We start from the raw sequence: 50102 nt of genomic DNA on the forward strand, positions 1-50102 counted from the left end.
TTTAGCTGGCCAGCTCAGGACACATTCATCTTATCAAGAGGTCTTTTTTCGTTCAAACCTCATTTTCAGTTATTACAGGAATGCTGCCCCGTTAGTGCCATTAGAACCAAACCGCTGATACAATACCCATGGGTTTGGTTTTTTTAGCTACTTCCTGAAATTGTTAACTAGTTTTGTATGGAGTATAAAATAAAATATTGATAGTTAAGAATTCATTTATGGATTTATGTGGTAAAATACAACAAATAAAGAAAGGGTATTGTGCATTTTCATTTGTTGAAATTGGACATCCCTTATAAAAAGGAGAAATTAGATGTCTAAAAAAATATTAATTACTTTTTTATTAATGTTATTGATACTATCAGCTTGTGGCTCCAAAACACAAAATTCTACTACTGAGAGTGTTAATTCACAAGCTGAAACAGTTAAGAACGACGATAAAATATTTTTGAGTAAACATATTGATGATACAGGTGTTAAGGCGGCAATTAAACTAGGACATGGCCAAGTTCTTGATCAAACATTTTATGATAAAAAACATGACATAACAGTGCATTTTAACAGGGTGTTGACGGATGAAAAGGAAACAAAACTGTTACTGACCTATCAAAGTGAAAAAACAAATTTAAAAAAACATTATATCGACCTTTTTGAGGGTGTAAGTTCAATCTACTTGATTGTTGGAGATGAACGAAAGAAGTTAGACAATGTGGGATGGGGAAGTAATTATTACGATAGTAATGAAAACAAGATGGCTGAAGCCTTATCCTTTGAATCAATCAAAAAATATGAAGGCCAAGACATTCGTTTAGAAATCGAAAATTTGACAATTTGGAATGACAGTGGGAGGGACAGTGTACAAACGACATGGCCACTCGATTTTAAACTCGATCAATCTGCCGTCTCAAAAAGAGAAACTGTAGAAATAAATAGAGAATTCACGTTTGAAAACGAAACATACAAGATTAAGCAGATAGAGTTTTCAGCATTTGAAACAAGAGTAGTTGTTACTGGATCTGACACAAAACTCCTAAAAGATGAAAGTGGAATGCAATACAGAGTAATGAGCAAATTAGAAGATAAATTTCTTAATGCAAGGAAAGTTGATAAAGAATACGGTTATATCGTTGATGATAAAAAATCTGGTGTATTCTTGAAATCTGCTGGTGAAAAAGTTGATCCAGTTTTTAGTAAGGGTGAAGTAGAAGGCGCAAAGGACGAATATATTATGATTTTTGCTCCGGTTAAGGATCGCCAAGATAGTATTCTTGAAGTTGGTGATGATATTAAAATACCATTAACTAAATAGACACTAAGAAAGGGTCTTCGATTTGAAGATCCTTTTTTCAATGCTTATGTTAACTATTCTCTTACATGTAAGTTTACTGTACACCAATTAGTACAGTTAGTAGACGCTTAAAATCACCCTTTAAATAATTTTAAAGTTAAAAAACACGATTAGCTATTTGCTAGTCATCTCTTTCACTTTAGCGTAAATAGTGGAACGTGGAACGCCAGTCATTTTAGCTATATCACTAACGCTTAAACCGTTAGATTCTCTTTTATCATACAGATTTAACGCCTTCTTAACGTCCTTCTCGTCCTTCCCTTTACGTCCCATATGATTACCCTGTGCCTTAGCCCTTTTACCTCCCTCAATGGTTCCATCTTTAATTAGATCACGTTCAAACTCAGCAATAGCCCCAGCATAGTAAACATTAGCTTTCCTGATGGTGCACTAAAATCAATCTGTTCTTTGATGAATACTAAAGCTATTCCACGTTCTTCTAAATCCAAAGCAATCTTTTGTAAATCAAATGTACTCCTAGCTAGTCTGTCTATTTTGTAAACAACCAGCTTGTCACCTTCCCTTAAATAGTCCAACGCCTTAATCAGTTCCTCACGATCACTTTTAGCAGTTTTAAAGGATAGAAAAAAGCTAAGTGTTAACTTTCGTTTAGGTTGATACTTAGCTTATAACACATGCTATCAAATTGAATTCTTTTATTTGAGTATTTCTGTGACCCTTCTTCAATTAAAGCGCTTTTACTTACTCCTATATATTTTAATTTCATTCTGAGTTTTTAAGAATTATTTTACGCAAACCCAGCAACTATAATTATTCGTTGCTAGGCTAGAGTTTATTTAATTCAATAACAAGACTGTCTCGTGCTGCTTAATTAAACAATGAAGACTTTGACAAGGAATCATATCAAAATCCATCCATTCATTATTATTATTTGGTACATACATTGATAATTATTGGAGAAAATACCTATAAATAAATATAGGAGCTTAAATTTAATGAAGTTCATTAAACATTTATTAAAATATAACAAGGTAAATAATGACTATCTTCCTTCAAAGCAAATACCTCAACCCTCTAAAGAAGTTTTCTCTAAAGTTAATGAAAATATCTCCACAATAAAACAAATCTTTTCTAACACAGAAGATTTAGTTGTAAAGGAATTAAAAACGGAAACAGTACGAGGTGTACTTATTTATCTCGAAACTATGGTAGATAAGGAAAAAATACAAAGAGACGCTTTGAAACCTTGTTTAGAATCGAATTCAGAAACAATTCAAAAGGTGCTTAGTACTAATTTTCAGGCTACAACAGTTTTCAATCAGGTCGAGGATGCACTTTTAAAAGGCTCTTGTGTTTTGAGTTTAGATGGTTATGAAAAGCTTTATCTGGTTGATGTCTCTATGTCTAAGGACCGTTCTGTTACAGAACCAGAAAACGAAAAGATTGTTCAGGGTGCTCATGATGGATTTATTGAAAACCTTTTAACGAACCTTCATTTACTTAGAAAAACAATGAAAAGTCCTAATCTACGCATGAAATATTTCCCAGTTGGAATACAAGTTAAATCAAAAATAGCACTTGTGTATTTAAATAATCTTGCAAATGAAGAAGTAATCTTTGAATTTGAACGCAGATTAAATTCCATTTCGATGGATAACGTTTTAAATATTGGATTCTTGGAGGAATTAATAGAAGATTCTACAATATCACCTTTTCCTCAATTATTAAATACAGAAAGAGTAGATCGTGTAATTGGACATTTAAATGAAGGCAGAGTTGCTGTCTTCATGGATGGAAACCCAACTGCTTTACTTTTGCCGGTTACATTTTTTGCTTTTTATCAATCACCTGACGATTATAATTCTCGATGGATGATTGGTACGTTTATCCGTTCAATTCGACATGCAAGTTTTTTGATCTCGATTCTATTGCCAGCTTTTTATATTGCTGTTATTGCATTTCACTTTGAAGTGCTGCCTGACGAACTTGTAAACCCTGTCGGAAGTTCAATTAATAAAATTCCTTTTCCCCCATTAATCGAAGCATTACTTATGGAATTAACCATTGAGTTGATTCGCGAAGCTGGAATACGTCTTCCCTCAAGAATTGGCCAAACAATTGGGATAGTTGGAGGCCTTGTTATTGGGGACGCCATCGTTCAAGCAGGGCTTATCTCGACTACAATGATTGTCGTTGTTGCCTTAACTGCTATTTCTTCTTTTTGTGTTCCATCACATGGAATGAGCGACGCAGTTCGATTGTTACGTTATCCGTTCATGTTTCTGGCTGCCTCATTTGGATTCGTTGGAATAGTCTTTGGTTTTATTGTGCTTTTAGCTCATTTATGCAAGTTAGAGTCATTTGGTACACCCTACTTTGCTCCACTTGCTCCACTTAGAATAAAAGACATCAAGGATACTTTTTTGCGTTTGCCAATTTGGAAATTGAATACAAGACCTTTAGATTCACATCCTAAACATATTAAACAACAAAATTTTTCAAGGGGATGGAAATCCAATGATAACAAAAGAAAGTAGTATTTCAAAAACACAGCTTTTTTTTATGATCATTCAATCTCAAATCGGAGTTGGAATTTTATCATTACCTCATGATGTCTCGTTAATTTCTAAGAATGATGGGTGGATATCTATTTTAATTGCAGGACTAATCATACAAGTCATTATTTTGGTATTATGGGGGCTTTGCAGAAGATTTCCATCTTTAACAATTTATGAAATCATTCCTCATATACTAGGGAAAAGGCTAGGAAAGGCCGTCATTTTATGTTACATCCTGTACTTTGTTTTTACAGGCAGTTTAGTTTTATCCCGTTTTAGTCAAATCATCGATATATGGATCTTACAAAGGACGCCAAACTGGATATTAATTTTATTAATGTTAGGAGTTTGCGTATATCTTGTTAAAGATAATTTACGAAGCATGGCTCGTTTTTATGTACTCGTTACTCCAATGTTAATTATTCTATTTGGTCTAATTACATATTCGCTAAAAGATGCTAATTTTTTATATCTATTGCCAATTGGTCAATCCGGCATATCAAATATGATAAAGGGTTCTAAAGAAGCAACATTTTCGATGTTAGGGTTTGAGTTTATGCTTTTTCTCTACCCTTATGTAAAAGCATCTGAAACCCGTAAACTAATTGCGATTTCATCTGCCCATCTTTTCGTAACTCTATTTTATACATATCTGGTGTTTGCTAGTCTGGTCTTTTTCGAAACTAGGCAAGATCTATATCTTACTCCACAGCCTTTATTGTATATGATCAAAGCCTATTCCTTTCAAATCATCGAACGAATCGATTTATTTTTCTTATCTATCTGGATCATATCTGTTGCTACATCTATTGCAACCTGGCTTTTTCTTTCTTCACATGGCCTTAAATACCTTTTTGAACGTGCCAATCATGCTGCATTTCTTCCATACACTGCCGGGATTATTTTTATTATTGCTCTTCTTCCCGACAATGAAACTGACCTTGAAAAATTTAATAAGCTTATGGAACCTGCACATTTTAGCTTTATTGTGGTCATACCATTATGTTTATTTTTGCTTTCATTTTTCCTTCCTAATAAAAGACATGGAGATTATAATGTATGAAAATCAAAAGGTTATTTATGATTAGTATATGTTTATTGTTAACAACAGGATGCTGGGATCAAAATTTAATGAAAGATGCTACTTTAATACAAACTATAACTTTTGATCAGACTGATGAAGGGGAATTTTTATTAGGATTTGCAATACCAAATATATATAGAAACTCAGTGGATTCAGGACAAGAAACTAAAGCTATTAATAGTGAAAATTTATCTACAGTGGCAAATACTCCAAGAGAAGGACGCATGAAATTAAATACAGAGATACCCGGTAATTTAGATTCTTCGAAAAATAAACTTGTATTATTCGGTGAACAATTTGCAAAAGGTGACATTTATCCTTCTTTAGATGTAATTTGGCGCGATCCCCGAAGTTCCTTAAGTGCTAAATTAGCAGTTGTAAAAGCAAAAGCATTTGATACACTCAGTATTCAACCTAGAGTAGAATCAAACATTAGTCAAAACATCTTATATCTAATCCGAAGTACTGAAACAAATACAATCATTCCTGAAGAAAGCATCCAGACTCTGGCTTCAGGGTTACTTGATCCAGGTGAAGATATTGTTCTTCCCTTATTAGAGATAGGTCGTAATGGTACTACTATAGATGTGGCAGGTGTAGCATTATTTGATGAAAGGAAATTATCAGGAACTCTATCCCAAGTAGAATCCACTCTTTTTCTTTTACTAAATAATAAGCAAGGGAAATATGCGCGTTTTACACAAAATGTAAACGGAAATGAAGAATTAAAAATGAAGAATTTTATTTCTCTGAATGTCGATCATATTAAACAGAAGTTAAATGTTTCTGTGAATGACAGAGGAGAAGTTTTTGTAAATTTAAACTTACATTTAAAAGTAATAGTAGAAGAATATCCTATAGGGAATGTACCTAAGAAAGTTGATCAACTAAACAAAAAATTATCAAATATCTTTACTAATAATGCTGAAGGAGTGATTAAAAAACTACAAGAAGCCAACTGTGATGCGTTTGGTATTGGAAGAAGACTGATCGCTTTTCACCATGATACCTGGAAAGAAAAAGATAAGACAAACTATTTTAAAGATGTTAAATTCAAATCAAAGGTAGATGTGGAGATTATCCAACATGGTATTGTCAAATAAATAATAATATAGAAAGAATAATTAACTGCATCATAACAAATTAAGTCGTGATATAGGTTAAATTTTGGAGTCAAGAAGTAAAAGGAACTTTTTTATGTAGGATTTTATACATCGCTGATAAATCAACGTTTTGGCTACTTTAGAACACTGTTAGCTACATAAAAAATTGAAGTAATATCCAACCTCTTACCCCATTAAATGGCCCAATTCTGGAATAACATGTGAACATTTTAAAAAAGTTTTATTTTGTTTTAAAAAACTTTATTATCTGTTCTGATTCCAAAATTAAAGTTGACTACTTTTATTGAACTTTAAAAGGAGGTACCACAATTTAAGCAGTGCCTTCTTTACATTTTAATAGTAAATCTCAATGACTTTATTGTTTGTTTTCACAACGTACATTTTTTAGGTTGTACATCTGCTATCTATGTTCTAAAAAAACTCGTCCTTTTCTGAACACATGTCTCGGCGCTTTGAAATAAGTTTTTTTGTTATCATTCACGTCATAAAACCCTGTTCATTATTCTTCCTAATATAATCTATCTTATTGTAGATTTGAAACAAAGTTTGATCAAATTAATCCAAGAAACCTTGATAAATGAATAAATAGAAAAGGCATGTTTTGAAAAAATATTAATCAAAACATGCCTTATAATATTTAATTGAATTAATCTTTCACAAAAATTGATAATTTGTGTTCCTAATGAACGAACGCACCCGTTAATTCATTAAGAAAAGCGAAACTTATTCCAGAATCACGCCCTATTCTGGAATACTTAGATCGTGGAAACGGGTTCAAAAGTTCAAATAGATTAATTATTGTTAAGTCCTAATTGCTTGATAATCCATTTTGTACGCTCTTGATAGGCAGAATCGCAACTCGTAAACAGATGATCAGATTTATACCAAGAAATTTCCTTTGGTGAACTTGCAACAGAATAGAATGCATCTGCTTGATGTTTTGGTACAAATTCGTCATCATGAACAAATTGAAATAACAGTGATGCAGGAGTAGCTTTATTTATATAATGAATTGCATCTAATGGTTCCAATTCTGAAATGAATTTATTAAACTGCTCTCTTGAAAGCTTGGCACGAATTAATGTCGCTAATGGATGGTCACTCGTTTTATGCCACTCAGACACACTAGATAATCCAGCCATTAAAACATATGATTTAATACGTTCTTCGATGCCAGCGAGAACTCCACCCCAAGTAGCCCCCAAACTATGTCCAATATAGGCAAGACGATTTATATCAATATTTTCTAAACTACAAAGAAGGTCAACTCCCCTTTGAATGTCAATAACTGTCTGAGTATATTGTCCAATATTAGTTATTGTCTCTACCGTGAGATTTAACATCTGTTCCTCAGATAAATCTTTTGGATAATCGTTTCGCATGGCAGGTGCAGCGATTAAAAGAGAAACTATGCCTTTTAAAGCTAAAGCTTTAGCTTCTGACAAAAATGTCGTTCGGTTGCCTTGACCTGGATGCATAAAAACAACTGATGGGAAAGGTCCGTCTGTTTTTGGAACGACAAGATATGCGGGTACTTTACCACCATACGGACTTAAATAAGACACATCTCTAACCGTATAACCATCCTTTTCAATATACGAAGATTCCTCGAAATCTAACGACAAAGAACGCTCATAATCAAGCAACTAATAACACTCTCCTTGGACTTCTAAGTATTTTTTTATCAATATTACCACAATTCACCTTTTTGTTTTGTGAAATATTTAATAATACTTTTTTAAACTTTCTACCCGTTCAATAAGCCTTATTCCATTAAATGGCCCAATTGTTGAATGAAGATCTAATAGGACTCTTCACCTACCCTGCCCCGTTAGTGCCATAAGAAGAAGGCTGCCTCAGCAACCTGCCTTATTGAAGTAAAGCACTTATAAACAAGGCTAAATTTTACTTCGATTAAGAAAATGACAAAAAAAAGATCTAGTGCAAATGACTAGATTCTCTTTTTAATATCTTCCCTTATTGATTCAATGATAGTACCTGATAAATTTGCTGGAAGAGATGAACCATCCTCAAAAACCCATGCATTTACCATTTCAAGATCTTCTTTTTTTAAAGTAATGCTATAATCTTTATCATTGTGAGTAAAGTCAGCTGTAACCGATTCTTCACCATTAAACTCGTCATCAATAATCATATTTTTTATTTCATATGGTTTCACGATGTAATCTCCTTTTTAACATTCTTTTTTATAGAATTGGCCTTATATGATTGTTTATTCATTTTTTTCAAGCCAAATCAAAAAACGAAGGGCTATTTTCAGAAGAGAAAGCATGTCGATTCGCCAAGTGCACTGTTAAATGTCCTCTTCCTGGCTTCTTATAAACCAAACAACAATAAAACAAGTGTTACTCACTGATCAAAGTATGCAACACTTGTCATAAAAAACAACCTAATTATTTTTAGGATTCCTCATCCCCATTATCAAAAAATGAATCAAATCCACCGTCAAAATCCTCAGTTGCTTCTTCAAACATTTCCTCAATATCAAAACCTTCCATCATCTCAGTAAATAACATAGTCCCTAAAACACCCACTGCTAACCCACCAACCATTCCAGGGATAGCGTTTCCCATTTGGGAGGAGCGACCATGAGGGTGGTTTGTGGAATAAGAGAACGGCTGTGTAAAAGCGTAAGGCTGATCAATAGCTTCCGATATATATTTTCCAAAAAGTTTATGAAGATCGGCTTCTTGCTCAAGAACTTTTTGATTTAAATGAAACTCACGTTTTGCTTCAATTTCCTTGTAGCCGCTTTTACAGTCAACTTCCATCCAGACGCGGATACCTGATTCTTCATTGGCAAACCGCAATTCAACTTCATTTACTTGTCCCATGAATTGTTCAGTGGGGAAAAAAGCAAATTCCTGTCCATATTGATCGAGTTTACCTGAGTCCGCTGTCTCGCGAAAACCTAATTGAGCCATTGCATTAAAAATGGATGTGATAGATTCCTGGGATTGGATGACTAACCGGTCTACATCTTTGCGGTCGACACCGCCCTCAATATCAAGATGTGTATCCAGATAGTATGAGACATATCCCCTTGAAATAGGTATATTCGTAGGTATGAGGTAATGAAAAGGAATGACCTTACGTTCTTTGGGGTGAATACAATCTCGATTAACTAATGGTATATGTGCAACTTCCTTAGTAACGCTTCCTTGTTTTAATACCACATTCATCATCAACCGGACAGTCAATTGATTGATTTTCTGTTCAACCTCACCACCCTGGATTACTACCTGCCCTTGAATGCTTTCTCCAGCTTGGTAATTACCCTTGTCACATTGTAAATCTACAGTTGCAGCTCCTTTTCCTAAACTAGCTAAGATTTTTTTAAACATACGTCCTCTTCCCTTCGTGAAACCTCTATTAGAATTTATATGTAAAATGGGGCCTAATAAGAAAGAACAAGAAATCCATTTGTATTCCATGACATTTCTAAATTATCCCTGATAGTATTACGTCAAAAAATGAAAATAGTTTCAAATAAATTACCGCAGTAAGTGATCTTCATTTGAAAATGGAGTTCTTCATCTGTTGATGGATTATAGGCCTTCATTATTCTTGAAATAGGGGAAAAACCAATGGATGTCACACCGACCGAATACAACAAGTTAGGTTCCCCCATTGAAAGAAGTTTATATAATGCATTGTGATGAATGGTTATTATTTAATTGAATGCGCTTACATTCAAACGACAAAAAATGCATGCGCCTGCATTTATATGAGCATAAACAGCTTCCCAACAGATCCGATCTTAATTACCTTACTGGGCGAAAGGTATATTCCTATCTAAAAAATATAGAAATAACCGACTTCCTTATTATATAAGAGATACAAAACCCATTTACAATTTCTGGATCAAGGATTGTAATTCCTCTTGAAGGTTTCCTTTTGAAAGAGCAGATTGCAGAATTTCATGAACAGTATTTAAGGAAATTTGTAGTTTTTCTTCACCTAATGTAGTTAAACGTGTGTAAATACCTCGTCGATCATCTTCACATATTTGCCTTTGTAATACGCCGCAGCTTTTTGCTTCTAGCCTGACTACCAGCCTAGATATAGCACTTTGACTTAATCCTACCATATCTTGTAATTGTTGCAGCCTCAATTGTTTATCGCTTGTTTTGGATAAAAAGTAAAGAACGTAAAATTCTTTTAACGAAAGGTTATGATTTTTTTGCAAAGCACTTTCCAGCTCATTCGTGATGCCCATTTGAATATTTGTAATAGAGAGCCAATTATCTAAATACTTCTTTTCTTGGTTGTTTTTCATGCTCATTCCACCCTGTTCTACCCTATATAATTAAAATATGGCACTTTAATTGATTATCATCATGCATTTTAAAGGTTCTAAAATACTCCATAAAAAATAATTTTACCAAAGCCAAACTTTAATGGCCAAACCTTTTTTGAAAAAGCACGTGACAAATTAGCCGTTTCCATGTATGTTATATTGTTCTTTTCATTTTAGACGAGTTTCTTCTTTTTGTCTAAAATTGAGTTATTCCATAAAAAAAACAGTCAAAATGACTGTCTTTTTTCATGAATGGAGTGTGACTGAACAGGATCCTATTTCATTTCCGCCCCAGTTTAGTGAAAGCTTGTCTTGATCTGAAAGAGGACCGACACCACTTGGAGTACCGGTAAAAATTATATCTCCCTTTCCGAGCCCAAAATGCTCTGCTGTAAATTTTATAATGGTTTGCAAATCAAAAAGTAAATCTTTAATATTTCCGACTTGTACACGCTCTCCATTTTTTAAAAGGGAAAAATCCAATTGTTCACATGCTTCGACACCTGGAAACGGAATAAAATCACTAACAACTGCCGAATTTTTGAATCCTTTAGCCAAAAGCCAAGGATGCTGTTTTTGTTTTAACTGTGATTGAACATCTCTAAGTGTTAAATCTAACCCAATGGCCATGGAATCTACTATTTCATCTACTTTCATTCCTGATTCGAATTGTTTTGCGATATGTATGACAAGTTCAGTTTCAAAGTGAACGGAACCCTGATTACCCGGCAACGTAATTGACTGACCATTTGCTTCCACGAGCGAATGAGTCGGTTTTGAAAATAAAAAAGGGGAAGTTGGAATTTCATTATTCAGCTCTTTTGCATGCAAGGCATAGTTTCGGCCTACACAATAGATATTTTTAATGTCTTTCATCATAAAACCCACTCTTTTCTTTTAAGGAATAAATATTTAATTGATAGTGAAGTAGGTGGAAATTCCCTACTCAAGACAAACTGTTAATAGAAAAAAAACACCCGATTTAAGTATATTTTATATTTTTCTGACTTTTTATACAATGATTAATATATTTCCCTGTTCGATCGATGTAAGGTCAGTCTGGATTTTAACAGAATGAATGGTTACAGTTATCTTTTTCCTTTACTTATGGTCAAATAATTATAACGGATTAGAAGAATGGCAAAAAAAGAAAATTTTTCTCGTCCTTAGTGGAAAACGAACCGGATGTGGTGCCTTCTCTTCTTTTTCTTTTTCTTTTAAAAAGTATCTTAACATCAATAAGACTAGTTGTTATAAAAACACACAAAACACCCCCTATTAATCGGATGGTGTTCAATATCGTTGTTTAAGTTTAGTTGATGCCCTATTTTTTGATAACAATGGATAATTTATAGTTCGCATGGTTGTTTAAGTCTCCCAAAAATTCATCTAATGCTTCATTAGATGGAAATTTACATTCGAGAAGATAACAACCATCTCCACTGATTTTATAGTTATTTATGATATATTGATTCTGTGTTTTTATGAACGTCAAATAAGGTTGATGATGAGTGCTTTGTATAATGATTGTAATAAAAGCATGTATGAAACACCCTAATTTCACTTGATTTACTTGAATGGTATACCCCTCAATCACTCCATTATCCTCTAATTTGGCAACTCTAGCTGCAGCTGCTTGACCAGTCAAATGGACCTTCTCCCCCAATTCTTTCATCGTGATTCGACTGTTTTTGGAAAGTTCATGCAAGATACCTTCATCTGTATTATCTAACATTTATTCAAATCCTTTCAATTATCAAGCCAAATGGCCAAAAGACTTGATTTTATATATGTATTTGGTAATTGGCCATAGTATAAACTATATGCAGATCAAAGAAAAGGAGAGATAAAGATGAATATAAAACAAATTAGAAATGCCACGCTCGTTGTCGAATATGCAGGTAAAAATTTTTTAATAGATCCGATGTTAGCTGAGAAAGGTACGTACCCACCTTTCCCAAATTCATTAAGACAAGATCAATTTAATCCTTTAGTTAGTTTACCAACATCCATTGAAAATATCATTCATGATATAGATGCCGTCATTGTCACTCACCTTCATCTGGATCACTTTGATGATGTGGCCAAAGAAGTATTGCCGAAAGATATCAAAATGTTTGTTCAAAATGAAGAAGATGCTACAGAAGTTGAAAAAGCTGGTTTCAAAAATGTAGAAGTATTACAAGGAGATACAGTATACGAGGGTATCCAATTAATCAAAACAAAAGGAGAGCACGGAAGAGGGGAAATATTAAAACTTGCTGGTGTAGTATGTGGGGTGGTCTTCAAACACTCAAATGAAAAAACGTTATATATAGCAGGAGATACGGTATGGTATGACGCAGTTCAAGAAGTTATCGCTACAAATAAACCAGAAATCATTGTTGTAAATGGTGGAGATAATCAATTCATTGAAGGCGGTTCTCTCGTCATGGGGAAAGAGGATATCTATGAAGTGAACAAGGCTGCCCCGAACGCCCAAATTATTGTGAGCCACATGGAAGCTGTCAATCACTGGACATTATCAAAAAAAGAATTAAAAAGCTTTATTGATGAAAAGGGAATTTCCTCTAATGTATTAGTACCAGAAGATGGCGAATCCTACACATTTTTATTGTAAAACTGACAAACATGGTGGTTTTCATTAAAAGAGGGTAGCGATTATCAACTCATTTGAAACAAAAAGGAATTAGTGACTCGTCTAATCTAGTCCATTTAGCTAATCAAGGACCCTAAGTTGGTCTTTTTTAGCTTCTTCATATATCTAAAAATATCATTCTATCCTCTACCTTTGCTATCATAGAAGGGTTTGATAACCTCACTACAAGCTATTCCATCAAAAGGGAATTCCAAAGGGAACCATTAGCAGTAAAAAATCATACTCCTTAATTAGAGGAATTTACCTGATTGGTGAAGTAAGAATTATTTAGATATTACAATTTCATCATGACAAAAAAAAGAGCCAACAAGCTGTTGACTCTTTTTTTTAAAAAGTAGAAGCTAAATCTTTTGATCGTGCTATAGCCTTTTCTTTAATCTCTTGTGCTTTATCAGGCATGGCTGCATGTCCTTCAACGAATACACCTTCAAAGGAAGGCACTCCGAAGAATTGCATTATGATACTTAGATATCGGTGACCCATTTCCATTTCAGCTGCCGGTCCTTCTGAATAAATACCGCCACGAGCTTGAATATGCAAGGCTTTCTTATCAGTTAAAAGACCAACTGGGCCTTGTTCGGTGTATTTAAAGGATTTACCTGCAACAGCTACGGAATCAATATATGCTTTCAAAACTGGCGGGAATGAAAAATTCCATAAAGGCGTTACAAATATATATTTATCGGCAGCTATAAATTGCTCACATAACTCTGAGAGTCGACTGACTTTTGCTTTCTCTTCCGACGAGAGTTCTTCAAAACCCTTTCCAGCTTGAAGTTTCCCCCAACCACTGAAAACATCTACATCAATTTCAGGAATGTTTTCTTTATAAAGGTCAATATTCACAATTTCATGGCTTGGATTTACTTCTTTATAAGTGTCAATAAATGCTTTTCCAACGGCCATACTGTAAGATTGTTTGTCATCATGAGGATGAGCCGTGATGTACAATACCTTTGTCATTCAGTATCTTCCCTTTCTTTTTACATATTTGAACATTTTAGTTTGTCTAGGAAATTCAACATTTATACATTTACTCGAACTAAGATATCTGGTAATTGATATGTATAAAATTGAAATGAATTAAATTAAATCCGTAAAATAGAAATTTGTTTTCGAAGGGTATTTAAGGAGTATAAATCTTCTTTCATTTGTGAGAAAGAGTATGAATTTTGGATATGATAAAAATAAGACAAACCGGTTCACTATAGGAGGCTTAAGAATATGACGAATTCAATAAAATTTGATCTGCACACTCACCATGAACGCTGTGGACATGCTATCGGCACAATTGAGGATTATGTAAAGCAAGCCATTGAATACGGCTTGCAATATATTGGGATTTCCGATCATTCTCCATATTTCTATAGTGAGGACGACCATCTCTACCCGACTTTTGCAATGTCAAAAAGTGAACTTGTCCCTTATATTGAGGAAGTACTTCGTTTAAAAAAGAAGTATGAAGATAAAGTTCACGTGCTATTAGGAATGGAAAGTGATTTCTTCCCTGATCACATTGATGTATACCGTGATCAATATCTTTTACACCCTTTTGACTACATAATTGGATCAGTTCATTATGTTCAAGACATTAGCATTTTTAAAAGAGGGCGTTGGAATGGCTTGACCGCTAAAGAACAGTCAAGAATAAAGGATGAATACTATAATTTAATACAGCAATCTGCAAAAAGCGGAGTATTCCAAATCTTAGGCCATATTGATGCAATGAAAGGTTTTTATCCAGCATTTTCTTCCATTGAGACTGACAGTATTGAAAAAACGTTAAAAATCATTAGTCAAGAAGATATCGCCATTGAGATCAATACTTCTGGTAAAACAAAAGATTGCGGAGGATGGTATCCAGCTGATGACATTTTAGAACGAGCTCTTTTCTATAATGTGAAAGTAACATTTGGATCAGATTCGCATACACCTAAACGTATTGGCGATGATTTTGAACTAGTTAAGAAAAGACTAAAGGAAATCGGCTTTTCCGAGTGGGCTTACTTTGTTAACAAGCAAAGGATTCTCACTCCACTTTAACCTTCCAGTCAATTGAACTGGACCAATCACTACAGCGTCCTGTAACAATGTGAATGCAGGTATGGAATGATTTTTTTTCACTCCTTTTGCTACTAAGAAGGCCTAAGTACAAAAAATAATTAAAGGATCGATCCTGCTTGGAATTTCATTACACCCCTCATCTGAAAAAAGAATCGGTACCAATCTTTTTTATGAACATAAAATAATCATTATACATTCTATAATAAAAATTTTAGCTCGATTGCTTACAAGTTCTTCCCGTTCACTTCACTAATGCAAGTCATCGCCATATTTTTTAGCATAAAATCAAAATATTCAGGGAATTAATAACTTACCATTCGTTAATCTTATTAAAAGGAGTTGATTTGGGTATGATTGATAACCCATTGCATAAAGAGAATGACGAAACCCCTGCAGAGTTAGTTGAAGGTGGTATCAACTCTTCTATAGCGCGATCCGAAGCCCCTCCAATAACTCAGTCAAAAGATCCTGAATTCGAACTTTTCGGTACAGGATTAAATGGGTACCCATATTAATTCAAACTTCCTTATTCAAGATACCTTCAGAACAATGGGAATGGTATTACAGGATCTGGAATCAAGACCTACATTATAAATACCTATAAAAATAGAAGAGCACATATTGGTATGTGCTCTCCTTTCATTAAATTCAAGCGCCCTTTTTGGATTAAAGCTGGTGTACCCAAACAATAATAATTAACGTTATGATCTAAAGATATACACCATAATCAAAATCGAATGTTACGCCTGTATAACGCTTGGCTCTATCTGAAGCGCAATCTCGGCCCGTTCAAAACGCTTGCTCGCGAGACAGAACCAAACCATATGCCGCCCGATTTCTATGTTGATCAGGAAGATTTCTTGAACAAAAACAAAATGGTAAAAATCGGACTTGGTCGGCGTTTCGTCCTTCTGCAGTCTGCGGCTTTTCGCTTGGAAGTCCGATGAACTTCTCCATGGTTATTGCGATTTACGCCTCAATTTAGAAGGATCTTGGAATTCCGTTGCGGTTTCCTGGCAAGCCGGGTGCTTACGATAGCCTCATGGAGTTGACAGATCGCTAAGGTAACAGAGCGTGATGCCAATCAAGTGTTTAACATAACAAACGGCGATCTATTCCGTTTAAATGAATTATCGCCGAAGATCGCTAACTACTTCGGCTTGGGGCCGGCGCCTCCGCTGCAGATGTCACTGGACATTGTCATGATGAACAAGGAGCAGCTTTGGAACAAAATGGTCGAGAATCTAGGGCTTGCTCTCGCAAACGCAAAGATCATCCCATAAACCTAAAGCCGGCCTTATATTAGGCCGGCTTCTTATATATTTCGTACGTTATCAAGCTGCCGGTTTGCGAGAACGGCATTCCCCCGTACCTTTTCCCTAAATGCGAATCTCCCAACCACTCCTCGGCTCCCTTTGTCGAATATTCCGACATAAATCACTGGTCGACATCGGAGTATGGACCATAGCATTAAATTCCTTCGTTGAACATTATATCTGCAAGCAAGCTATTACGCTATCCTGCCCCCTTTCATTGAATAATTTATCATTCCATTTCTTACGAATAATCCCTTCTCTTAATGCCTTATCTCATACTTTTAATCGTGAAACCAGCTTGTTTTAGAGGTTGGTAATATTCTTCAATCGTTCGTTTAGGAGAAATGAATCAACCTATACATGAATAATATCCAAATTATATACAAAATATAAAAAGGTTAAAGGTTTAGCCTTTAGTAAATATAATGAAGGAGACTTTTAAAATGACACAAAAACAACAATATCAGCAAGCTATCAATGCGGCTCAATAAGCCAAACAGGCTATACAATCTGCCCAAGCTAATGATAATCCACAACTATTCCAACAAGCACAGCAACAGCTTGAAGAAGCTCAACAACAACTTCAAGAAGTTCAACAGTCTTGGTTCTAATCTCATGCGTAATGTAATGTTATGGCATCAAAATAAATAACATCACGAATAAAGAAGAGCGATTAGTGAAAAACATTAGCATTGTCATAGACTTCTTGGAGCTATTCACGATATGCATGTCGGGGATTTTTTTTCGTGTCTACCCTAATATTTGACTTAAAAATATGCCTTGCTATTGGTCTATGCAGGCAAAAACAAATTTGATTTCATTTCGACGTTTTTTCCTCTATTCGTACAAGAACCATATAAGATTCCTCGTCTATCTCACTGATTTCTACTGATGGCCTGACTCTGTTTTACCTTCTTCTACCAAACCATGGGCAATTACAAAAAAATATAGATCATCTCATATGCCGTTTATTTAATTTAGAAAGTTAAAGGGAATCCTTCTCTTTTTGGATTCCCTTTAGAAAAAATGTGCATTTATTTGGCTTTGGTAAGGCAGCTCTCACACTTTCATCTCATTAATTAATAGGCCTAACTCATTTGCTCGCTGCAGCCCTGTCTGTTTAGTTTCCCGAGTTCGCCTCGTTAACCGGCTGCTGTACTTGAACCTTGTCCCCAATTTCAATGGTCAGCAAATCCTCACCTACTAAAACAGCTCCTTCATATGTTTTTTTTGTTCTTTCGAGCAAATCAGCTTTTTCTTCTGTTAACCCTCCCAATAATACAATATGTGAGTACACAGCAAGTTTTGGTTGTATTTGGCTAAAGACTTTACCTGCTTCCTCCGGTGTAGTGTGAAGATCAAGTATATTGGCTATTGATTCCGATTCATTATCAGGTTTTGCCGCTGCAACCTCATGAATAACCACATCAGCACCTTTGGCAAATTTAATTAGATTTTCATTATAGCGGGTGTCACCTGAGATAACTACTGAATGTCCTTTGTAATTAACCCGATAACCGAAAGCAGGCTCAATTGATTTATGGTCTACTTTGAAGGCTATTACTTCAATTCCGTTTTTCTTATAGACAATGCCCTCCTTGATATCATTTGCCGTAATACTTGCACCTTCAACGTTGCCATTTCCAGAGTCATCCCTTGCATCCAAATCGGCTTTAAATGCTTTATTCATATGTAACATCATTTTCTCGGTTCCCTTAGGACCCCAAATGTTAAATGCTTGCTCTCTTTTCCCTCCTGTCGGTAAAGAACCTGTAAGCCATACGTCCGGTATGCCGATTGTATGATCCGAATGCAAATGAGTAAGAAATAACTTATCAACACTGCCTGGTAACATATTCGCTTTATATAATTGTAAAGCAGTTCCGCGCCCAGCATCAAAGAGGAGTTTTTCATCACCAATTTCTACAAGAGTAGCTGGACCGGAGCGGGAGGTACTTAATAGAGGGGAACCTGTTCCTAATAGAGTTACTTTAAAGTCCGGTTGCTTTACGGCAGTTTGGCCAAAAGAAGGTAGAAATATGGATATTGATAGAATTATGGAAACTACCAACAATAAACCAAAAGAAGTATTCCTTATTCTTTTCTTCACTAACAAAAACCTCCTGTCAGATAATTTGACTTTACAAAAGGAAAACCTATTCGTTTTTAATATAAAACATCGTTTCGAAAACAAATGCACAAACTAAATATTACAATATTTATAATATTCAGTCAATAATGCCCGATTAATATTATGGATGTTGTTTCAAGCTTCCATCAAGACTAGAGGTCTCAATTCGGGAAAGGAGCTGAAAATAATCTTAGTGAATATTGGTTCAATGGTTCATACTAATTAAAAAATATCTGTTAAAGAAGGAGTTTATATGCCAAACAAAAATAATAAAAACCAGGTTGATAAATTAAACAACGACGTAATGGAAGTGGATACAGATGTCAATGAAGATCCTAATCGGGAAAAATTATTAGATGAATCAGTTGATGCTTTTCTAAAATCGAAAGAAGGACGGGAATATTAGGGGCGAATTGTGGTCGCTAATTTCTTGTTTAAGAAATGCTTTTATTCTAATTCAAACGGGCCCCTCATGAAGCTTTTGAGCGGCCCTTTTTATATCTTAGTGCACTAAAGCTCCCCATTAGTTTAAAATGACGATACAATGTTAGTGGAATGATTATATTCAAAAAAAGGAGGTTCGTTTCTATGAATATTTTAATTTTGGGTGCAACTGGACGAGTTGGGGGTCAATTAGTTACTTATGGTCTGCAGGACAGGCACCATGTTACTGTTTTAGTTCGCACTCCGGAGAAGATTGGAATAAACAATGCCAATTTAACCATTATTCAAGGTAATGTTTTAAATAAAGATGATATCGTACGTGCCATGCATGGAATTGATGTAGTGATTAGTGCACTGAATACTGATGGGACAACCACTTTATCAGCAAGTATGCCACTAATTATCGAAGCAATGGAAAACGAAGGTATACAACGAATTATAACCATTGGAACGGCAGGTATCCTGCAAAGTAGAACAACCCCACAATCACTGCGTTATCAGTCAAGTGAATCGAGGCAGAAGTCTACCCGTGCAGCGAAAGAACATCATGTAGTTTTCGACTTGCTAAAACAATCAACACTTCAATGGACGATTGTCTGCCCAACGTATTTGCCGGATGGAGAAAGAGTTGGTACATATCGTGTAGAAGGTGATTTTTTGCCGCAGGATGGCGTTAAAATATCAGTTCCGGATACAGCAGAATTTGCATTTAGCCAAATAAAAAGTAACGATTATTTAAAATCACGTGTAGGTATCGCCTACTAAGAATTCCAATAAGCATTAATCCCCTTCGAAAAAGTTTGTTGAACCGAATAGAAAGCCGGTTCAATTTTCGTAAATGAACACTGTCAGGTGAACCATTGCCAAGAATATTTTCCGGTTTCTTTTGGGCGAAGATTTTGCCTGTACCTTGTTCATGGACTTTCTATTCCAATGTCTATATTTCCTCTCCAAAAATAGCCACATTCTGCCGATCAGGAGCAAACACTTTCCCGTTCCATTTCAATACGGTCTGTACAAATCCCAGTGAGTCGGCATTGTACCTACCTGCGATCCTCTGATACGCTTCGAGCTCATATATGCCATCCCTATTGTAATCAACCGGATATAAACCAGATAAAGGATTGACCCATCCTTCTATAGGGGCCTTCAATACACCATCCTTGTTATAAATTTCAGATAAATATTCCTTATCCTTATAAGTAAGGTCAATAATGTACCTTTCTTTTAGGTAATGACTGCTCACCTTTACTTTGTATCGGTTTTCATAATTAACATCGTATTTAAAGGTTTCGTTGAATGTATCTGAATTAAAAATGGTCATGAGTTGACCGTTAAGGTAGGAAAAAACATACGCATAAATGGAACCGCCGCTTCCTCCTGTATCAATGACCACTAAAATGTCATCCCTCTTATTACCTGAAAAATCACCAAGAAAAAGCGTCGGATTATATCCTGCGTTATTTTTCATGGGAACTTGTTCATATTGATTAGTCCTCCCATTTTGGATAACCAAAGTTATATTCCTCCAAAAGGGGCTATCAGGGGTTTTGATTGCAGTAAGAAAAACATTGTCCTTTGTCCCGTCCCCATCAATATCGCCTTGTTTTGAGGTCACTATGACTGATCTGTTGGAGTTCATTTGTCTTGAAAGAACGGTTTCGAGGTTCAATTGCATGTCTTGCAGTTCCTGCTTTGAAGGATAAGGATTTTGAAACGACAAGGCGTTATCAATCGTTTGCAGTGCTTCATTTGTTAAACCGGCCCTACTTTGGGCCTCAGCCAAACCGTACCAATAATAAGGGTGATTCGTTTCTTGTATTTTTGTGTAATAGTAATGAATCGCTTTTCTGATGTCATACGTATCCAACTTCATCCCACCTGTCTCTTTATTATCCATAAAGAATTATATGCGGGAATTTTGTGAATAGCCTTGAGTGCATATCTATTGCTGGTAACAACAATATTGCCCTTTTCAAATATAGCGTCATAATTATGAAGGATTTCAGGCATACTACCTTTTTATAAACATATTCGCTTGCATATATTTATTTAATTTGCTATGATAACTGACGAACGTTCGTTAAATTATGAGGTGATATTATTGAAAAGTAATGAAATTAAGGAAGCCGCTCTAAAATATTTCACGATTCATGGTTATGAAGGAGCGTCGCTTTCTCAAATAGCTGAAGAAGTCGGCATGAAAAAGCAATCCATTTACGCTCATTTTAAAGGCAAGGATGATCTTTTTCTCCAAGTTTTACGTGATGCGAAAGAGACAGAGCTATCTTCGAAACACCAATATTTCAATAAAGTGGATTCAAAAAATCCTGAAAAAGATTTATACGGATTCCTTCAATTGGTCATTGACCTTTTCCAAAAAAATGAGCATATAAAGTTTTGGCTGCGTATGTCCTTTTTTCCGCCAGCGCATCTTGAAAAAGAAATCGGGCAGGAAGTGATAGATATCGAGGAAAAGGTGCAGGCGATCCTGGAATGTAAATTCCAGGATTGGATCAATGCAAAATTAATCGTCGAAGATGAAGCCATAACGCCGACCTATGCATTCTTAGGAGTCGTGGATTCCATTTTGCTTGAACTTGTATACGGCAATGATGAGAAACGTCTTAAGGATAAATTAGCAGCCTCTTGGAAAGTGTTTTGGAGGGGTATTTCACAAAAATGATTCACAAAGAAAGTGGTGTTAAAACATGAATAAACCAATTAAAGAACAAAAGGCGGTATTAATTATTCTTCTAAGCAATATATTCATTGCTTTTCTGGGAATTGGACTGATCATTCCCGTTATGCCGTCATTTATGAATATCATGCATTTATCAGGAAGCACGATGGGCTATCTGGTTGCCGTTTTTGCGGTTTCACAGCTTGTTATGTCTCCATTCGCAGGTCGTTGGGTTGACCGTTACGGCAGAAAGAAAATCATCATCATCGGCTTATTCCTTTTTGGTGTTTCAGAATTAATCTTCGGTGTAGGGACAAACGTGTCGGTGTTTTATTTATCAAGGATCCTAGGCGGAATCAGTGCTGCCTTTATCATGCCAGGTGTTACTGCATATGTTGCGGATATTACATCCGTTCAAGAAAGGCCAAAAGCAATGGGCTATATTTCAGCCGCCATTAGCTTGGGCTTCATAATAGGACCAGGAATCGGTGGCTTTGTTGCAGAATATGGTATACGCTTGCCCTTCTTCCTTGCAGCGGCCATTGCTTTTATAGCATGCCTTTCATCAATATTCATTTTAAAAGAGCCGATGACAAAGGAACAGCTTGCAAAAGTTTCTGCTAATACAAAGCAAACAAACTTTATGGGCGATTTAAAAAAATCACTGAATCCGGTTTATTTTATTGCGTTCATCATTGTATTTGTACTCGCATTTGGTTTATCAGCCTATGAAACTGTTTTTAGCCTATTTTCTGATCATAAATTCGGCTTCACGCCGAAGGATATTGCAATTATCATTACAATAAGCTCTATTTTTGGAGTTGTTGTGCAAGTCTTCATGTTTGGAAAACTGGTAGATATTCTCGGCGAAAAGAAGCTTATCCAATTATGTTTAATCGTCGGTGCCATTTTTGCGGTAGCATCCACTATGATTTCCAGCTTTTTGGCAGTACTAGTGGTAACTTGCTTCATCTTCCTTGCATTTGACCTGCTTCGTCCGGCATTGACGACATTTTTATCAAAAGCTGCCGGTAAAGAACAAGGATTCGTTGCTGGAATGAACTCCACCTATACGAGCTTAGGGAATATCGCCGGGCCATCCATGGGAGGATTGCTTTTTGACGTAAACATCCATTACCCTTACCTTTTCGCTGCCGTCATTATCGTCATTGGGCTTGGTATTACAGTTATTTGGAAAGAAAACCGATTGACAGAAAGCCTGGCGAATAATTAAGGTCCCGGATTGTTATTCTCCTCCTATCTGGAAAATTCTCAAACTTTAAAAATGATATTCTACTAAAAACCCCCCTTGCCCAATATGGGCAAGGGGGGTTTTTAGTAATCTTTAAGAACGTGATTCTTACTACCATTTTATTTTTGCTCATGATGACCGCTCCAAATTGATTTTGAATTTATACCGATCAGCCAGGAAGACAGATCTGACAACCCCAAGTAGTTGATTGGTATCAAGAGTACTTCTTCGTTCTATCAGAAATACAGGGGAACCTTCGGCCACCCCGAGCATTTGTGCCTCTTTTTTGGCGGCTTCAATTACCTGTATGCCATGCTGGATTTTCAAGCCAAACTTTTTTTCAAACATAATCATGAATGGCACTTACGGCTATTTCTTCCGTAAGATCCAGGGCAAGACCTTTAGGGATGTATAGCCTTTCATATGCCATCGGCAACCGATCAGCAAGCCTTACACGTTCCAGTTCGAAAATAGGAGTTCCTGCTTCAACCTCAAGCTTTGCAGCAAGTTCAAGATCTGCATTGACCTCTGTAAAACTGATAACTCGTGTACTTGGTTTAAGTCCTCTTGAAATCATATCCTCTGTAAAGTTTGTCAAACCTTGCAAGGACGGCTCCGACTTTTGTTCGGCAACGAATGTTCCTTTTCCGCGCTGCCTATATAAATAACCGCCATTTACGAGGTTAGAAATGGCCTGTCTCACCGTCATCCTGCTTATGCCATACTTTTCAGTGTATTCTTTTTCTGAAGGAATCATCTCTCCTGGCACCAATTCAAGACTTTGAATAGCTCCTTTAATCTCCTCGAGGTGGAATGGCGATGTACATAGTTGGATTAATGTCCGGAACATCACTGGATGGAATTGATGCCGCACTTGTTCGGGTGAATAATAGTGGACTCGAGACTGAAATGGAAATGATTGAGTTCATGACATGCCCTTTTCCAAAAGAAATTGAAAAAGAAATTATGCAGTCTTTATCTGCAGACACATCCAATGTCCAGTTAATTTGCAATTTGAATTTTAAATTAGGGAAATTATTTGCCAATGCGGTAAAGGAGGTTTGTCATAAAGCTGGATTTCCCATTAATAAACTTGATCTTATTGGATCCCATGGACAAACCATTTACCACCAGCCTTTAAAAGAACAAAATTATATACTCTCCACTTTGCAAATTGGGGAAGCGGCAGTAATTGCTCACGATACAAACACACTTGTAATCTCTAATTTTCGTACGATGGACATGGCTGCTGGGGGACAAGGAGCCCCTCTCGTTCCTTTTACCGAATTCATTCTTTATAGAAGTGAAGCAAAGGGAAGATTACTCCAAAACATAGGTGGCATTGGAAATGTAACCGTTTTACCCAAGCAAGCATCTCTGAATGACATGTACGCTTTTGATACAGGTCCTAGGAATATGATCATTGATGAAGTATGCCGCCAATTGTACAATATAAGCTATGACGAAGGTGGTAACATAGCCAAACAAGGACAAATTAATGACGAACTTTTATCTTATTTTATGAGTCATCCATATATTATGAGCCCCCCGCCAAAATCAACGGGCAGGGAATTGTTTGGCAAGCAATATGCAGTAAAACTATTAAAGATGTTTGAATCGCTTCCAAACCAAGATATTTTAGCTACAGTAACGATGTTTACAGCAAAGTCCATTGTCGAGAACTACCGAAATTTCATCTTTCCAAAAACCAATATTGAAGAAGTGATCATTGGCGGCGGCAGCTATAACAAAACGTTATTAAATATGATTCAATCACTGCTTGGAGATTCTGTTCAAGTCTTGACTCAAGAAGAGTTGGGATACTCTTCTGAAGCGAAAGAAGCGGTGGCCTTTGCATTACTTACAAATGAGACTTTCCATGGTAATACAAGTAACGTTCCCAAGGCTACCGGTGCTGACTTCGATGTCATCCTTGGAAACATGACCTTTCCTCCTTCATATCTGAAGGGATGTATAGATGCTTTTTAACCATTGAAAAAGAGTGGAAGGCACATCGTTATTTGATATGCCTTCCACTCTTTTTTTGCCTGAAGAATCATGGCGGACTCTTCTCTTTTATTTACTGGCCAAGCTGCATGGAGACATACTTCACTTCTAAATATTCATCCATGCCGTAGTGTCCCCCTTCCCTGCCTATACCGCTTTCCTTCATGCCTCCAAATGGTGCTTGGGCTGTGGATGGGGCACTGTCATTAATACCGACAATCCCATATTCAAGACCATCCGAATAGGCAACTGCCCTATTTAATGACTCGGTATACACATAAGCTGCCAAGCCAAAATTCGTGTTATTGGCTCGATCTATAGCTTCTTGATCGGTTTTGAATGTACTGACTGGCGCAATTGGCCCAAACGTTTCTTCCTGCATGCACAGCATATCATCCGTTACATTGGAAAGTATGGCCGGTGCTATAAAATGCCCTTGTTTTTCATCGACTTTTGAGGTGTGGATGATTGCCCCCTTATTTGCAGCATCCTCCAATTGAAGCTGAACTTTTTTAACTGCGGCTCCATCTATCAATGGACCAAGATCGGTTCCTTCCATTCCATTTCCAACCTTCAAAGTTAAAACGGCTTCTTTAAAAGCTTGTAAAAACGGCTGTTCAATTGTCTCATGGACGAATATCCTGTTCGCACAAATACATGTTTGTCCAGCATTCCTGAATTTCGATTGAATCAAACCATTAACTGCTTCTTCGATATTCGCATCCTCTGAAATGATGAACGGGGCCAATCCACCGAGTTCAAGCGAGACTTTTTTTACTGTTTCTGCCGCCTTTTTCATTAGATGTTTCCCTACAGGAGTGGAGCCGGTAAATGTGATCTTCTTAACACGTGAATCATTCATCCACACGTCTGATACATCTCCCGGTTTTTGTGTAGTTACAATATTTATCACACCAGCCGGAATTCCTGCTTCATGAGCACTTTCAACCAATAGCAAAGCGGTCAAAGGCGTTTGTTCCGCGGGTTTGATGACCACGGTACATCCCGCTGCAAGAGCTGGCGCCACTTTTCTCGTGATCATGGCAGCAGGAAAATTCCACGGGGTAATGGCAGCAACGACACCGACTGCCTGCTTTTGCACTAAAATACGCTTTGATGCAACGGAAGCTGGTATGATTTCCCCATAGTTGCGCTTTGCTTCTTCAGCGAACCATTTCACGAAACTTGAGGCATATTTCATTTCACCTTTTGCTTCTGCCAATGGCTTACCTTGTTCCAGTGTCATGATCGTTGCGATTTCATCCAGCCTGTTCTCAATGATCGTGTACCACTTCTCAAGTAATTCCGCCCTATGGTATGCACTGGTTTTCGACCAAGTCAGAAAAGCAGCTTGAGCTCCATCCACAGCAGCCTCTGCCTCTTTTTCGTTAGCATCCGGAACATAGCCCACAGGCTCCAATGTTGCTGGATTTTCCACTACAAAATGATTTTCTGTATGAATAGGTGCGCCGTTTATATAAATTGGCCATTTTTCCACTACTTTTTTCATGATGCTTTAATCTCCTCTTCTTCTCCATGATCTGTAAAAGTCTTATCATTCTCTCCTTTGAAAAAGTCCTTGCCATATAATAACGCACATAATAGAATTCCTGCTGCAAACGCCATGCCAGCACCTTTTATAACAAGGATGGCAGCAACGACACCTGCAATTCCAAGGTCGCGTTGGCTCTTCGCCTGCATCACGCCAACTCGTACGCTAACATATCCTTGAACCAAAAGCGTCAAGGCCAAGGCGACACCGAGAATTGGTTCCACCAGGCTGACTACCGGCAATAAGAATAACCCTGTATTCGTACCCCAACGGAACGAGCCGGCACCGCCGAAGAAAGAATTCATGGCTTTCTTGCCATTCTTGAACCGTACCACAACCACGACCTGCATGGCTGCCCACAACGGACCGCACATTGTTATATCAGGTCCGATAAAACTCATGATCACATTTCGGCCGCCAAAAATTAAATGAGCTCTGTTTGGGCTATAGTCCACTTTTTCATCTTCCCTGACCTCATCGGATTCAGAAAGCAGCGCTTTTGTTTTGAGCACATCCCCGAATACGACTAAATAAGTAGCAAAAACAGCTGGAATCGCACTTAAAAAGAAGGTCAAGGCAGGAAAACCTAAACCGAAAACAGTATAGTCTGACCAAAGCGTAGCAAAATCCGGACTGCTGAATCCCCATTGGATATCAGGCCATTTCGCTTCTCCAAAAATTGGGGCTACAAAGACTGCGAGCAAAATTGCCGGCAATATCCCTAAATTGCCTATGAATACCCAAACTTTATTTCGCATTTTCAATTTTCCAAAACTTTTCGAAAAAAGCAGATAAAAGGCAAAGCCGATACAAATGCTTATTGTATAAGGAAATAAATCAAACTTGCCACCCGCTTCAAAAATGGAAACGACAGCACCAATACCCGCTCCTAAAATAATGCCTGATTTGATTGCATTCGGCACTAATCGCACGACCTTACTGGCAAGTCCGGTCATTCCCAGCAATATCGATAAAATACCTAATGTTAATTGAAACGCAACGAGTGCATAAACCCGATCAGGCCCCTCCGGAAATTGTCCGACGAACAATACAAGCAATGGAACCGCAGGTGTAATCCAACCTGGTATAACCGGGTCCCCGAGTAAATGATGGGCCAAGTATAATAATCCATTCAAGATAACGACGGCTAGAGCCACATCAAAAGGCATACCGAGGTGGTCTGCAAGCAGTGTTATCGCTCCAAGGTCCACTGCACACATCAATAATCCTTGAACGTAGTCAGGCCACTCAAAACGATAATGGACAAATGGGAGTCTAATCTTAAAAGGTCCCGCAGGTATATACGATGTCTCTTCTCCGTAGCGACGGTTTTTCCATTTCATATTGTTTCCTCCACTTAAGAACCATAGGCTGAACGGTATATTTTTTCGATATCCCGAACGTTTAATGCACGGGGATTATTGCGGAGTAAACGGACTTGTTTGATGGCCTCGGCAGCCATTTCACTTAAAGCCGATTCAGGAATCTCAAATTCACTTAGTGACTGTGGTATATCAACATAACGACATATTCTGGTCATCGCTTCTATAGCTTTATCCGCTGCCTCATCCTCATTTAAATGATTGACTTTCTCTCCAAGTGCTTCAGCAATGTCGCGGAACCTTTCCAAACATGCAATTTTATTCCACTTCATGACAAATGGCAGTAACAATGAATTGCTGACCCCATGTGATAAATGGAAGCGGCCTCCAAGCGGATAAGCTAAGGCATGAACAGCTCCAACACCGGCATTTCCAAAAGCTAACCCTGCCATTAGGCTTCCGGTGATCATGGCTTCCCGTGCTTCCAGATTATCTGGCGCAGCATAAGCCTTTGGTAAATGTACAGCGATTAACTTCATGGCCCCAATTGCCAAGGCATCTGTAACAGGCGAAGCAAATTTGGAAATATAGGCCTCGACCGCATGAACTAGTGCATCCACTCCGCTCGCAGCAGTCACACTTGGCGGGCAAGTCAGCGTCATGACGGGTGATACAATCGCTACATCCGGTAAAAGATACGAACTTACAATTCCCTTCTTTACCTGTTCTTTTTTGTCCGATAAAATCGAAATATTCGTCACTTCTGACCCGGTCCCTGCCGTCGTCGGTATGGCTATTAAAGGTAGGCCTGGAACTTCAATCAAGTTCGTACCAAAATAGGTCTCGATGCTACCCGAATTCGTAGCCATGACGGAAGAGGCTTTCGCAATATCCATCGCACTTCCTCCGCCTACCGCAATCAGTCCATCATGATTTCCATCCCTGATTGACCGTACACAAAGCTCAACGATTTCAATTTCAGGTTCTGGATTCACATCCGAAAAAATACCATATGCTGATGGAAGTAAATCCTCAACCTTTTGCACAACCCCGGCACCCACTAAAACTTTATCTGTAACTATCAACGGATTCTTCATCCCTAATCGCGTAACCTCATCAGTCAGCTGCTGCAAAGAATCTGCTCCTGTCACCAATTTGTTAGCCATAGAAAATATAGAAATATTCATGGTTATCTCCCCTTTCATGTTTTTACTAATGCAGGAATCATGCCAAAGTGAAAACGCTTAATTTATAAGGGGGATAACCTTTTTATCATAGGTAACAGCATAACTAATGAGTAGAAATCAAATCAAAAAAACTAATTCGATTCGTTTTCTAATCGAATGTGAAATTTTTTCATTTTTTGCACCAAAGCGCTTTGACTGATATCCAAAGAGATGGCCGCAGCCCTTGTGGTCCCATATTTTTTCATCGCATTCAGGATCAGTGAATGTTCCAGCTCGGAAACGGCCTCCTTCAAAGAATGTTTTGTAGTTTTTCTTGATAAGACCGGCTGGATGAAAGATGGTAAATTAGGTAAATCAATCGTATCATCATAAGTCGTGACGACCAGTCGCTCCGCAAGACTCGCAAGCTCACGTATATTACCAGGCCACGAATAGTTCGTCAGCCATTCATAGCATTCCGGTGTCATCTTTTTCTTTTCATTATATTTTTCATTGAATTTTTTCAAATACATTTCTAAAAGTGGTATCGTTTCTTCCTTTCGCTGTCGTAAAGGAGGGACTTCAAAGGAAACGATATTAAGCCGGTAATAAAGATCTTCGCGGAAAGATCCTTCTTGCACGAGGGAGGCCAGATCGCGATGGGTGGCTGAAATTAACCTGACATCGACCTCTTTCATTTCGGTGGAACCTACTCTCATGAACTTGTTTTCTTCTACCACTTTCAAAAGTTTCACCTGTAACTCTAAAGGTAAATCCCCAATTTCGTCCAAAAATAACGTGCCACCATTCACTTTCTCAAAAATCCCCATTTTCCCATTCTTAAGGGATCCGGTAAATGCCCCTGGTTCATATCCAAAAAGTTCAGATTCCACCAAGTTCGCTGGGATGGCTCCGCAATTTAATTCAAGGAAAATTTTTTCCTTCCTGGAGCTTTTGGCATGTATGTACTTGGCGATTAAACTCTTCCCTACTCCCGTTTCCCCCTGTAACAAGATCTTCGCATCCGTTTTAGCTACTTTATCAGCCAGTTTGAATAAAGGCGTTGTAGAAGGACCAATGATAATTTCCTGTAAATTCACCTGTTCCGAGCCAGGCAATAATTGAGAAATAGGTTGGAAAGATAATTTTTGGCTGTCAATCGTATACTTCATCCGGATTAATTCAGTAATATCCCTAACACTATTTATGACAAATATGACTTCATTCTGTGGCGATAGAATAGGTGTGGCCGATACGATAATCTTTCTTCCATTTCGAATTCTTTGTGTCAAAGTAACTTGATTCTTCGTTCGAATAGAATCCAATGAAGCTGAAACGGATATCATACCTTGCTCAATTAAATAACTCATCGGTTTTCCGATGATTTCCTCTTCTCTTATTCCAGTAATACGCTGATAAGCTTGATTGATAAATAATGTCGTTCCATCACCATCCGTGATATACACGCCATCATACAGGGCATTAAATACAACCCTGCATAAATCACTCTCAAAGAATACTTGAAACTGTTCATATGGTATTGAGTAATTCCGCAAATTCTGCAGCGGTGCATTCACAGTAATGAAATGAGAAATAGGCTTCGTTAAATCACTCTGCTGCACTGCCGCAGATAAAGCCTCTATTGTCAAAAACCCGATGAAATTTTCTGAATCATCCAAAACTTCCACTTCAGTGCTTCCGATGGGGAAACATGATATTGCTTCCTCCACTGTCATATCGGAATAAAACTTAGTCATCAATATCCACTCCCTGACTGGTCTTTACTATTTGATAGAGCACTTCCTCCTTGATTGAAGACTTTTTGAAAGTTCTGGCGGCTCCCTAGTCTTTTCAAATTAAAGAAGGCAATGAACTTATTAACTTATATTGTGAGCATTATGTAATGTTCATTTCTTTTTAATGATACTATGTACTACAACCAAAGGCACCCACATTAAGTGATACAGCGGCAAGAACATATTTAATCCCCATATGCTCCTTCTGACTTAAAAGCGAAAAAAAAGCATTGGTATGACACTTTTTTCATACCAATGCTCTTTTCAAATTCACTTTCTATCATCACAGGGGCTTTTGTACATAAGAAATAAGCATGCGAAATGGCTGAATACCTTGACTCTCAGTTATATAAGTTTAGAAACAACTACTTTACCTTATACTTTAAGAGGTTTCTAGACAGTTTGAAAAAAAAACTAATCCGTATTTGGATTAGGTTTCCGACTGTAGACAAACTCGATGAAAACTCAGTTTTGCCTGCAGTTTTTTAATTGAAAAAAGTTGCAGCTGATTTCAGAGATCCGCTCCCTTTCCGCCGACTGTCTGCCAAGCCTCCTCAGCGCAAGCGCCTGTGGGGTCTCGGCTATCCAGTAATTCGGCAGGAGTGTCGCAAATCTCTTCAATCCATTAAGGATTACAGAAAAAAACATAGGGGGTAACATAGTCTTGTTTTATAATCATGGTTCGCGGGGTGGGACCAATCCGATCTCCCTTTTGTCAAAAAATTGAAGGAACCTCCAGACTGTAGACGAAGTGGAAAAGAAGAGCGAGTTTCCCTTCAATATTTCTTAAAAAAGAAGTTCCAGTTGATTGGAATGGAAGGTACGAGACTCCTGCGGGAAAAGCGTGGCCAAGGGAGACCCCACAGGCGAACAGCCGAGGAGGCTCCCGGACCGCCCGCGGAAAGCGAGTGCCTTACGTTTCAATCATTACACATAACCCTTTCAGGAAATCGGCTCCCTTTCCGCCGACTGTCTGCCAAGCCTCCTCAGCGCAAGCGCCTATGGGGTCTCGCCTAGCCAGTATTTCGGCAGGAGTGTCGCAAATCTCTTCAATCCAATGAGGATTACAGTAAAAAAACATTCTCTCTATTCGGACTCCAAACCCCATTTTGTCGCCAAACTGAATCTTAATCCGTATTTGGATTAGTTTTTTTGGTTTGATTAAAGAAAGTAATTTGCTTCTTTCTAATCATATGATTATTTTGGAAACCAGCCGACCGGTTTTACATCGAGATTAATGTTAATTTGTTTAATTTCTTGGTATTCGTCCAAGCCGTATTTTCCTAAACTGCGTCCAATCCCGCTCTGTTTGTAACCGCCCCATGGCGCCTCGACATATGTTGGATGATAATCATTTACCCATGTGATGCCTGCCCGTACCTTCTTGATCACACGCAATCCTTTTGCCCCATCATTAGTGAAGACACCGCCTGCAAGACCGTAGTCTGTATCATTTGCAAGTTTAATAGCTTCATCTTCACCTTTAAACTTTTGAATGACAACGACAGGACCGAAGATTTCCTCTTGGACGATGCGCATGTCAGGTGTTACATCGGTGAAGACAGTCGGTGCAATGAAATATCCTTTGTCAAGACCGTCATCAACAAGACGGTAACCGCCTGCTGCAAGCGTCGCACCTTCCTGTTTCCCGATTTCAATATAGTTCAAAATGCTATTCATTTGCGCTTCACTGACAATTGCCCCCATGTTGCTGTCTTCTTCAAGTCCAGGTCCAACCTTGATTTTATTTGCGCGTTCAACATAGCGTTTTACATATTCATCATAAATACTTTCTTCAACTAGAATTCGGCTGCCTGATGAACAAACTTGGCCGGCACCGAAGAAGATGCCAAATAATCCGTAATCGACGGCTGTCTCTAAATCTGCATCTGCAAAAACGATATTAGGTGATTTACCGCCTAGCTCAAGGGAAATTTTCTTTAAGTTGCCCGCTGCCGCCTTCATGATTGAGCGGCCAACATCCGTACTTCCTGTAAATGAAACAATGTCAACATCGTTGCTTTCCGCAATGGTTTGACCGACAACAGTGCCGCGGCCCATCACCATATTAGCCACACCTTTTGGGATGCCTACTTCCTCCAGGATTTCGAATAATTTCATTGCTGTTACAGGTGTCACTTCAGCCGGTTTATATACAATGGTGTTACCTGCCGCAAGGGCCGGTGCGATTTTCCAGACACTCATTAGAAGAGGGAAATTCCAAGGTACAATCAAACCGGCTACACCCACTGGCTCACGAACAACCATCGCTTGCACGGGAGCGGGAACTTGATAGGTTTCCCCTTCTGGATGAAGGACCAAACCAGCGTAGTAACGGAAACACGCGGCGGCATCAGCAATATCGAAACCTGCCTCTGCTTTAAGTTTCCCGTTGTCCATTGTTTCAAGAATCGTTAACTCTTCGGCACGTTCATCAATTTTATCAGCGATTTTATATAGGTAGGAAGCACGCTCCTGTGCTGTTAGACCTGACCAGATTCCACTTTCAAAGGCTGCCTTCGCTACTGAGATTGCCCTTTCTGTATCTTCTTTGGTGGCACGCGGTGCTTTTGCAATGATTTCCTGTGTTGCAGGATTGATTACCGGGATTACTTCATTTGAAGATGAGGCCTGCCACTTACCGCCGATGTAATTTTTAAGCTCTAATACTGCCGTTTCTAAAATTGTCATGTTTCATTCCTCCGGTTTTCATTATTTTTTTATTAATCTGTACGGAATTTAATCGTTACAATTTTAAGACCAGTCTTTCGTCCTTCGCACGTGAGCAGCATGTCAGGATTGACTTCCGTGTTTGACGGTTTTCTTCGCTAAGGAAATAATCACGGTGATCCACTTCACCTTCTGCAACATCCACCTCACAACTTCCGCACCCGCCAACTTTACAAGAATAAGGCGCATCGATTCCTTCCCTTAAAAGCGCATCAAGCAGTGTTTCACCCTCATGAACGCGGATGGACCGATCGCTGTCTGTAAGGTCGACGATGAAAGGATCTCGCGCCCCATCATTTTTTGTCGCAAATAATTCGAAGTGGATCGCATGTTCCGGATAACCATAGGAACTGGCAGCTTTTCGATACTCTTGCACCATCTCGATTGGTCCGCAAAAATAGACATGCGTGCCAATGCGATGATCCATCATTGTCTCGGGCATCATTCTGCGTTTGTCTTCTGCCTGCGAAAAATAAAAGGTGCATTGATCAGGGTATTTGGCTTTCAGCAGATCATAAAAAGCACATAACTCCGGAGTGCGTGCTGCATAATGGAGTTCGAAGGTTTGCCCTTCGGCGGCCATGTCTTCCATCATTGCCAGAAATGGGGTTATGCCGATTCCAGCTGCATAAAAAGCATGATGCTTAGCTCGAAAGCTGAGAGGGAAATTGTTTTTTGGAAAACTTACTTCCAACCTGGAATCTACCTTTACATGATCATGCCAGAAAGCCGAACCTCCACGTGATGCCTCATCGCGCCGAATGGAAATTGTATATTTATTACGGTCCCTTGGATTGCTGATAAGGGAGTACTCTCTCTCGAAAATAATCTTATCCCCAGCCGGCATGTAAGTAGTCAAATGCGAACCGCCTGTAAATGCAGGCAACGGCTTTCCATCAACTGGAATCAACTCGAACTGTTTCACGAATGGAGTTTCTTGAATGATCTTGTTTACTTTCATTTGAATATTTCCTACTACCCGCATGATGATCAGCTCCCTACTTCTTCTTTTCCAATCGGGATGAATGGGTAACCAATATAACCTTCCCGTACGATTGAATAAAAAGGACCTATTTCAAGACTGGCTCTGCAATGGTCACATTCTGCAATTTCTGCTTCTTCTTTGACTTCCGACACTTCGAAACATTTCATGCAATATACGTATCGTCGTTTAGGCCCGATAATCACCGTCTGGATCTCAGCTTCAGATAGACCAGCCTCCACTCCGAGCGAGAAGATCATTACGGCATTGTTCCATGCAGCCGCAATATAAAATTGGGTGCCCATCTTTTGTGACAAGATGACTCTCTTAATCTCCTCTTTATCTTCCATTCCGTTAATCGATAGGCATTCAACAGGCACTGTACCTGCGATTTCAGAAGTGAAACTTTTCGCCTGATCATATCCGGCTTGATCGGAAATGACGACAAACTTTCTTCGATCATTCCGGGGGGTAAATTTATTTACGATCGTAATGGATTTATCAAACAATACTGGACTATTGTACAAGGCCCTATCCTCCTACTTATTGTTTTTCTTCGCTTTTTTGTTTTCATCAATACTCCTCAAATATTCGACCGATTGTGGAAGGAATGGGGCAATTCCTTTGTATTCAGCCATTGGTCCGGGAATATCCTGCAGTACGCTATATGTCAGATCAAACCACTCCTTGCGCAATGTCAAATCCTCCAGTGGCAGGAATTGAGTATTCAATACGAATAGAATGGCATTGCTTCGTGGCATGCGATAGAATTTTTGTTCTTCAACACGCAAACGAACAAGTTTACCTGCATTTTCCGGAGTTATTTCAGAACGTTGCGGTCCCCAGACATCCATCGTTTCATAGTTGACATCCCAACGGTCTGCCATCAGATTCCAGTTGATGCGTGTCCATGGCTTACCTGACTCGATGGATAACAAAAACTTACGAACGCGCTCTGCCAGTTCATCTCCCTTCCGAGATACAAATGGAACAGGTGCATGGATTTCATCAAAGGACATGCCTTTATTCCAGTTAGCCGAGAAGAGTGCAGCGTATGAAACTTGTCCCACTTCCAAATAGAAATTACTATCGCGATGAACCATTAAAACAAAATCATTATGGAAATGGCGGCCAATATAATCAAGCGGCTCATATGGAAGCGTACTGGCATCGCCATACACGAATGAATCGGTTTCCCCGAAAATGTGGTTCTTGAAAGTCCATTTGTCCCCATCTTTACTGACCTCGAAATGCTCCGGATAGCGATCAGCTGCCATGTCGACCAACATTTCCAATACTTCCCATTGCATTTCCATTGTGTGTGGAAAAGATTGAAACCTAATATGCGGCTGTTCTTGAAGGAGACGACGCTTCGTTTCCACTTGGAGTTTGTATTCTGGTGTAACTTCAATACAATTAATGTTTGAGAGTCTTTTCAAATCGTTTGAATAGCGATAGTTACCTGAAGTGAATGGAAATGGGAATGTATCTAAATCAGTTGTTTTGAAATCTAAACTTTGTGTAAACATTGAACAATCTCCTCTCGTTCCCTAGATTCTTTAAAGTGCATTTTTTCATTTAGCTTCCTTTAATTCAACAGATGGACGCTCCATGTCAACTTCAAAACGGAAAATGTATTTAGATGAAACATAATAAGTGACTAAAGCGACAAAGTATGTTGGAATTCCGGCAGCCGTATAAAGGAAAAAATCACTTGCTTCAAAAGTCAATGGATTATAGAGTGCCCAGTAAACGATCGTTCCAATGACCACCGTGAGCACGGCAGACGGGTTAATGCCTTTCCAATAGGTATAAGAGCCTTGTGTGTCATACAAATCCCTTATTGAAATGCATTGGCGCTTTACAAAAAAGTAATCTGCAACGACAATGCCGCCAAGTACAGCCATAATGAAGGAAATGACAGCAATGAATGAGCCAAATGCATCGTAGAACGTTGAGCTTAGAAGTAAGAATATAGTCGGTACGGTCGTTCCCATCGCAATCATCCATGATTTTTTCGGAAATACAGTTTTAAAGCTGACAGCTTGTGAGTACATAAGGAAAATGGCTGCCCCGACATTCCCTACCGAAAGTAAAATCAAGCCAATGAAGCCGCCCCAACTTCCTGCGATGGAAAACATCCAGTCAGAAGGATTAAGTGAACCAGCGACTAATGCAGCAAGGGCCCCAACTAAAGCAGCGATACAGACGATGATTCCATAGCTGTAGAATCCCGCTTTAAATGCGCCTCCTTCCGTTTTGGACAAACGGCTGTATTGGCCAAGATACGGAAGCCATGAAAAGCCAAGACCGATATTTAATTCCAGGGCTGTCGCGAATGAACGAGAAGTCGTTTCAAAGGGTTCAGAAGGAAGTATATGAGCAACTTTCGTGAATCCCTGTCCAAACAAGACAATTGCGAGAAGGCCAAACATGAGAACCATAAAAACCGGCACGGCCACTGCGGTATATTTTTGAATCGCTACCGGTCCCCTCACGGTTACAAGAAATGCACAGATAAAGAGTAAAATCGAGAAAAACGGCGCCCCCATTGCTTGGCTTGAAAAAATGGCGGGCATACCCAACCAATTAGCAGCCTCTGCCAACGCCTGGCCGGACATAAAGAGCGCAATGGAAATGTAACCGAGAGTTAAAATAAGAAAAACAAAGAAAAAGATATTGGATCCTAAATACCCTAGTGAACTTCGAAACCCTACAAAAGTGTCTATGCCATAACGCGCAAAATAAAGGGTAATGGGAACAATCAACAGCATAGGGAAGGCGTTACCGAATAGAATCGCTGCAAGTGACTGCTTCGCGTCAAGCATTGTACCTGTATATCCGCCAGTCAACAGCCCAAAAGATGAGAGGCCAATAACAACTTGAACTAAAATTAAATCCCGTAGGTTAAAAATCCGGTCGTTTTTACTTGCCGGTAAGAACCCAAAGGCCACATCCTTTGAAATGGAGGAATTCTCTTTGCTCACACGCTTCTCTCCCAACTATTAAAATAATGATTGTATGGCTTGGAATAAGGCTGTCATTGTTCTTGGTGACCTAAACAACATTTCAGACAAATGAATAGATTAGGTAGGCGATGATTAAAATCATGAAAAAAATAGAACCTGTCGCGTCACTCCATTTCATTTTTTCGATTTTCACGGTATCTTCCTGCTCATACGCATTGATCCGCTCATTCAAATCTGAATATAGATTTTTAATAAAGGGATCTTCAGAATTGATATTCTGTTGGAACTGATTCTCTTTATTCAAAATCGCTTCTCCCTCCTTTGCAATCATGCTTTCTAGTCCCTTCTCTTAACTTATTGCAATAACCATGCCAATCAGAAAACACCGTGCTAACAGGGTTTTCAAAAGGAAGAATATTCATTTTTGAAACTATTGAACAATTGTGAAATTTCTGTAATATAAAACTAGGAAGTTAAATGAAAGGCAGGTAGACATAAATGGATCACTTCACCTCTGCACTCTTATCTATTTACGATCAGCTTATTGTGACAGATAAAAATGGCACCATCCTGAAATTGACCGGAACAGTGAATACCTTATTCCATACAGTCAAATCCGCTAATGTCGGTGGTTCCATCAAGGATGTTGAACAAGATTTATTTTCTACAAGCTTGGCAGATGAGATAATGGGCAAAAATGAGAAAAGATCTTTCATGCAGACCTCATGGCAAGGGCATGAGCTGCTGATGACGGCATACCCGATTGAATCCGGTGCATGGGTCTGGGCTTTCAAAGAAATTAAAGATTTCTATCCAGATACATCAAGGGGGCAATCGGGACCATTATTGGAAACGAAGAAGCCAACTTTTCCATTTGTGATCCGCAGTAAACCGATGCTTGATGTTCTGCATAAGATGCAAATGGTTTGTGATGTCAGCGCAACCGTCCTTTTATTGGGGGAATCCGGTGTAGGAAAGGAAATAGCCGCCAGGGCCATTCATAATATGGGTAACAGAAGCGACGGGCCATTTATACCTGTCAATTGCGGAGCCATCCCGGAAAACTTGATTGAAAGCGAATTGTTTGGCTATGTAGAAGGGGCATTTACCAGCGCACGAAAAGACGGCGCAAAGGGAAAATTCACACTGGCCCATAAAGGTATCTTATTCTTGGATGAAGTGGGCGATTTACCGCTTAACGTTCAGGTAAAGCTGCTTCGTGTCCTTCAGGAACGCGTTGTCACTCCAATTGGAAGTACGACCTCACACCCTGTTGATATTCAAGTAATTGCCGCAACAAATAAATCGCTCGAAAAAATGGTGAAAAAAGGTGAATTCCGAGAAGACTTATATTATCGCCTTCATGTCGTGCCAATCCATCTTCCGCCGCTCAGGAATCGTGTAGATGAGATCCCCCACCTGGTTCAATTTTTTTTACAAAAGTACAATAAACTGTACAATCGAAAGATAGCTTTCACCCCGGATGCATCCGACTTGCTTTGTATCTATCAATGGCCCGGTAACGTACGCGAACTTGAAAATACAGTTGAGAGACTTGTAATTACTAGCGGAATACCGGAAGTGGATGTTGCTTTGGTTAAAGAAGTGCTTCCTTTTAAAGGACCCAAACCCACTTCACTACCTGTCATCGATTTCCTAATGCCTTTGCAGGAAGCAATTGACCTTGTGGAGGAACAACTCATCAATATGGCGATGGAACAATATAAATCATTGAAACTAGCGGCAAAGGTATTGGAAGTCAGCCAGCCGACGATGAGCAGGAAATATAAAAAATTACGAAATAAAATGGAAGAGGCAAGCTTTTCCCCAGTGGATAAACGGGCCATTTTAGAAGAACAAATAAACCAGCGGCTTCGATCCATTGCCGTTGTAACCGCAGCTATCATTCCAGCTGAAGAGGTTATCAGTCTACAAAAAAATATGAACCGGCAAACTTCCTTTTCCCAGAAATTAAAGCAAAAACTTACCATGATTCAAGAAAAGGAAGGCGTAATTGAATGGGTCTTTATATTTATCATGACGGAGGATGGACGTCTGATTCACCTCGTTGCAGATAAAGGCTTTGTAATTGAACCGGGGGAAGAATATATGGGTCCACCGGAAATGGTCAATGTCGCTTACCAGGCGTTTAATGGTAAAGCAGGTGTTACCCCCATTTACGAAGACAGGTACGGTGAGTGGAAAACAAGCTTTGCGCCAATCATTGATGATGACGGCAATATCGTAGCTATTGTCGGATGTGATTACAGCAAAGCCTATTTCAATTCAGAAATGCAACGTCTCCGTAAGCAACTCAACATACATGTTTGATTTCAGAACTTGGGTAAAAAAAGAAAAGCTGATTACAGTAGCCGTTTTGAACGGGCTTCTGCAGTCAGCTTTTTCGTTATTATCAAACCATATATACATCATGAACGTTATGAAGGAATTAAAATGGCAGTAAGCTTATATAGGCATTATTGTATCCTGTTCCCCCATCAACCTCCCTTAAAAAGGAAACGGTTAAGAGGATTTGGCAGAGCATATGGATATTACAATGCTTTTAGGGAACAACCCAAAGACTTATTCCCATAATACAAATGAGTGCTATCAGCCTTTTTGCCATGAAATCTATATAATTTTCTCTTTGTTTTCTCTTTTTTTCACCAAAAAATAAGCAGTAATCAAAGCTGTAATAGGAATTATCAGGGCTACTCCTGTTCCAGCACAAAATATAGTGATCATTTCAGCACTGAATATTTTTGAGTTTACGATTTCTCCAACAGAATAGGATAAATCTTTAAACCATATAAGCAATGCCAAATAGCCTCCAAAGAAAGCAAAAAAGAGTGTATTCGTAGATGTTCCTAAGATATCCCTCCCAATACTTAATCCAAATGTGAATAATTCTTTCTTACTAATGGATGGACGGTGATGATACATTTCTCGCATGGGAGATGCAATAGCCATGGCTGTATCGATAATCGCTCCAATAGTACTCATAATAATTACTGAAGCTCCAATTTTAACAAAATCTACCCCAATATAAAGGGAAAAGACGCTGAGCTCTTCTATTTCTTCTTCACCGAAACCTTGTATCATCGCATTTTCCGTCACAATGACAATAAAAAAGAGTACAATAACAATCGTGATAATAGTAGAAATGAATGCTGTTTTTGTTGTACTATTCACTTCGTTAATAAAAAATAAATTAATATAACTAATCACCATACATGCAATCAATGTTACGATATACGGATCATTATTTGGATTTGTCATAAAAATGATGGTGAAAAGTAACACACCAAAGTTTAGGAACAAAGCAAAAAAGGAACGTGCCCCTTTTTTCCCGCCAATCAAGATCATCAATATTAATAGTATAAATGCTAGCAACACTAATACATTCATTATCTTTCCCTCTTTCGATTAATGAAAAAAATGGAGACATATAGACCGATTGGAATAGTTAACACGATTCCTATACCACCAGCTAGGGCACGGGCCAATTCCAATGTAAGGTTCATGGAAAGGGTAAATCCCAATGCAGAAGCATTTTTCAAATACAAAATAATCATAGGAATGGAGCCACTTATATAGGCAAAGAACAAAATGTTTGTCATGGTTCCCATTATGTCTTTTCCAATCTCTAATCCTGAAGTTTTAAGTGCTTTTACTGATATCTGGTTATTCTTTTCATACAAGCCAAAAATCGAAGAAGACATGGTAATGGCTATATCCATTACGGCTCCTAAAGATCCGATAAATAACCCTGCCAAAAATACCATTTTATAAGGACGGGTGATAAATTGCATCTCTTCATATCGAAGGCCATTTTCGGACGTTAACCACATTACAAGATAAGTAATGAACAGCGATAAAAAAGTCCCTAACAGTGTCGCAATGACCGCTGCATATGTTTTTTCATTAAAACCGTTAACGAGTAAAAGGGAAAAGACCGTAAATAGTATGATACTTATACTGCATATCAATACCAAACCAATGTCTGATGTCTTCAAATAAAAATCTAATGCATATGACAATAATATGGCATTGACTGCCAAACTTATAATTGAAAACAGGCCTTGCTTTTTTCCAACGATAAGTAATGTCAAGATAAAAACCCACGCTACGATCAACACAAATTTATCACGTTTTACGTCTTTTATGGTTCCAGTCAACTCTGAATTTCCTTCTGTCTTCATATCAATCGAAACAAATAAATCATTTCCAACTCGATATTCTTGATCAAAAGCTCCGGATGAGGAATATTCATTCTTTAAATGAATAAGTTTTCCTTTTTCTTCTCCATTTTGTAATTCTGCTATTATACTCTGGGTAAATAGTCGATCTTCATTTTGATACATATCATTCAATTCAGTTGTATTTTCCAGATTTGTTTTAATGACTTTGGCTATAGGAAGTTCATAGAATGAATAATTGTGTTGAACAAAGAAAACAGAAGCGACAAAACAAATTGCTATGACGGCGTACAAAAAAACATGCTTGTAACCCATTTTTTTAAATTTATTTACGATAACATTCAAAATAAAACCTCCAAATAATATCGGGTGGGCAAAAAAGGCAGGGAGGAGCCAGAATTGACTGACTCCACCCCGCCTTACTAGTATTTGATTTATTTATCTTATCATGAATGGATTTGGTTTGCGAAAACAAAGTCCGATTTACCTTCTTAACGTCTCCCCCAGTAAAATGGGAAAGATATTGAGGTGACATCAGGGAAAAAAGGAGAGATCACAATGCGAATCATGAAGACACCCTTACTAGTAACAATCCGCTGACACAATCCTATTCACGCATAAATAGACATGGGGTTTTTTACCAGAGATGTTTTGTCTTAACTCTTTTATTGTCTACACTTTGTACTCCGTACATATTTACAAACCACACTTTGTGTATATATAAAAAAATTAAAATATTCTAGCGAGGTCTATATCTAAATATATAATAATTACTTGTCACTATTAGGGCTAGCGTCACGAAAATGCGAAGTTACAATGTTAAGGAAAATAACAATATAAAAAGCCCAATTTCTCACCACATAAATTGAGAAATTAGGCTTCTTATAAAGCGCCTGATGCTAAAAAACATGGAAATACATCACCTGTTAAATGCTTAACTACTCTTCACCGTAGCTCTCTGAACTGCATTTTTTAAATTTAACCTCACTTAAAATAAGAAAAAAAGTATATTTCAGTTTTTTAATCGTTATATTGCAACGAGCTCTCAACTATATTTAATATAGTTATTCTACATTGAAGAATATCTTCTCGTACCATATATCCGATGACTTTATCTATTTCTCACTTTTGATTAGAAAAAAACTGATACCTTCCTTTTTAATTTTATAGTTTTTAAAAGGTGTTCCTGAAAGGCTATCTGCACTTGTAGGAATTCCATAAGCGGCTTCTACACTTAGAGTAAAAGCAAGATGTTTGAGAAATGATGCCAAGCGACTGGTACTTCTAGCGTAAGGAGACCACCAGTCTAAAGTTTGTATAAAAATGCGCTGTGAACAGGTAGAATGATCACAAAATAATTCTCTTGAACGAACATGTGGAAACACCTGTATTGATAAAATAGTTACGTCCTGAATGATGCACCAGTATACGGGGGAACCAAAATTAAATCGTTGTTGACAAATAGCGTTTATTCACTTTTATCATCATTATAATTATCAGTTTTTAATAGTAATGTCTTCAATTACTTTCTCGAAAATGTTTACACTTCTCTCCCAAGTCCATTTTTCTGCTTCTTTTTCTCCCGACTTTGCTAATCGGGTTCTTAATGGCTCATCTTGAATCAAACGAAGAATATCCTGACCAAGTCGGTTTTCATAACGATAGGATATGAGTGCATTATCTTCGTGGCGACAATAATCTATATTTCCTCCATTAAAAGTTGTGACCAATGCTGCACCACATTTCATTGCTTCTAAACCGGGAATGGATGCAGAATCATAAATCGAAGAATTGACGAAAATATCCGTGTGATTCAAGTGATAGTTTAATTCCTCATCATTACCGGGTGTAAAAAACCTGAATCTATTAGTGTTTTTTAGACTTATAAGAATGGGTGAATCATAAAATTCATCTGGAGGAGAGATTAAATTGATTATCACATTGGGATGTTCAGTTTTCACTAATTCTAATTGGCTAATCAGATATTCTTGCTCACGATGCCAAGAAAAGCCACCTTCTGGTTTCCGAACAATAGCTGATATTTGTAAAGGATCATTCGGAACACGGATGTGTAGGTTTTTAAATGTGGAACTGATTCCTACAGGAACTATATGGCCTTTAATTCCATGATTCAAGTAAATAAGCTGCTGCTGATTTTGTGACAACACAATGAGATGCTTAGTCAGATAATAACCCGGAAAAGAAACATCATTATTTGGAAGAAAGGTTGGCTCATAACATAAGCTAAGCCGAACATGAATACCTTTTCCTTTTTGGCTAGCTGCATGTGCAGAGGGAACAGAAAGATAAAAATTAGAAATGATTACATCACTTTTAGGATAATCTATTTCTTCTACTGTATAATCTGTTTTGGTACGAACTAATTTGCAATTAACTTCATAATCGACTTTTCCCTGTGGAGGCATCAAAATTGTGACATCATGTCCCCTTTGTACCAGACCATTAATAATTTCAGCAAGCATGCGCTGGGCTCCACCCCGACATAATGTGAGGATCGGGAAAGTGAATTTCATTTTAATAACTCCTTTTCAATCAATTCTTCTATCTTTTTATCATGTTTTTTCTGAACCATAAGAATCTCATGGGGAATGACTTGTTCATATTTTTTTGATCCCATTTCAGAATGAACACGATACATGACAAGCGGTTCTTGAAAATAATAAAAATGATAGTTTGGCAGTATACGTAACCATAAATCGTAATCATGTGTATAAGGGAGTGAGGTATCAAAAACCCCCACTTCCTCAAATATTTTCATCTTTAACATCACGGTACATCCGTTGATAATGCATCCTTTTCGCATTGTTTCAAGGAACTTGATCCTTGTAGGCATACTTATCCCTGCTGGTTCACTGATAATTTTGTTATCAGTATCGATTAAGAAATAATTCCCATAACAGAAATCCGCTTTTCTCTCTTTCATAAAAGTAAGCTGGTTTTCTACCTTAAACCTATCATACAGATCATCGGAGCTTAGCCAAGTAAAATATTCTCCAGTTGCATTTTTTATCCCCATATTTAATGCACTTGCCGTCCCGCCATTCCCTTTTTTAATATAACGAACCTTATTTAAATAAGGATTGATTTTCTCGCTGTACCTGGTTGACCCATCGTCCACAACAATAACCTGAATATTCTGGTAACTTTGGTTTAAAGCACTTTCAATAGCTTGATCGACATAAGGGCAATTATAAAAGGGAATTACAATCGATACCTTTGGATTTCCATCCATCCTAAATACCTCCTTTTCGTTAAATACGTTTAGATCATAAATAAAAAGGCTATAAACCTATTTTTAAGGGCGTGCAAATTCTTAACCGTACAACTTATGCTTACTAGTTATTTATCCAATCCTTTTTTATGAATTTTTCATAAGAATGTTATTACCACATAGTTAAGAAGTTTGTTAATATTCAATTCCTTACTCTCCATATAGCATATTCAACTTCTTTAAGAATAGAATAGACAAAAACCTATATCTTCTTTATATAAAGCAGTCTATCTTTATATGTGCATTTTAATCTTTTTGAAGGAGTTGAAATCAATGGCAGAAAAAAACTGATCTACCCTGCTTTTTATGAACTCTGTACCAAAAAGTGGTACTCATTTATTGAAAGATATCCTCCAAGGAATGCCAGGTGTATCTCATGATCCAAAAAATGAATTTTATGAAGGGCACTCTTGCCAACTTAAAAATCATTATTTTAAGTTAAGTCATTTGAAACCCAATGAATTCGCAGTTGGACATGTATCCTACTCACCCTAATGGCTTTCTATGCTGAAGAGATTGAACATGAAACATATAGCAATCCTCGATGTGGTTGTATCTTTCGTTTATTTCATTATTGAGAAATACACTTATCATCCACTTTATGAGCATTTATCAAAGGGAGCTAAGGATCAAAAACAAAGGTATTTGGAAAAGTAAACAGGAAGCTTCCAATCTATAAAACCATAGATCTTTCATTCTAAAACAAATGTGCGAATGTGTCTTTTTTGTTTTCATGGACTGGAAATTAATCGAAGTAAGATTGATTATTGTGAGCAATTACTTTAAATGCCGTTCCGACGGTGTTTTGCGTGTTTATAAGAGAAAAATAATCTACTTTATTATAATCAATCATAAACAAAAAAGTGATAAAGTTATGGGTATTAGTCCTGCCTGAAAAAGACGGGGTGTTTTATTTGGCAGTCCGCTATATGATGAAAGGTGGAGCTACAGATCGAAAAAGCCAAACATATACTCGTTCAGGAACATCCAAAGTCCGAAATGGATTGGTTTTTTCTGAGGCTGTAATTGGTGGAAGGATAGTGAAAATGCGTAGAACTTATTGTTTTATTTTGAATAAAATAGCCTATAAGGAGGCATATTGATGTTAAATATATTAGTTTTAGACTATGATTTCTCACACTCCTATTATAAGAATTCGTTTTATCTATGGAATGAATTAAAAAAACTAACCAATTGTGTGCTCTTAACTCCTACACAGTATGATCCGGCCATAAAGTTAGATGAGATAGTAGAAATGTGTCCATTCAAGCCAGATTTTATTATAATAAACGAGTTCCTTAATTTTCATCATGACTGGAGTATGAAAGGTCTGGAAAAAGTAAATATTCCTATTGGTTATTTGCCACACGATATAGATGCGTCTGTAGATATTAGGAGGGAATACTTGCATCAAAACAAAATAAGCTTGATATTCCCATTATATAAAAATAGTTTTCTAAGACTCTATCCTGAATTCGCGGATAAACTACGCTGGCTCCCACACCATGTAAATACAGAAATATTTAAAGATTATAATTTGGTTAAAGATATGGATGCGTTATTAATTGGTCGTGTTAAACAGTCTTATTATTCTTTGCGCAAAAAAATATTACAAAAAATGGACGGTCATCCTGGCTTCGTCCACTTTGTTCATCCATCTGACCAAGATTCATCCAAAGTTTCATGGGTAGAAGGTGAAGAATACGCCAGATTAATTAATCGATCAAAAATATTTTTTAGTTGTTGCTCCACGCTCAAATATCCACTTTTAAAATATTTTGAAACATTAGGTTGTCGAACTTTACTTTTAGCAGACACATGCTCAGATTTAACGGAACTAGGTTTTAGTCCTGGTGAGCACTTCATAGATATTAACGAACACAATTTTTACGAGAAGTTTATTTACTATATAAACAATGAAACAGAACGTAATCGAATAGCAACAAACGGTTATAATTTTATAAGAAGCCATCATACTTCTACGATAAGAGCACAACAACTTGTCTCTTACATTAATGCATTTCTAGGGCGTAATGGTTAGATAATGAGTATGATACTTGGAATCATTGTATCGTCCCCATCAAGCTAATATTAACGAAGGAGTACAATTATTCATTTTTTTATATTGCAATCTTTCACGAATTCTAACCGATGTGTGGCTCTGCTTGACAGGCGCACTCTTATCTTCTTCAAGGATCCTCTCGATAAATGCCAAATGCCCGAAATGGATCTATGACCGGGCAGGCCCGTTCCTATTGCCTAGTGTAATTGGGGATTTCTGCATCCGCAAGTAGCTTCCGAACCGTCTGTCTTGCTATTTTCAGTTGTATGCTTAGTTTTCGTATAGATGACCTGATCATCCCCTGTCAAGTATACATTAGAAAAAAAGCGATGCTGCCAGCGTGTGCCGATTCTCAATCGGTGCAAGCTACTTGAGTTTATCCTAAAAATCGCTGGCACTTATAAAAGTAAATGTAATCTTGAATGGCTTGATGCATCTCGGATTGTGACTTAATCTGGTGAAGATACATCTTCCCTGTTTTGAAATGCGAAAAGAAGGATTCGATACATGCGTTACCCAGGCAGGTTGTTTTGCGAGAGTGGCTGCCTCTCGTTGAATTCTTCTAATCGTTGGTTGAGACGTGTACTGGAAGCACTGGTCCACTTAATGATCTTGCATTACGAAAGTTATTTTTGGACATACCGTCACACCTCATATTTTGTATACTTTCTATTCAGTTTGGCATTTATCCATAATGAAATAATGATCACACTCTGGTTACATCGTGGTCACACCCTTCCGAAAACTATCGGAGACCAGAGTGCGTTTTTATTATAAAAAATTTGTATAAAACCTTGTTACAAAGACCACTCAAGAAAGGCTCCTAACACACTGTACATCTTTATTTATCTTTTCTTTCTAGAAGTAAACAGCACTCCACATGTGTTGTTTGTGGTAACATAATTTATTACAATTTAATTCTTTCTTTTTTGGCAGTCTACGTACATGGTTCATCCTAAACAATCCTTGTTTTTTAAGGAAAAAAACTACGACATCAGCTGTAGTGAGATTTATTGGTGGAGGCGGAGCACATCGTACCCAATACAAAAAACCTCATTTACATATGGTACAGTTCACCACCATTAACCTTAAATCATTTACCTCCTAATATATTGTTAATTACAATTCTTCCTCAACACTCTGGCACTTTAATGGAATTTAGAAGAATAATTGTTCTCTTCTGATTTCGCTCTAATTGGTTAACAACCAGCCATACCGTAATTAAGAATTGGCTGAATGGATTATCCTCTGGAGACGATCTTATGTGAAAAACTAAGGGCAATACTACAATCCTATAAAGTATTGCCATTAAATTTGTATAATTATCGTTTAATAAAATAATGAATGTTTCAAAATACAAAGAAGATCCTCTTAAAATCTAGTATCTCTCCTTTTTTAGGCGGGAGAATGCATGTTGGATTTCTAGTAGTTTGACTACTTCCATCGCTCTAACTTTGGAATTCCTTAGTAAAAAACTAACAATAAATTTAAAAACAATTTCATATTTTCCATCAAATGATTTTGAACAAATTTTTGCATTTCTATCGTAGTAATATTTTGAGTAAATTCACCATTTAAATAACAAAGACTACAATATTTATTACTTTTGCTACTGTCTTTTTGAGTTCCTCCACCTAATTCATCTTTAGAAAGCGGCTTTCCGCAATTCTGACATGTTTTAATTGACTTCATTATAAATTCTCCTACACTATTGTGTGGAGTTGGCTGAAGTTTGGTCGAATTGTACTCAGCAGATTTAACGATCGATGGAACTGCTTACAGGTACGAATCAACTGTAACTGTGCAGCATTCCTCTAATGAATGCTACACTATTGAAGTATGTTTTCTTTTAGTTTTACGATTCATCTCCAAGTAACTTGTTAACACAATACTTCAACGTTAAATCCTCCAGGCGCTTCTACGTAGAAAGTATATCTGTGTAAGTGTTGTGGAGGTTTTACCTTGAATCCATCATCCTTCAACCGCTGATTGATCCTATCAACTTGTTCTTCATTTTCTTGTATGAATCCTACATGAAAAGTCTTGGGGTATTGTACATTGCTTCCTTTCATTAGTGTCAATATGGAACCATCATCATCTTTCATTGCGGCGAACCCATCTACTCTACTTCCTGCACATGTCAATCCAAAATATGTTTCTAAAAACTCACGTGAAGCTGTAACATCATTAACTGTTAAATTTATGTGATTGATTTTCATTACTTCCCCCTATTCTTTTTTCCGTCTCCATCCGGTAAGGTAGTTAGTTTTTCATATGCTTTCCCTCAGCATCATTAGAAAAGCGTTCCTGTTTAATAGAATTCTTATCACCCAATCTGCTGAAGCTTTTCCAGAAGGTAGTCGAGGCGGTAAAATTGTGAGGCACATCCTTGGACTATACCCATTTCCATTACTTGCTGAAGTCCCTCGACTGAAGCGAATCGAGAACGCATGATAAGTTTCGTCTTACCCTCGTGTTCAACAAACGTCAACGTTACCAGTGTAACTGGCATACCGTCGGCTGCGCTGCCTTCTTCATCTGCAAACATGTCCGTGAAGACAATCTTCTCCGGTACGATTATTTCTTGATAAACAGCTTTACCCCAAGATTCTTGGCCATAAAATTCACCTTGGGTTTCATCTGTGCACCGCATGCAATAATGCCATACACCGTCAGGCTTAAAATTAAACTCCCGATTTTCCGTTTGCCATCCACTCGGTCCCCACCATCCAGCCAAGTGCTCAGAATTTGAAAATGCTTTAAAAACATGTTCCCGCGGCCCGTCAAATATACGCTCCATGACAAGATCCCGCCCCTCTAAGCTCGTTGTGATGTTATTAGTCACTTTGTTATCAGACATCAATTCCTCCTTCCTATTTTGTAAGATATTCCTTCTACTTCGTCACAATGTCAGTATTTTCCTCTCGATTCAGTAAATAATCATCCAAGTGACCGCAGCTACAAGAAAAAGGTCAACCAGTAAAGTAAACTGTACCCTATAGAGTAGACACTAAAAAAAGGTCTGCTCTGTAGGGTACTTTTATGTATAATGAAAAAAATGGGAGAATCGGAGAACAATT

At 37.7% G+C, this 50102-nt stretch carries 44 protein-coding genes and 2 pseudogenes; 16 read left to right on the forward strand and 30 right to left on the reverse strand.

Features of this window, described 5'->3' with window-relative positions:
• The first annotated feature begins 313 nt into the window (after positions 1-313).
• Complete coding sequence (locus ACIQYG_RS23805; RefSeq protein ID WP_402843204.1) at positions 314-1309, forward strand: hypothetical protein; 996 nt, start codon at positions 314-316, stop codon at positions 1307-1309.
• Between the two features lie 153 nt (positions 1310-1462).
• Here ACIQYG_RS23805 and ACIQYG_RS23810 read toward each other — a convergent pair.
• Positions 1463-1926: pseudogene (locus tag ACIQYG_RS23810) on the reverse strand (recombinase family protein); the annotation flags it as partial.
• A gap of 378 nt (positions 1927-2304) precedes the next feature.
• On the opposite strand from ACIQYG_RS23810, the gene ACIQYG_RS23815 reads away from it, so the two are divergent.
• The 3 genes from ACIQYG_RS23815 to ACIQYG_RS23825 are packed head-to-tail and all read left to right on the forward strand — an operon-like array spanning position 2305 to position 6054.
• Positions 2305-3846, forward strand: a complete 1542-nt coding sequence (locus tag ACIQYG_RS23815; RefSeq protein WP_402843207.1) for a spore germination protein — start codon at positions 2305-2307, stop codon at positions 3844-3846.
• Positions 3827-4930, forward strand: a complete 1104-nt coding sequence (locus ACIQYG_RS23820; RefSeq protein WP_402843210.1) for a GerAB/ArcD/ProY family transporter — start codon at positions 3827-3829, stop codon at positions 4928-4930. Before ACIQYG_RS23815 ends, ACIQYG_RS23820 begins: the two co-directional genes overlap by 20 nt.
• Positions 4927-6054, forward strand: coding sequence for a Ger(x)C family spore germination protein (locus ACIQYG_RS23825; RefSeq protein ID WP_402843213.1), 1128 nt, complete (start codon positions 4927-4929; stop codon positions 6052-6054). Before ACIQYG_RS23820 ends, ACIQYG_RS23825 begins: the two co-directional genes overlap by 4 nt.
• Positions 6055-6866: 812 nt before the next feature.
• Here the strand turns inward: ACIQYG_RS23825 and ACIQYG_RS23830 are convergent.
• The 6 genes from ACIQYG_RS23830 to ACIQYG_RS23855 form a co-directional block, all read right to left on the reverse strand.
• Entirely contained in the window at positions 6867-7721 is an 855-nt protein-coding gene (locus ACIQYG_RS23830; RefSeq protein WP_402843215.1) for an alpha/beta hydrolase, read from the reverse strand.
• A 305-nt stretch (positions 7722-8026) separates the two neighbouring features.
• Positions 8027-8254 (reverse strand): hypothetical protein, encoded by a 228-nt coding sequence (locus ACIQYG_RS23835; RefSeq protein ID WP_402843218.1) that lies wholly within the window; start codon positions 8252-8254, stop codon positions 8027-8029.
• Between the two features lie 241 nt (positions 8255-8495).
• Positions 8496-9440 carry a sporulation protein gene (locus tag ACIQYG_RS23840; RefSeq protein WP_402843221.1) on the reverse strand — a complete coding sequence of 315 codons (945 nt, stop codon included), beginning with the start codon at positions 9438-9440 and terminating at the stop codon, positions 8496-8498.
• A gap of 506 nt (positions 9441-9946) precedes the next feature.
• Positions 9947-10375 (reverse strand): MarR family winged helix-turn-helix transcriptional regulator, encoded by a 429-nt coding sequence (locus ACIQYG_RS23845; protein WP_402843224.1) that lies wholly within the window; start codon positions 10373-10375, stop codon positions 9947-9949.
• A 267-nt stretch (positions 10376-10642) separates the two neighbouring features.
• Positions 10643-11272 carry a fumarylacetoacetate hydrolase family protein gene (locus ACIQYG_RS23850; protein WP_402843316.1) on the reverse strand — a complete coding sequence of 210 codons (630 nt, stop codon included), beginning with the start codon at positions 11270-11272 and terminating at the stop codon, positions 10643-10645.
• 448 nt (positions 11273-11720) lie between these two features.
• Positions 11721-12131 (reverse strand): Lrp/AsnC family transcriptional regulator, encoded by a 411-nt coding sequence (locus ACIQYG_RS23855; protein WP_402843227.1) that lies wholly within the window; start codon positions 12129-12131, stop codon positions 11721-11723.
• 117 nt (positions 12132-12248) lie between these two features.
• On the opposite strand from ACIQYG_RS23855, the gene ACIQYG_RS23860 reads away from it, so the two are divergent.
• Positions 12249-13016 (forward strand): MBL fold metallo-hydrolase, encoded by a 768-nt coding sequence (locus ACIQYG_RS23860; protein ID WP_402843230.1) that lies wholly within the window; start codon positions 12249-12251, stop codon positions 13014-13016.
• A gap of 366 nt (positions 13017-13382) precedes the next feature.
• Here the strand turns inward: ACIQYG_RS23860 and ACIQYG_RS23865 are convergent, their stop codons facing one another.
• Positions 13383-14018: an FMN-dependent NADH-azoreductase gene (locus ACIQYG_RS23865; RefSeq protein WP_402843233.1), complete on the reverse strand. Its 636-nt coding sequence runs from the start codon at positions 14016-14018 to the stop codon at positions 13383-13385.
• 261 nt (positions 14019-14279) lie between these two features.
• Between ACIQYG_RS23865 and ACIQYG_RS23870 the strand changes: the two genes are divergently transcribed.
• From ACIQYG_RS23870 to ACIQYG_RS23880, 3 genes and pseudogenes are all read left to right on the forward strand, one after another.
• Positions 14280-15098 (forward strand): histidinol-phosphatase, encoded by an 819-nt coding sequence (locus ACIQYG_RS23870; protein WP_402843235.1) that lies wholly within the window; start codon positions 14280-14282, stop codon positions 15096-15098.
• A 371-nt stretch (positions 15099-15469) separates the two neighbouring features.
• Positions 15470-15634 carry a hypothetical protein gene (locus ACIQYG_RS23875; RefSeq protein ID WP_402843238.1) on the forward strand — a complete coding sequence of 55 codons (165 nt, stop codon included), beginning with the start codon at positions 15470-15472 and terminating at the stop codon, positions 15632-15634.
• A gap of 261 nt (positions 15635-15895) precedes the next feature.
• Positions 15896-16375, forward strand: a pseudogene (locus ACIQYG_RS23880) (Rossmann-fold NAD(P)-binding domain-containing protein); the annotation flags it as partial.
• A 1180-nt stretch (positions 16376-17555) separates the two neighbouring features.
• On the opposite strand, the gene ACIQYG_RS23885 reads toward ACIQYG_RS23880, so the two are convergent.
• Complete coding sequence (locus ACIQYG_RS23885) at positions 17556-18545, reverse strand: MBL fold metallo-hydrolase (protein WP_402843241.1); 990 nt, start codon at positions 18543-18545, stop codon at positions 17556-17558.
• A 274-nt stretch (positions 18546-18819) separates the two neighbouring features.
• Here ACIQYG_RS23885 and ACIQYG_RS23890 point away from each other — a divergent pair, with 274 nt between their 5' ends.
• Positions 18820-18972, forward strand: a complete 153-nt coding sequence (locus ACIQYG_RS23890) for a hypothetical protein (RefSeq protein ID WP_402843243.1) — start codon at positions 18820-18822, stop codon at positions 18970-18972.
• A gap of 182 nt (positions 18973-19154) precedes the next feature.
• Positions 19155-19775, forward strand: a complete 621-nt coding sequence (locus ACIQYG_RS23895) for an NAD(P)-dependent oxidoreductase (RefSeq protein ID WP_402843246.1) — start codon at positions 19155-19157, stop codon at positions 19773-19775.
• 172 nt (positions 19776-19947) lie between these two features.
• Here the strand turns inward: ACIQYG_RS23895 and ACIQYG_RS23900 are convergent, their stop codons facing one another.
• Positions 19948-20688, reverse strand: coding sequence for a VCBS repeat-containing protein (locus ACIQYG_RS23900; RefSeq protein WP_402843319.1), 741 nt, complete (start codon positions 20686-20688; stop codon positions 19948-19950).
• Positions 20689-21105: 417 nt separating this feature from the next.
• On the opposite strand from ACIQYG_RS23900, the gene ACIQYG_RS23905 reads away from it, so the two are divergent.
• Together ACIQYG_RS23905 and ACIQYG_RS23910 are read left to right on the forward strand one after the other, a co-directional pair.
• Positions 21106-21696 (forward strand): TetR/AcrR family transcriptional regulator, encoded by a 591-nt coding sequence (locus ACIQYG_RS23905; RefSeq protein ID WP_402843322.1) that lies wholly within the window; start codon positions 21106-21108, stop codon positions 21694-21696.
• Positions 21697-21721: 25 nt separating this feature from the next.
• Positions 21722-22927: an MFS transporter gene (locus ACIQYG_RS23910; RefSeq protein ID WP_402843249.1), complete on the forward strand. Its 1206-nt coding sequence runs from the start codon at positions 21722-21724 to the stop codon at positions 22925-22927.
• Positions 22928-23074: 147 nt separating this feature from the next.
• On the opposite strand, the gene ACIQYG_RS23915 is transcribed toward ACIQYG_RS23910, so the two are convergent.
• Together ACIQYG_RS23915 and ACIQYG_RS23920 are read right to left on the reverse strand one after the other, a co-directional pair.
• Positions 23075-23293 (reverse strand): UTRA domain-containing protein, encoded by a 219-nt coding sequence (locus ACIQYG_RS23915; RefSeq protein ID WP_402843252.1) that lies wholly within the window; start codon positions 23291-23293, stop codon positions 23075-23077.
• Positions 23286-23702: a GntR family transcriptional regulator gene (locus ACIQYG_RS23920; protein ID WP_402843255.1), complete on the reverse strand. Its 417-nt coding sequence runs from the start codon at positions 23700-23702 to the stop codon at positions 23286-23288. The genes ACIQYG_RS23915 and ACIQYG_RS23920 overlap by 8 nt, the downstream gene beginning before the upstream one ends.
• Positions 23703-23764: 62 nt before the next feature.
• Between ACIQYG_RS23920 and anmK the strand changes: the two genes are divergently transcribed.
• Positions 23765-24934: an anhydro-N-acetylmuramic acid kinase AnmK gene (gene anmK, locus ACIQYG_RS23925; RefSeq protein ID WP_402843258.1), complete on the forward strand. Its 1170-nt coding sequence runs from the start codon at positions 23765-23767 to the stop codon at positions 24932-24934.
• Positions 24935-25025: 91 nt separating this feature from the next.
• Here anmK and ACIQYG_RS23930 read toward each other — a convergent pair whose 3' ends face one another.
• From ACIQYG_RS23930 to ACIQYG_RS23975, 10 genes are all read right to left on the reverse strand, one after another.
• Positions 25026-26462, reverse strand: a complete 1437-nt coding sequence (locus tag ACIQYG_RS23930; protein WP_402843261.1) for an NAD-dependent succinate-semialdehyde dehydrogenase — start codon at positions 26460-26462, stop codon at positions 25026-25028.
• Positions 26459-27847, reverse strand: coding sequence for a hypothetical protein (locus ACIQYG_RS23935; RefSeq protein WP_402843264.1), 1389 nt, complete (start codon positions 27845-27847; stop codon positions 26459-26461). The genes ACIQYG_RS23930 and ACIQYG_RS23935 overlap by 4 nt, the downstream gene beginning before the upstream one ends.
• A gap of 14 nt (positions 27848-27861) precedes the next feature.
• A complete protein-coding gene (locus ACIQYG_RS23940) occupies positions 27862-29013 on the reverse strand; it encodes an iron-containing alcohol dehydrogenase (RefSeq protein WP_402843265.1) in 1152 nt (383 codons plus the stop codon).
• Positions 29014-29144: 131 nt separating this feature from the next.
• Positions 29145-30749, reverse strand: coding sequence for a sigma-54 interaction domain-containing protein (locus ACIQYG_RS23945; protein ID WP_402843268.1), 1605 nt, complete (start codon positions 30747-30749; stop codon positions 29145-29147).
• Between the two features lie 1236 nt (positions 30750-31985).
• Entirely contained in the window at positions 31986-33479 is a 1494-nt protein-coding gene (locus ACIQYG_RS23950) for an aldehyde dehydrogenase family protein (RefSeq protein ID WP_402843271.1), read from the reverse strand.
• A 55-nt stretch (positions 33480-33534) separates the two neighbouring features.
• Complete coding sequence (locus ACIQYG_RS23955) at positions 33535-34503, reverse strand: PDR/VanB family oxidoreductase (protein WP_402843273.1); 969 nt, start codon at positions 34501-34503, stop codon at positions 33535-33537.
• A 5-nt stretch (positions 34504-34508) separates the two neighbouring features.
• Positions 34509-35027 carry a hypothetical protein gene (locus ACIQYG_RS23960; protein WP_402843275.1) on the reverse strand — a complete coding sequence of 173 codons (519 nt, stop codon included), beginning with the start codon at positions 35025-35027 and terminating at the stop codon, positions 34509-34511.
• Positions 35028-35039: 12 nt separating this feature from the next.
• The gene (locus ACIQYG_RS23965) at positions 35040-36029 is read right to left on the reverse strand and encodes a heme-dependent oxidative N-demethylase family protein (RefSeq protein ID WP_402843278.1); all 990 of its coding nucleotides are present in this window, start codon (positions 36027-36029) and stop codon (positions 35040-35042) included.
• Between the two features lie 45 nt (positions 36030-36074).
• A complete protein-coding gene (locus ACIQYG_RS23970) occupies positions 36075-37487 on the reverse strand; it encodes a purine-cytosine permease family protein (RefSeq protein WP_402843281.1) in 1413 nt (470 codons plus the stop codon).
• Between the two features lie 82 nt (positions 37488-37569).
• Positions 37570-37800 (reverse strand): hypothetical protein, encoded by a 231-nt coding sequence (locus tag ACIQYG_RS23975; protein WP_402843284.1) that lies wholly within the window; start codon positions 37798-37800, stop codon positions 37570-37572.
• A gap of 167 nt (positions 37801-37967) precedes the next feature.
• Here ACIQYG_RS23975 and ACIQYG_RS23980 point away from each other — a divergent pair, with 167 nt between their 5' ends.
• Positions 37968-39800, forward strand: a complete 1833-nt coding sequence (locus tag ACIQYG_RS23980; protein WP_402843287.1) for a sigma 54-interacting transcriptional regulator — start codon at positions 37968-37970, stop codon at positions 39798-39800.
• A 300-nt stretch (positions 39801-40100) separates the two neighbouring features.
• Here ACIQYG_RS23980 and ACIQYG_RS23985 read toward each other — a convergent pair whose 3' ends face one another.
• The 4 genes from ACIQYG_RS23985 to ACIQYG_RS24000 form a co-directional block, all read right to left on the reverse strand.
• Entirely contained in the window at positions 40101-40877 is a 777-nt protein-coding gene (locus tag ACIQYG_RS23985) for a YibE/F family protein (protein WP_402843289.1), read from the reverse strand.
• The gene (locus ACIQYG_RS23990) at positions 40877-42013 is read right to left on the reverse strand and encodes a YibE/F family protein (protein WP_402843292.1); all 1137 of its coding nucleotides are present in this window, start codon (positions 42011-42013) and stop codon (positions 40877-40879) included. The genes ACIQYG_RS23985 and ACIQYG_RS23990 overlap by 1 nt, the downstream gene beginning before the upstream one ends.
• A 1151-nt stretch (positions 42014-43164) precedes the next feature.
• Positions 43165-44202, reverse strand: coding sequence for a glycosyltransferase family 4 protein (locus tag ACIQYG_RS23995; protein ID WP_402843295.1), 1038 nt, complete (start codon positions 44200-44202; stop codon positions 43165-43167).
• Positions 44199-44921, reverse strand: a complete 723-nt coding sequence (locus ACIQYG_RS24000) for a glycosyltransferase (RefSeq protein WP_402843298.1) — start codon at positions 44919-44921, stop codon at positions 44199-44201. The genes ACIQYG_RS23995 and ACIQYG_RS24000 overlap by 4 nt, the downstream gene beginning before the upstream one ends.
• 561 nt (positions 44922-45482) lie before the next feature.
• Between ACIQYG_RS24000 and ACIQYG_RS24005 the strand changes: the two genes are divergently transcribed.
• Complete coding sequence (locus tag ACIQYG_RS24005; protein ID WP_402843301.1) at positions 45483-45617, forward strand: hypothetical protein; 135 nt, start codon at positions 45483-45485, stop codon at positions 45615-45617.
• A 445-nt stretch (positions 45618-46062) separates the two neighbouring features.
• Positions 46063-47001 (forward strand): glycosyltransferase family protein, encoded by a 939-nt coding sequence (locus tag ACIQYG_RS24010; RefSeq protein ID WP_402843304.1) that lies wholly within the window; start codon positions 46063-46065, stop codon positions 46999-47001.
• A 397-nt stretch (positions 47002-47398) separates the two neighbouring features.
• On the opposite strand, the gene ACIQYG_RS24015 is transcribed toward ACIQYG_RS24010, so the two are convergent.
• The 4 genes from ACIQYG_RS24015 to ACIQYG_RS24030 form a co-directional block, all read right to left on the reverse strand.
• Positions 47399-47542, reverse strand: a complete 144-nt coding sequence (locus ACIQYG_RS24015) for an IS3 family transposase (protein WP_402843325.1) — start codon at positions 47540-47542, stop codon at positions 47399-47401.
• A 944-nt stretch (positions 47543-48486) separates the two neighbouring features.
• Positions 48487-48714 (reverse strand): zinc ribbon domain-containing protein, encoded by a 228-nt coding sequence (locus tag ACIQYG_RS24020; RefSeq protein WP_402843307.1) that lies wholly within the window; start codon positions 48712-48714, stop codon positions 48487-48489.
• A gap of 188 nt (positions 48715-48902) precedes the next feature.
• Positions 48903-49241, reverse strand: coding sequence for a VOC family protein (locus ACIQYG_RS24025; protein WP_402843310.1), 339 nt, complete (start codon positions 49239-49241; stop codon positions 48903-48905).
• A gap of 107 nt (positions 49242-49348) precedes the next feature.
• Entirely contained in the window at positions 49349-49882 is a 534-nt protein-coding gene (locus tag ACIQYG_RS24030; protein ID WP_402843313.1) for an SRPBCC family protein, read from the reverse strand.
• Positions 49883-50102 lie beyond the last annotated feature (220 nt).

Source organism: Peribacillus sp. NPDC096622 (assembly GCF_044762665.1).
GTDB lineage: Bacteria > Bacillota > Bacilli > Bacillales > DSM-1321 > Peribacillus > Peribacillus frigoritolerans_B.

Coding starts and splice junctions, on each gene's coding strand:
- ACIQYG_RS23805 (WP_402843204.1), top strand. CDS start 314: ATGTCTAAAAAAATATTAATTACTTTTTTATTAATGTTATTGATACTA.
- ACIQYG_RS23815 (WP_402843207.1), top strand. CDS start 2,305: ATGAAGTTCATTAAACATTTATTAAAATATAACAAGGTAAATAATGAC.
- ACIQYG_RS23820 (WP_402843210.1), top strand. CDS start 3,827: ATGATAACAAAAGAAAGTAGTATTTCAAAAACACAGCTTTTTTTTATG.
- ACIQYG_RS23825 (WP_402843213.1), top strand. CDS start 4,927: ATGAAAATCAAAAGGTTATTTATGATTAGTATATGTTTATTGTTAACA.
- ACIQYG_RS23840 (WP_402843221.1), bottom strand. CDS start 9,440: ATGTTTAAAAAAATCTTAGCTAGTTTAGGAAAAGGAGCTGCAACTGTA.
- ACIQYG_RS23845 (WP_402843224.1), bottom strand. CDS start 10,375: ATGAAAAACAACCAAGAAAAGAAGTATTTAGATAATTGGCTCTCTATT.
- ACIQYG_RS23850 (WP_402843316.1), bottom strand. CDS start 11,272: ATGAAAGACATTAAAAATATCTATTGTGTAGGCCGAAACTATGCCTTG.
- ACIQYG_RS23855 (WP_402843227.1), bottom strand. CDS start 12,131: ATGTTAGATAATACAGATGAAGGTATCTTGCATGAACTTTCCAAAAAC.
- ACIQYG_RS23860 (WP_402843230.1), top strand. CDS start 12,249: ATGAATATAAAACAAATTAGAAATGCCACGCTCGTTGTCGAATATGCA.
- ACIQYG_RS23865 (WP_402843233.1), bottom strand. CDS start 14,018: ATGACAAAGGTATTGTACATCACGGCTCATCCTCATGATGACAAACAA.
- ACIQYG_RS23870 (WP_402843235.1), top strand. CDS start 14,280: ATGACGAATTCAATAAAATTTGATCTGCACACTCACCATGAACGCTGT.
- ACIQYG_RS23875 (WP_402843238.1), top strand. CDS start 15,470: ATGATTGATAACCCATTGCATAAAGAGAATGACGAAACCCCTGCAGAG.
- ACIQYG_RS23890 (WP_402843243.1), top strand. CDS start 18,820: ATGCCAAACAAAAATAATAAAAACCAGGTTGATAAATTAAACAACGAC.
- ACIQYG_RS23895 (WP_402843246.1), top strand. CDS start 19,155: ATGAATATTTTAATTTTGGGTGCAACTGGACGAGTTGGGGGTCAATTA.
- ACIQYG_RS23900 (WP_402843319.1), bottom strand. CDS start 20,688: ATGCAATTGAACCTCGAAACCGTTCTTTCAAGACAAATGAACTCCAAC.
- ACIQYG_RS23910 (WP_402843249.1), top strand. CDS start 21,722: ATGAATAAACCAATTAAAGAACAAAAGGCGGTATTAATTATTCTTCTA.
- ACIQYG_RS23915 (WP_402843252.1), bottom strand. CDS start 23,293: ATGTTTGAAAAAAAGTTTGGCTTGAAAATCCAGCATGGCATACAGGTA.
- ACIQYG_RS23920 (WP_402843255.1), bottom strand. CDS start 23,702: ATGATTCCTTCAGAAAAAGAATACACTGAAAAGTATGGCATAAGCAGG.
- anmK (WP_402843258.1), top strand. CDS start 23,765: ATGTACATAGTTGGATTAATGTCCGGAACATCACTGGATGGAATTGAT.
- ACIQYG_RS23930 (WP_402843261.1), bottom strand. CDS start 26,462: ATGAAAAAAGTAGTGGAAAAATGGCCAATTTATATAAACGGCGCACCT.
- ACIQYG_RS23935 (WP_402843264.1), bottom strand. CDS start 27,847: ATGAAATGGAAAAACCGTCGCTACGGAGAAGAGACATCGTATATACCT.
- ACIQYG_RS23940 (WP_402843265.1), bottom strand. CDS start 29,013: ATGAATATTTCTATATTTTCTATGGCTAACAAATTGGTGACAGGAGCA.
- ACIQYG_RS23945 (WP_402843268.1), bottom strand. CDS start 30,749: ATGACTAAGTTTTATTCCGATATGACAGTGGAGGAAGCAATATCATGT.
- ACIQYG_RS23950 (WP_402843271.1), bottom strand. CDS start 33,479: ATGACAATTTTAGAAACGGCAGTATTAGAGCTTAAAAATTACATCGGC.
- ACIQYG_RS23955 (WP_402843273.1), bottom strand. CDS start 34,503: ATGCGGGTAGTAGGAAATATTCAAATGAAAGTAAACAAGATCATTCAA.
- ACIQYG_RS23965 (WP_402843278.1), bottom strand. CDS start 36,029: ATGTTTACACAAAGTTTAGATTTCAAAACAACTGATTTAGATACATTC.
- ACIQYG_RS23975 (WP_402843284.1), bottom strand. CDS start 37,800: ATGATTGCAAAGGAGGGAGAAGCGATTTTGAATAAAGAGAATCAGTTC.
- ACIQYG_RS23980 (WP_402843287.1), top strand. CDS start 37,968: ATGGATCACTTCACCTCTGCACTCTTATCTATTTACGATCAGCTTATT.
- ACIQYG_RS23985 (WP_402843289.1), bottom strand. CDS start 40,877: ATGAATGTATTAGTGTTGCTAGCATTTATACTATTAATATTGATGATC.
- ACIQYG_RS23995 (WP_402843295.1), bottom strand. CDS start 44,202: ATGAAATTCACTTTCCCGATCCTCACATTATGTCGGGGTGGAGCCCAG.
- ACIQYG_RS24000 (WP_402843298.1), bottom strand. CDS start 44,921: ATGGATGGAAATCCAAAGGTATCGATTGTAATTCCCTTTTATAATTGC.
- ACIQYG_RS24005 (WP_402843301.1), top strand. CDS start 45,483: ATGAAACATATAGCAATCCTCGATGTGGTTGTATCTTTCGTTTATTTC.
- ACIQYG_RS24010 (WP_402843304.1), top strand. CDS start 46,063: ATGTTAAATATATTAGTTTTAGACTATGATTTCTCACACTCCTATTAT.
- ACIQYG_RS24020 (WP_402843307.1), bottom strand. CDS start 48,714: ATGAAGTCAATTAAAACATGTCAGAATTGCGGAAAGCCGCTTTCTAAA.
- ACIQYG_RS24025 (WP_402843310.1), bottom strand. CDS start 49,241: ATGAAAATCAATCACATAAATTTAACAGTTAATGATGTTACAGCTTCA.
- ACIQYG_RS24030 (WP_402843313.1), bottom strand. CDS start 49,882: ATGTCTGATAACAAAGTGACTAATAACATCACAACGAGCTTAGAGGGG.